The following is a 57,671-nucleotide window of genomic DNA, read 5'->3' on the forward strand; positions in this document are numbered from 1 at the left end:
GGTTGCCATTGAAACATCTGAATTATTATCAGAGCTACTTCGTAAACGTGGCATTCCACATGAAGTATTAAATGCGAAACATAACGAGCGCGAGGCAGAAATCGTTGCACTGGCTGGCCAACGCGGCGCGGTAACAATCGCGACAAATATGGCTGGTCGTGGTACCGATATCAAGCTTGGTGAGGGTGTACTTGAACTTGGCGGTTTAGCTGTCATAGGTACAGAGCGTCATGAATCTCGTCGTATCGATAACCAATTACGTGGTCGTGCTGGTCGTCAAGGTGACCCAGGTGTATCTCAATTCTACCTATCACTTGAAGATGACTTAATGAAACGTTTCGGTTCAGACAGCATGAAAGCGATGATGACGCGTCTAGGTATGGACGATTCACAGCCTATCCAATCAGGTATGGTTTCAAAAGCGGTTGAATCTGCACAAAAACGTGTTGAGGGGAATAACTTCGATGCACGTAAACGTTTATTACAATATGATGATGTCTCACGTCAACAACGTGAAATCATTTACAAAGAGCGCTACGAAGTATTGGAAACAGAAGATATGCGTCACTTAGTAGAATCAATGATTGATGATGTATTAGTATCAACTATTCAATCATTCACAGTCGCTGAAAATCCAGATGACTGGAACTACGAGTCAATGCTTACATTCTTAAATACAAACTTACTACGCGATGATTCGGTGACAATTGATGATTTACATGGTAAAACATCAGATGAAATCATCGACATGGTACGTGCGCTTGTAAAAGAGCAATACGACGAAAAAGAAGCGGAAATGACACCAGAACGTATGCGTGAATTTGAAAAAGTTATTTTACTTCGCGCGATTGATTCAAAATGGATCGACCACATCGATGCAATGGAACAATTACGTCAAGGGATTCATTTACGTGCGTATGCGCAAACAGATCCACTTCACGAATACGAGCAAGAGGGCTTCCGTATGTTCAACTTAATGCTTGAAGCAATCAAGGAAGATGTTGCACGTTTCGCAATGAAAGCGGAAATTCGCTCGAACTTAGAGCGTGAAGAAGTAGCGAAAGGGCAAGCGGTGAATCCGAAAGAGGAAAGCCAAGGCAAAAAGAAAAAACGTCAGCCTGTTCGCAAAAAACAAGAAATCGGCCGCAATGATTTATGCCCATGTGGTAGCGGTAAAAAATATAAAAACTGTCACGGTGCAGTTGAAGAATAAGAGATCGTCGGAAATAGGGCTGTGAGTTCCATTGATCACAGTCCTATTTGTGATTTTACAAACGGGAGGACAACGACATGCTAGAATTATCAGATATACGAAATGCGCTAGATGCCACTGCAACAAAAATTGAAGACTTTAGGGGGTCTCTTTGACTTAGAAAACAAAGAGTTCCGTATTCAAGAAATGGATGAAATTATGTTGGACCCATCCTTTTGGGATGACCAACAAAAAGCGCAAGCTATTATTAACGAATCAAAGGGCTTAAAGGAAGTAGTGAATGAATTTTACTCACTTGAATCTGACCAGGAAGAGTTAGAGATGACCTTGGAATTATTAAAGGAGGAGCCAGATGAGGAGCTATTAGCTGAAGCTGGTGAATCCCTTGATACCTTCAAAAATCGTGTGGATGAATTTGAACTACAAATGCTTTTAAGTGATCCATATGATAAAAATAATGCGATTTTAGAATTACATCCAGGTGCTGGTGGTACAGAGTCTCAGGACTGGGGAACGATGCTACTGCGCATGTATACGCGCTGGGCAGAGCAGCATGATTTTAAAGTGGAAACATTGGATTATTTGCCGGGCGATGAGGCGGGACTGAAATCTGTAACGCTCGCAATCCGTGGACATAATGCATACGGCTATTTAAAAGCAGAAAAAGGCGTGCATCGTCTTGTACGTATTTCGCCGTTTGATTCAGCAGGTCGTCGTCATACGTCATTCGTGTCATGTGATGTGATGCCAGAATTTACAGATGAAGTGGTCGTGGATATTCGTACGGAAGATTTGAAAATTGATACTTACCGTGCATCAGGTGCCGGTGGTCAGCATATTAACAAAACAGAATCAGCTGTGCGTATTACACATATTCCAACAAATACAGTTGTCTCTTGTCAGGCAGAGCGCTCACAAATTAAAAACCGCGCGAAAGCAATGAGTATGCTGCAGGCGAAATTGTATCAATTGAAGCTAGAAGAAAAACAAGAGCATCTTGATGAAATTCGTGGCGAACAAAAAGAAATTGGCTGGTCAAGTCAAATTCGCTCGTATGTCTTCCACCCATATTCGATGGTGAAAGATCATCGTACAAATGTGGAGACAGGGAATGTACAAGCGGTAATGGATGGCGACATCGACCAATTTATTAATGCATATTTACGTATGCAAATGGCTTAACTAGTAGTAAAAAGGCTTGGAACGAACTAGGTTCCAAGCCTTTTTTCATTGGTCGACGGGCAGTAGCATATGAAGCGCTACTTCACCGTAAAATAATGGGGAGTACATCGAATTGAGTTGTTCAAAGTTTAACGTTCGAAAGTATTTGTCGATGGCATGAGCATGTGAAATTTGTGTACGTAAGCTGTGATAAGAGAGATTGAGGGTATGTGTTTCGCCGTTGGAGAGCTGAATGTCACATTCATTGAAGATGGCCGGGGTATAGTTTTGAATGGCATCAAAGACGACCCATTGTGTGTGACTATTGGAAGGAGATGCCGTTGGAATTAAAATCATCGGCTGCACGGCACCTAAACCGATGGGCAGCTTTTTCGTTCCTTTTGTAATTTCTTTCGATAATAAAGTAGAGGACTGAATGGATGTACCGTATAGCGCACAGGCACGGGATACGACACGTTTGACAGAGGCGTGCACGACATATTTTCGGTGACGCTCATGCACCACGGTACAGCGCTGACCTTTCCAGAGACGAGGTTCGAGTAACATTAAGTCTTTTGACACAGTGTAATGTTGTAACTCCATAATTTTTAAATTCATTATGAGCAAAACTCCTTCCTTCTACGAGCTAATTCAATTATATACGGGAAATGGTAACGTTTTCAATACTATATATTTATGTTTTTTACATAAAATACCTTATATTTATACGAAATATTCAGAAATTTTATGTTGAAATGTGAATGTCAGATGGTATATAATGAAAAAAAGGTATAGAGGTGATGACATATGGAATACCGTTCTATTAAATCAAACGATTCAAATCACTTAGGCCAGGGGTTGCAAGGTAAGGAATTACTGAACGACATTTACTTAGATTTATTTTTAAACCATGTACATGCAGATCAATACGAGGAATACTATATGCAGAAAATCGATGACGCATTAGATGCTCGTGATGAGGAACTGTTTATGCAATTAACAACTGAATTAAATGCGCTACGTGCGTCCGTATAAATAATAAAAGCATCCATCTCGTATGGGTGCTTTTATTTGATTGCTTTGAAAACGTATGTTCGGCTTTTTCGGAAGAAATATGATACACTGTACGTACGAGATTTTGACGAGGAGGGACATCGATGGATTTTGATTTACAAGCGCCTTATAAACCGAGTGGTGACCAGCCACAAGCTATCGCGGAATTAGTAGAAGGTGTTCATGAGAATAAACGCTATCAAACATTGTTAGGTGCGACGGGTACAGGGAAGACGTTTACTGTATCGAATGTTATTCAAGAAATTAAAAAGCCAACGCTTATTATTGCGCATAATAAAACATTAGCTGGGCAGCTTTACAGTGAGTTTAAAGAGTTTTTCCCAAATAATGCGGTGGAGTATTTTGTTAGTTACTATGACTACTATCAGCCGGAAGCGTATATGCCCCAAACGGATACGTATATCGAAAAAGATGCGAGCATTAATGATGAGATTGATAAATTACGTCACTCTGCCACATCTTCTTTATTTGAACGTGAGGATGTCATCATTATCGCATCGGTGTCGTGTATTTACGGCTTAGGGTCACCAGAGGAGTATAAGGAAATGGTGCTATCACTGCGCCCTGGCATGGAAATCGAGCGTAATCAATTATTGCGTAAGCTCGTAGACATTCAATATGAGCGCAATGATATCGATTTTTCGCGCGGGAAATTCCGTGTGCGCGGCGATGTTATCGAGATTTTCCCGGTGTCACGTGATGAACAATGCATTCGGGTGGAATTTTTCGGTGACGAGATTGACCGTATTCGAGAAATTGACGCATTGACAGGTGAAGTACTTGGCGACCGTGAGCATATCGCTATTTTCCCAGCATCTCACTTCGTTACGCGTGATGAAAAGTTACAAAAAGCGATTAAAAATATCGAGGTAGAGCTTGAAGGTCAGCTAGCGACAATGCGCGAAGAAGGGAAATTATTAGAGGCACAGCGTCTTGAGCAGCGTACAAATTATGATTTGGAAATGATGCGTGAAATGGGCTTTTGCTCAGGAATCGAAAACTATTCTCGTCATTTAACATTACGCGAGGCAGGGGCGACGCCGTACACATTACTCGATTACTTCCCAGATGATTTTTTACTCATTGTCGATGAAAGTCATGTTACATTACCGCAAATTCGAGGTATGTATAATGGTGACCAGGCGCGTAAAAAAATGCTTGTCGATCACGGCTTCCGTTTGCCATCTGCGATGGATAACCGTCCACTACGCTTTGAGGAATTTGAGAAGCATATTCACAATGCGATTTTCGTTTCAGCAACGCCAGGCCCATTTGAATTAGAGCATACACCAGAGATGGCACAGCAAATTATTCGTCCAACAGGCTTACTAGACCCAGAAATCGAAGTGCGTCCAATTGAAGGCCAGATTGATGATTTAATCGATGAAATTCAAGAGCGTATCGCGAAAAATGAACGTGTATTAATTACGACATTAACGAAAAAAATGTCTGAGGATTTAACGGATTATTTAAAAGAAATGGGCATCAAAGTACAGTATTTACACTCTGAGGTTAAAACGCTAGAGCGTACAGAGATTATTCGCGACCTGCGACTAGGTACGTTTGACGTGTTAGTCGGCATTAATTTACTACGTGAAGGGCTCGACATTCCAGAAGTGTCGCTTATCGCCATTTTAGATGCTGATAAAGAGGGCTTCCTACGTTCTGAGCGCTCTCTTATCCAAACGATTGGTCGCGCAGCGCGTAATTCCAACGGACATGTCATTATGTATGCAGATAAAATAACAGATTCGATGCAAAAGGCAATGGATGAAACAGCACGTCGTCGTACGATTCAGATGGCTTACAATGACGAGCATGGTGTGACACCAACGACAATTCATAAGGAAATTCGTGATGCGATTCGCGCGACGAAAGTGGCCGAAGAGGTCGATAAATATATGTCAAATAAAAAATTAACGAAAAAAGAACGCGGCGAGTTAATTGCGTCGCTTGAGGTAGAGATGAGCGAAGCCGCACGGGCACTCGATTTCGAGCGTGCAGCAGAGCTTCGGGATACGATTTTAGAGCTAAAGGCGGAAGGATGACTACGTTGAAAAATACAGAGATTGTCGTGCAAGGGGCACGTGCAAATAACTTAAAAAATATTGATGTGACAATTCCACGCGACCAATTAGTCGTCATGACGGGGTTGTCAGGTTCAGGGAAATCATCCCTCGCATTTGATACGATTTATGCAGAGGGACAGCGCCGCTATGTAGAGTCGCTGTCTGCTTATGCACGTCAATTTTTAGGCCAAATGGATAAGCCGGATGTCGATTTAATCGAGGGCTTATCACCCGCGATTTCGATTGACCAAAAAACGACGAGTAAAAATCCGCGTTCGACGGTCGGGACAGTAACGGAAATTTACGATTATTTACGCCTATTATTTGCACGTGTTGGTAAGCCGATTTGTCCAAATGATGGGATTGAAATCACATCCCAAACGGTCGAGCAAATGGTGGACCGCATTATGGAATATCCAGAGCGCACGAAACTACAATTATTAGCACCGATTGTGTCAGGGCGTAAGGGACAGCATGTGAAAATTTTAGAGGATTTGAAAAAGCAGGGCTTCGTTCGTGTACGTATTGACGGAGAAGTGCTTGATTTAGACGATTCCATTGAGCTTGAAAAAAATAAAAAGCATGATATTGATGCAGTAGTAGACCGTGTCATCGTGAAAGAGGGCGTAGAAACGCGCCTAAGTGATTCACTTGAAACGGCGCTTCGCTTAGCAGAGGGTCGCGTGAAGGTCGATGTGATGGGCGTTGAGGAGTTATTATTTAGTGAGCATCATGCCTGCCCGATTTGTGGCTTTTCGATTGGTGAGCTAGAGCCGCGTATGTTTTCATTCAACAGTCCATTTGGGGCTTGTCCAACTTGTGATGGTCTAGGCGCACAGCTAAAAGTCGATAAGGATTTAGTCATTCCAAACTGGGATTTATCACTGAATGAGGATGCCATTGTACCGTGGATTCCGACGAGCTCTGCGTACTACCCAACGCTATTAAAAACCGTGTGTAACACGTTTAATATTGATATGGATACGCCGGTGAAGGATTTACCAAAAGAGCAAATGGACATCATTTTAAATGGCTCAGGTAAAAAGGATATTCATTTCGTTTATACGAATGAGTTTGGCAATACACGGGAAAAAACAGCACCATTTGAAGGTGTGCTACCGAATGTCGATCGTCGTTTCCGTGAGACGAATTCGGATTGGATTCGTGAGCAAATGGAGAAATATATGACAGAGCTACCATGTCCAAGCTGTCATGGACATCGTTTAAAACGTGAAACTTTAGCGGTGAAAATCGATGGCAAGCATATCGGAGAAGTGACGCAGTACGCGATTCAAGAAGCACAGGCATTCTTTAATGGGTTAGAACTATCCGAAAAAGACTTCCAAATCGCACGCTTAGTGCTCCGAGAAATTAATGAACGCTTATCGTTTTTAAATAATGTCGGCCTCGATTACTTAACATTGAACCGTGCATCTGGGACCTTATCAGGCGGCGAAGCGCAGCGTATTCGCCTCGCTACACAAATTGGCTCGCGCTTAACGGGGGTTCTCTACATTTTAGATGAGCCTTCTATTGGGCTGCATCAGCGTGATAATGAGCGCTTAATTGGCACACTGCAATCGATGCGTGACCTCGGCAACACATTAATTGTCGTTGAGCATGATGAGGATACGATGCTTGCGGCCGATTATTTAATTGATGTCGGACCTGGCGCAGGGGATCACGGCGGCGAAATTATTGCGGCAGGGACACCTGAAGAAGTCATGAAAAATAAAAAATCGATTACGGGTCGTTATTTAAGTGGCGATAAATTTATTCCACTACCTATCGAGCGTCGTAAGGGTGACGGGCGTGTGCTGAAAATTAAGGGCGCAACCGAAAATAACTTAAAAGACGTAACAGTTGAAATTCCAATTGGTGTATTTACAGCGGTAACGGGTGTCTCAGGCTCTGGGAAAAGTACGTTAATTAATGAAGTGCTTTACAAAACGTTGGCACAAAAAATTAATCGTGCGAAATCGAAGCCGGGTCATTCAAAGGGGATTGAAGGCATTGAACAGCTTGAGAAAGTAATCGATATTGACCAATCGCCAATTGGCCGTACACCACGCTCAAATCCAGCGACGTATACAGGCGTTTTTGACGATATTCGTGATGTCTATGCGACGACAAATGAAGCAAAGGTACGTGGCTATAAAAAAGGTCGCTTTAGCTTTAATGTGAAAGGTGGGCGCTGTGAGGCTTGTAAGGGCGATGGCATTATTAAAATTGAAATGCACTTCTTACCAGACGTTTATGTGCCATGTGAAGTATGTCATGGTAAGCGTTACAACCGTGAAACACTTGAAGTGAAATATAAAGAGAAAAGCATTGCAGATGTCCTTAATATGACGATTGAGGACGGCACGGAATTTTTCAAAAACATTCCGAAAATCAAACGTAAGCTGCAAACACTTGTCGATGTTGGGCTTGGCTATATGAAGCTTGGGCAGCCAGCAACGACGCTATCAGGTGGTGAGGCACAGCGTGTGAAATTAGCTTCCGAGCTACATAAGCGCTCAACCGGTAAGTCGATTTACATTTTAGATGAACCAACAACAGGTCTTCATGTAGACGATATTGCGCGCTTACTCGAAGTGCTGCAGCGACTTGTCGAAAATGGCGATACCGTGCTTGTGATTGAGCATAATCTAGATGTCATTAAAGCAGTAGACCATATTATCGACTTAGGGCCTGAGGGTGGTTTCCGCGGCGGTCAGATTGTCGCAACAGGGACACCAGAAGAGGTGGCAGAGGTCGAGGTTTCATATACCGGACAGTATTTAAAACCAATTTTATCGCGTGAACGTGCGCGAATGGCATCAAAATTGGCAGAAGCAGCCGATAAATAATGTAATGCTGAGAGCTTGTTAGACAGGCTCTCTTTTTTTGGAGTGATGAGGATGTTAGTAATCGTTTCGGGGTATGCCAGTGTGGGCAAAACAACGATCGCAAAGGCTATTGCAAAGGAGATGCATGCCGCCTTTATTAATGGACCAGCGACCATCGAGCGCTTGATGGATGAAGTGCTCAGCGCAAAAGGAATTGATGGCCATAATTTTCAAACGGTCATGAAAAAGCGTTTAGAAACAGATAAGGCGGTAGATGTGCTACGCAAAATTGTCGTTGATAATGAAAAAAATGGCGTTGATACCGTGATTGAGCTATCGACGTATTATAGTGATGCCCATATTGTAGAAGATACGGATATAAAAGTACGGCATGTTGAAATAACTTTGCCAGTTGAAATGGAGCGTGCCCAATTAGCGGCGCATAATCCAACATTATATGCAGCAATGAACTGGGCAGAGCACGTAGCCACGCGCTTTCCGGTCTATTCAGATGGGGCGCTATTTGAGCAAAATGTCGTTCTCGAATATGACAATACGGTGCCGCTACAGCCAGAGCGAATCGCTGCTTTTGTAAAAAAATTCATTCGAAATGAAACTTTTTACTAATGGATTCGTAAATAGTAGTACTAACTTTTAAAGGAGCTGTTCGTATGCAAGATGAACGTAAACGCATTTTGGATTTGGTTGAGAAGGGTGTAATCTCTGCAGCAGAAGCACTAGATTTACTGGAGAAAATCGCTGACGAGAAATCAGGGCAAACGACACCAACTTCTGACATTCCACAAGAACCATTCAAGCAACATACAACAGAAAAAGAAGCGCCAAAAGAGCAACCGAAGCATGAGGAAGCAAAGGGCGATGATTATTTCGACCAAAAAAACTTTGATGAAAAGACCGACAAAGAATTTATTGATGATTTGAAGCAAGACTTTTCACAATTTAGTACGAAATTTATGGATATTTTAACGAATACATTTTCAAAAGTACGCGACATGGATTTGACAGGTGAGAAACGTAGCTTCACGCATCGTTTTGATTTAGGTGCAGGCCATATTCAAGACATTAGCGTGAAAATTCCAAATGGCCATGTGCAAGTTGAGCAATCTACAAATGGCACAGCCTATGTAGAAGTGGCTGTCTCTCCGACATTTATGGTGCGTAACGAAGAGGTAGAGGAAGAATTCTTAAAGAAATTCACTGCTGAAAATGACAATGGTACCATCCGCATTACAAGTGATAACCGCGGCTTCCATGTGAATACAACGCTTTATTTACCAGCAGCAACATATCAAAAAATTCATGCAGAGCTATTTAACGGCGGCTTTACGCTAGCGAATATTAATGCAGATGAATTAGATGTACAAACGATGAATGGCAAAATCAATGTAGAACGCGCAACATTCCGCAAAATTGATGCTGAAACATCAAATGGTGCCATCGAAATTCGAGGGGTAGCAGCAACAGAGGTTGATGCGGAAACGATTAATGGCCTTGTATCAATTGACGGCGCATTCCGCGAAATCGAAGCGCATTCTGCGAACGGGACGATTAAAGTAAAAACAACGGATCCACATGCTGAAAAAATTAAAGCGCAAACAACGGCCGGTACAATTGAAGTCCAAGTGCCTGATACGGTTGGCATTCGTGGTGAGGCGAGCTCAAACTTCGGTAAAATCGATGTACAGCTACACGATGTCGAACTATTGCAATCACAGGAGCAATTTTTATCGAAATCTGTACGCTTTGAGAAAAAAGTGGATGACAATGCACCACTTGTATTAGAAGCAGAAGCACGTACTGGCACTGTAGTCGTACGCTATGCTCTATAAATAAATATTTTCGGAGGTTTAGCGAATGCGCTAGCCTCCTTTTTTTATGCCATTTTACAGGATGCGAACGTCTTAATATGTGGTATTATAACTAGCAGAGAATAGTATAAAGGTGAGGCGACACAATGATTGAAATGAAGCAGGTTTTCAAAAAATATCCTGGTGGCAGTAAGGCGCTACAGGGCTTAAATGTGTCGATTGCACAAGGCGAATTTGTTTATGTGGTCGGTCCAAGTGGCGCAGGGAAATCGACATTTATAAAAATGTTATATGCAGAGGAGCGCGCATCGGCCGGGAAGGTGCTCGTTAATCAAGTAGACGTGACAAAGTTATCTGCACGTAAGGTACCTTTTTTACGTCGACAGCTTGGCGTAGTTTTTCAAGATTATAAGCTATTGCCGAAAAAAAGCGTCTATGAAAATGTGGCCTATGCGCTTGAAGTTATTGAAAAGGATCAAAAGTTTATTAAGCAACGTGTTACGGAGGTGCTAAAGCTCGTTGGTCTTGCGACGAAGGCAAAGCGTTTTCCACATGAATTGTCGGGTGGCGAGCAGCAGCGTGTCGCGATTGCTAGGGCCATCGTCAATCAACCGAAAATTGTTATAGCGGATGAGCCAACGGGAAATTTGGACCCGACGACAACGTGGGAGGTCATGAAGGTGCTTGAAGCGATTAATGCGCAGGGCACGACGGTTATTATGGCGACGCATAATCGTGAAGTGGTCGACGGCATGCGTCATCGTGTCGTTCGCATTGAAAAAGGGCGCATCGTCAGTGACCGAGCTGGAGGTGACTATAATGGCTATTAAAACATGGATTCGTCATCTACGAGATAGCTTTACATCCATTTGGCGTAATCGCTGGATGTCGCTCGCTTCTGTTGGGGCTGTAACGGTGACGCTGCTCCTTGTTGGTGGCTTTGTAGCGCTGATTTTAAACGTTAATAAAATCGCTTCTGATTTTGAAAAGGATGTTGAAGTGAAAGTGCTCATTGATACGACAATGAAGGAAACGAAGGCACTCGCGCTCGCGCAAAAGGTTAAGAAGCTACCAGATGTTGCGGAGGTGCGCTATTCATCCAAGGAGGATGAATTACAAAAAGTAGTCGATGATTTTGGTGAAGATTTAAGCTTAGTGGACCAAGAAAATCCATTACATAATGTGCTCTATGTCAAAGCGACAGAGCCGCAAAAGACAGCGGATGTGGCCCGTCAAATTGATGCGCTAAAAGGGACATCTGAAGTCTTATACGGAAAAGGGAAGATAGATAAGTTCTTTCAAATGGTCGATACAACACGAACGATTGGGCTCGTATTTATCGTTGCATTAGTCTTGATGGCGGTATTTTTAATTTCAAATACCATTAAGCTAACGATTGCTGCGCGTCAGCACGAAATTGAAATTATGAAGCTTGTCGGCGCAACAAATAATTATGTGCGTGTGCCGTTTATGCTAGAGGGAATGTGGCTGGGCTTATTCGGTGCCGTGCTGCCGATCATCGCCGTAGCTGCCGGCTATATGAGTCTTTATGAGCGACTGTCACCTATCGTGCAAAATGAAGTATTTAGCTTCCTTGAACCAACGAATTTCCTGCTGCGTCTAAGTGTCATTTTATTAGCGATGGGCGTCGTTATTGGGATATTTGGAAGTGCAATGTCTATCCGAAAATATTTAGCTGTGAAATAAGCGAAAAGAGGGAATGTCTAGTATAGGGCATTCCCTTTTTGCATGTTAAGATAATGGAAAGGATGTGGGAACATGAAAAAATGGCTAGGGGTGGCACTTGTTGCGCTATTAATTGGCGTGACGATCTATACTACTTGGATGAAAGAACCTTCTGTAGCAGAGGGCATTAAAATCGGCGATAAGGCGCCAGATTTTGAACTGCGTACGCTAGAAGGGGATGTGGTGAACTTAAGTGATTACGAAGGGAAACGCGTGCTCGTGAATTTTTGGGCGACGTGGTGTCCACCATGTATCAAGGAAACGCCGTATATGGTCGCTTACTATAAGGCACATCAAAAAGAAGGTATCGAGATTTTATCGGTTAATTTAACGTCAACAGAGACTGGGAGCGCACCAGTGGAAGCATTTGTTGAAAAATATGAGATGCCATTTAAGACGGTGCTAGATGCGATGGATGAAGTAAGTAAAGTGTACCAAATCGCAGCGGTTCCAACGTCATATTTCATTGATGCGGACGGAATCATTCATAAAAAAGTTGAAGGTGGCGTAAGTTCAGCGCAATTACAACAGATATTTAACGAAATGCGCTAAGTTCGTTCGCCTAAAGAGGTTCACTTTGTTACAATAGAAACAGTTAATAATTTACATTAAGGCGAGGTGAATCACACTGGATATCGTTGTGGAGATAGCAAAAGGTATCGGCAGACTCTTCATGAATCCGCTACTGTATGTGGCGATTTTATTTTGTATCCTTATTGGGTATCGTCGTGTGATTAATGAACGAAAATCGTTTAATCGACGTATTCACTGGGGCATGTATGAGGCTGTTTATTTATTAAAAGAAGGATGGGCAATGGCGCTCATTTTCTCACTCATTAGTATCATCGTAGGCATCGTTTTACCGGTTGAATACATAGTGCTTGTAACGCTTGTGATGCTAGTCGGTGTTATTTCATTTTATTATCATTTAGCATCTGCGGCATACGGCTTTGCGGTCGCATTTACCGCGATTTGGCTAACGTATATGTACGATTGGTCATGGTCGATTTTGGGCTGGCAATTTGATGCGACAGTGATGCATAAAAATTTATTGATTTCAGTGCCACTGATTATCGCACTTGTATTGCTGATTGAAGGGCAGCTTGTACGAAAATATGCAGCGAATAATGCGTCGCCTCGTCTACAAACGACAGCACGTGGCTTGCGTGCAGTGACGTATTTATCGAAGCGTATTTGGATTTTACCTGTCGTATTCTTTATTCCGGGTGGCGCGATTCCAGACTGGGCCCCGTTTTGGCCACAACTGTCATTAGGTGGCGAAACGTATGGACTTGTGTTATTCCCAGTCGTTATTGGCTTCCAGCAACGTGCCCGTAAAATGCTTGCGAAGGCTTTTTATCCGCAAGTCGGTGCGACGATTCAGTTGCTTGGTGTACTCGTATTGATTGAAGCGATTTTGGCAATTTTCTTCCCGATTATGGGCATTGCGGCAGTTGCGGTCGCATTTGTTGGTCGCGCGTTAATTTCGATTATTTATTCTGTACGTGAGCGTAAAGGGCAATTTGCGGTGACGCCTCAAGATGCAGGCGTTGTAGTTGCAGCTGTCTTACCAGAGTCACCAGCTGAAGCGATGGGCATCGAGGTCGGTGAAATTATTCGCCGCGTCAATGGCATACCTGTAAAAACAGAGACGGAGCTTTATGAGGCATTGCAAATCAATGCGGCACATTGTCTTATTGAAGTGCTAGATGCGCAAAATGAAATTCGTATTCGTCAGCATGTTATTTTCCGCCATGATCATTTCCGAATTGGCTTAATTGTGCTGAAATAATACCGGTGGAGAGGCTATTCCAACGCCTTTCTTTTTTTATGGAATCACCTCTATTTTTTGAAAATAAAGAAGGATTCCCGCTATAATAAAATAAACAATGTAGAAACTTTTAACGATGTAAAACGCTCTATGATTAGAGGTTATGTACGAAGGGGGCAAGGCTATGCCAGCGTGGTTGACTGTAGAAAATTTTCAAGCCGTTGCCCAGCAACATCAACTTATCGGGATGCTGCTGGCATTCTTATTGCCATTTTTTGAAGCATTTTTACCGGTACTACCACTTGCGGCATTTGTCGTCGCAAATGCGTCTGCATATGGTATGTGGATGGGCTTTTTATTATCTTGGACAGGTTCTGTAGCCGGAGCGTACTGCGTTTTCTTACTTGTAAGACGATTTGGTCACGCCAAGGTTTTTCGTTTTATTACAGAGCGTAAAGCCGTTACAAAACTTATTAAATGGGTGGAATATCATGGCTTTACACCGCTTTTTGTGTTGCTATGCTTTCCGTTTACACCAACGTCTATTGTCAATGTTGTGGCCGGCTTATCAAAATTAAAAAAGAAGCATTATTTCGTTACGATTTTGTTAGCAAAAATCATCCAGCTCCTTGTTATTAGCTGGATTGGTTCGGATTTACGTGCGTTAATTACGCAGCCCGAACGCTCGATTATTGTCGTGCTCGTCATTTTGATTATGTGGGGCGGCGGTAAATATGCTGAAAAGCGAATGAATGCGAAGATGGCGCAGGACTTGAATAATAAACAGAAAAAACCTTCTGATGACTAGAAGGTTTTTTTATTTTGAGAAATAAGCGAATATACGTTCTTATTTTGTGCGAATACAGGCAAGTCCATGTATAATAAAGGTAATTACGTTTTAGAGGGGGAGTACGATGGCTTTACGTGTCATTTCAGGGCGAGCAGGCGTTGGCAAAACATATTTCATGGAACGCGAAATCATGGATGTAGTCAATAAAGAACCACTTGGGGCGCCGATATTTATGGTTGTTCCAGACCAAATGTCATTTTCAAGTGAACGCAATTTAACGTGGATGGCTGGGGAATCACGCGGAACAATTCGCGTGCAGGTCACATCATTTAAGCGATTAGCATGGCGCATTTTACAGGAGGCAGGTGGGATTAGCCGTCAGGAGCTCAATGGCTTTGGTTACCGCATGCTACTAAAAAGTGTCCTAGAAGAAAATAAAGATAAGCTACGTCTTTTCGGGAAAGCTGCGGATAAACGTGGCTTTACAGAAGAAATGGAGCAACTATTAAAGGAATTAAGCCGCTATAGCGTCAATGGCGACAAGATGGCATTGATTCAACGTGAGTTCGACCAATTAGACGCACCGCGCACATTGCAAGATAAGGTGCATGATATTCAATTAATTCAGGCAGCAGTTGAGGAGCGACTGGGGACGACCTATGTCGATAGCGAGGGTTATTTACCACTACTTCAACAAAAATTAGTCCATTCGACGATGATTCGCGAGGCATCAATTTATATTGATGGCTTTATGTCGTTTACCACGCAGGAGTTTGATCTTGTGCAAGAGCTTCTTGCGACCGCAAAAAATGTCACGATAGCACTACCATTTGAGCAGGAGTTTGATGCAGATGATGAGCAGGCGTTATTTTATGAGCCGGCAAATACAGCACGTCGCTTAAAAGATGTCGCGTTTTCAAACGGTATTGAAGTGAAACCAGATGTCCATTTAACGCAGACGATGCGCTATAGCAATGATACGCTTCAAACGATTGAATCGCAGTTTGAGCACTATCATCCGAAGCAGGCGAAAACGACAGCGCATCTCGATATTGCGGCAGCCGTTAATCCTCATGCGGAAATCCATGAGGTCGCGCGAAAAATTCGGACGCTGTCACATGAGGGCATTGCCTACAATGAAATGGCGATTATTTACCGTCAGGCAGAGCAGTATGATCCACTGCTATCCACCATTTTTCCGCAATATGACATTCCGTTTTTCATTAGCCAAAAGAAACCAATGCTGCATCACCCGCTCATTGAATTTAGTCGCTCGATTTTAGAGAGCATTCAAACGGATTGGAAGTATGAGCCGATTTTCCGTGCGATTAAGACGGATTTATTTTTCCCATTACATGCAGATAAGAAAATTTGGCGCGAGCGTGCAGATCGGTTAGAAAACTTTGTGATGGCACAAGGGATTTATGGCGAGCGCTGGTTTGATGATATTCGCTGGGTGTATAAAAAATACCGTGGCTTAGAATTTTTCACAACAAAGCAAACCGATGAAGAGCGTGCATTCCAGCAAGAAATTGAAGCGGTACGTGTACTTGTACGTGAACCGCTGCACCAGCTACAGCAGCAATTAGAGCAAGCACATACGGGCCGGGCCTATGCAGAAATTTTATACACGTTCATTGATGAATTAGCGATTTTTGCGAAGCTACAAGAGCTAAAAGATTATGAAAATGCGCATGGCAAGCTCCTTGCGGCGACCGAGCATGAGCAGGCATGGAATGAATGGGTGAATGTGCTCGACCAATTCGTCGAAATGTTTGGCGATGTGGAATTAACGCTTGATGAATTCATTGAAATTTTAGATGAGGGGCTGGATTCACTTGAGTTTTCACGCATTCCACCGTCAATTGATGAGGTGACAGTCGTAACGGCAGATTTAGCGCGTTTAATGAATATGAAAGCAGTATTTGTCATTGGCATGAATGAAGGAGTTTACCCGCAGCGTATCGACCGTGAAGGCTTGCTAGCAGATACGGAGCGCGAGTGGTTTGAGCGCACGGGGAATGAGATTGCACCAACCTCTCGTGAGCGTTTACTTGAGGAAAATTTTATCGCCTACCGTGCATTTACCGTAGCATCGCATGAATTATTTATTAGCTATACGATGGCAGATAGTGAAGGGAAAAGTGTCTTGCCGTCGACCTATTTGAAGAAAATTCATGATCTCGTACCGGGCTTAGAGGAGCGCTATATTTATATGAGCCCCGAGGAATCGCTTGATACCGAGGATGACTGGCATTATATCGCACACCCACGTACGGCTCTCGCGTATTTAATGATTCAGCTTCGTAAGCAGTACTATGACCAAGATGCACTAACACCGGCATGGGCTGCACTGAAGGAATATTATCAGAATGATCCCTACTGGGAAGATGTACTGAAGCGTTTGATGCGGCCACTTATTACGCATAATCGCGCTGAAAATCTAACACCAGAATATACACGTGAATTATATGGAAAAGACATTATTTCGAGTGTATCGCGTATTGAAAAATATTATAGCTGTCCATTCTCACATTTCACGACCTATGGACTGCATTTAGAGGAACGTAAAGAATACCGCCTCGAAACGCCAACTATCGGTGATTTATTCCATGCGGCGCTTAAATACATTTCAGAAAAAACAGAGGCACTCGGTCTGACTTGGGGACAGTTGTCTGTTGAGGAATGCCGTAAACTTTCGCAAGAAGCAGTGGCGGAAATTGTACCGATGCTGTATCACAAAATTTTACTTAGCACGGCGCGCTATCGTTATATTATGCGTAAACTGACACAAATCGTTGAGCGTACGATGCTGTCGCTAGCGAATCATGCTAAAACGACGGGCTTTAAGCCAATTGCTATTGAAGCTGCCTTTGGTCCAGGACAGGGCGATATGCTCCCACCGCTTGTTATTCAGCTTGATAATGAGCATAAGCTACAAATGCGTGGACGAATCGACCGTATTGATGCGACAGAAGTGAATAATAAGCCGTATATTCGTGTGATTGACTATAAATCTTCTGCGCAAAAATTAGACTTAAATGATGTCTATCATGGGCTATCGCTACAAATGCTGACGTATTTAGATGTTGCGATGACAAATTCAAGTGAATGGCTACCACTTCATGCGGAGGCAGGCGGTGTATTATATATTCACGTCCACAATCCCATGTTAAAAGCGGATGCTGTACTGAGTAATGACGCGCAGGAGCAGGAAGTATTGAAGGACTTCAAAATGAAGGGCCTACTGCTTGATAATCGAGATGTGCTCGTTGAAATGGATGAAAACTTAGCGGACAATGGTGGTCGTTCTCATATTATCCCGGCTTACTTAAAAAAGGATGGCTCGACATCCGCAAGCTGGAGCTCAGTCATTAATGAAAAAGATATGGGTGACCTTCAAAAATTCGTCCGTCAAAAGCATAAAATAGCGGGACAAGGCATTTTAAAAGGTGATACGTCGATTAGTCCGTATCGTATGAAACAAAAAACAGCATGTGAATATTGTTCCTATAAATCGGTTTGTCAGTTTGATGTCAATGACGCGCATCAACAATACCGCGCATTGCCAATCGACAAGCCAGAAGTTGTAATTGAGAAAATTCGTAAGGAGGCGGTGGCAGATGACAACATTACCGATTAAACCGCAGGACGTCACATGGACGGATGACCAGTGGAAGGCAATTTGGGCGAAGGGGCAGGATACACTCGTCTCTGCAGCAGCCGGCTCAGGTAAAACGGCGGTTTTGATTGAGCGTCTTATACAAAAGGTCATTGATGAAGTCAATCCAATTAATGTCGACGAATTATTAGTTGTGACGTTTACAAATGCCTCTGCCGCTGAAATGCGTCAACGAATGGCAACAGCACTCGAAAAGGCCGTAAAGGCGAATCCAGAATCACAGCACTTACGCCGCCAATTAACGCTTGTGAATAAGGCACAAATTTCAACACTGCATTCATTCTGTTTAGCGATTGTGAAGCAGTATGCATATTTACTAAATATCGACCCCGGCTTCCGTATTGCCAATGAAAATGAAGCGGCACTTTTAAAAGATGACACGATGGCAGAAGTATTAGAGGCGGCATATGATGTCGCAGATCCAAGTGAGATGTATCGTCTAGTGGATGCTTTTACATCAGACCGTAATGACCAGGACATTGAAGTGTTAATTGAAAAATTGTATGATATGGCTCGCGTAAATCCAGAGCCTTTCCGCTGGTTGGATGACTTACCAGAGCGCTACAATATGGACGGTGTGACGTCACTTGATGAGCTTGATTTTGTTCAATCAATTCGTCAAACAATGGTGCATAGTGTCGACGAGGCTATTGCGCTTATTTTAGAAGTACGTGCGTTAGCGAATACACCGGATGGCCCAGATGCTTACGGTGAAACCGCGCAGGCAGATTTAATTTTGTTACACGAAGCTCGAGCATTCCTAAACGAACGCTCATGGGAGGAGGCCTATGCCTTTTTCACAGCGTTTAAATGGGGCAAACTGAAGGCCCAGAAAAAAGGGACTTGCGACGAATTACTACTAGACCGTGCGAAGGCCAAGCGTAATGATGCGAAAAAGGTACTGACTGATGCGACCGAGCAATTTTTCAGCCGCAGTCCAGAGCGCTTATTAGAGGAAATACAGCATATGTATCCTTTAATGCAAACGCTTGTTGAATTAACGAAACAATTTACTGTGGCGTATAGTGCCGCAAAAAATAAAAAAGGCATCGTTGATTTCTCCGATTTAGAGCATTTTGCGCTGGCAATTTTAACAAAGGAAGTTGATGGCAATATTGTGGCATCGGACGTCGCCAAAGCGTATGAAGCACGCTTTAAAGAAGTGCTTGTCGATGAATACCAGGATACAAATCGCCTACAGGAGACCATTTTACAATTAGTAAAAGCAGGTGCTGAGGCAGATGGGAATCTATTTATGGTCGGCGATGTGAAGCAAGTGCGCCCATAAGGGTAGATTAGAATTCGAACTTTGGCAAGTTCGCAGAGATTAACTCGCAATTAACACTCTGTCACCAATCACTAACTTAGCGGGGGAAACACCGTTGAGGACAGTAGCATGTGATTAAAGGTATAATCCGTCGAAACTACTTAGACGAAGACGAATATCGAGGTGAAATATGTAAACGAGGATGAAAGCTATACTGCCTAAATGACAGTCCGAGGGGTTCTAACGTCAGCCATATCGTAGAGTAGTTGAAACGATATGTGGTCATGTGTAAAGTATGATTGCTTTGCTTTACTATATTGGTTGTATCTTTTCATGTACAAGATACAACGAGCGAGTCTTGACCAACCAATCTCGATAAGAGAATAAAGGACGAACGTCACATCCGACATTACATCAGCGAAGTTCTAACTATGCTAAATGGGGATTACCTAAACGGGAATGCTAATCTAAGCTATAGAGGATGATTTCAAGCGAAAGCAAGAAATGTGGCTCTTGAAAATCCCGCATGGTAACAGAGCTCTCGTAGTAGTCCGAGCTAGGGAAAGCCTAGTACATGGCGAAGGGGAGCAGTTCATCGGGTGAAATACAAAATTGGGAAGGAGCGAGAGGCTCTATGAGAAATCCATTAGTAGTATTAGCCAATCTAGCAAAACATTCGAGCGAAGAAAACTACAAATACACAAAACTGTATCGAAATCTATACAACGCGGAATTCTATTACATGGCTTACCAAAAAATATATGCGAAACCAGGTAATATGACAGAAGGTACAGATGGTAAAACAATTGATGGTATGAGTCTAGAAAAAATTGAAAACTTAATCGAAAAACTAAAAAACCAAACTTACCAACCTAACCCAGTAAGAAGAGTAAATATCCCGAAGAAAAATGGAAAAACAAGACCTTTAGGGATTCCATCTTTTGAAGATAAATTAGTACAAGAAGTAATAAGAATGATACTAGAAAATATGTACGAAGGTCTTTTTGAAGATACATCACATGGTTTTAGACCAAATAAAAGTTGTCATACGGCGATTATGCAAATCCAAAAACGCCAAAGCGGAGTACGATGGTTTATCGAAGGAGATATAGAGGGCTTCTTTGATAATATTGAACACCATGCGCTGATTAAGCTGCTAAGAAAAAGAATTGAAGATGAAAAATTTATTAATTTGATTTGGAAATTCTTAAAAGCAGGATATGTAGAAGACTGGAAATGGCATAAAAGCTATAGTGGAACTCCACAAGGTGGTATTATTAGCCCTATTTTATCAAATATATATCTTCATGAATTAGATAAATACATGAAGGCATATAAAGAAAGATTTGAAATAGGAACAAAACGCAAACATAGCAAAGAATATATGAATGTAGCGACATTAATAAGACACTATAAAAAACGAGTAAACCAAGTAGGAATGACAACAGAAAAAGGACAAATGTATCTTGAAAAAGTGAAAGAACTAGAAAGAAAATTGAAAAGTATTCCTTCAAAAGATGAAATGGATGAAAACTTTAAAAGATTGCATTACACAAGATATGCAGACGACTTCTTAATTGGTGTGATAGGCTCTAAAGAAGAAGCTCAAGAGATTAAAATAAATTTAACAAAATTCTTAAAAGAAGAGTTAAATTTAAATTTATCGCAAGAAAAAACATTAATAACAAACACAACAAAAAAAGCAAGATTTCTTGGGTATGATATCACAACAGAAAGAAGTAAAGATTACACTGTAACTCGAAGTAATGGCATAAAGGCAAGACAAAATATGCATATAAAATTATATGTTCCGAAAGAAAAATGGGAAGGTAAGATGAAAGAACTTGGTGCATTAGAAATTACAAAAGAAGGTCAATGGAAAGGAAAAGCAAGACCCCAACTGCAACACAATGACGATATTGAAATTTTAATGCAATACAATGCTGAAATTAGTGGTTTGTATAATTACTATAGATTAGCAAATAATGCGAGTGTAATACACAAATTCTGTTACATCATGGAACAAAGTATGTTAAAAACATTTGCAAGTAAATATCGTACAAGAGTCTCAAAAATATGGAGCAGGTTTTCACAAGATGGACGCTTCAGAATAAAATATGAAACCAAAAATGGGTTTAAGTATGGGTATTTCATTGACAAAGTATTCGTTAAAAATCAAATGATTAAGAAAAAGGACATCAATATAGACAAACTACCAACAACTGAAAAGTTCACAACTCGAACAAGCCTTGTAGATAGGTTGAAAGCGGAAAAATGTGAATGGTGTGGAAGTAATGAGAAATTAGAAATGCACCATGTACGTAAGCTTAAAGACCTTAAAGGTAAAGCATTATGGGAAAAACATATGATTGAAAGACAACGAAAGACAATAGCATTATGTGCAAGTTGTCATGTGAAACTCCATAATGGCAAACTAGATTGATGAATGGGGAGCCGTATACATCGAGAGGTGTACGTACGGTTCTGAGAGGAGTGTTTGGAGACCTACTATAGCAATATAGAAAGGCGCTGGGCACTTACTCAATTCGATTTATCGCTTCCGATTAGCAGAGCCGGGACTATTTTTAGATAAGTACGCGCGCTTTACCGAGCAGGCAGAAAATACGGGCATGAAAATTGATTTAAATGCGAACTTCCGTAGTCGTCACGAAGTATTAGATGGCACGAACTACATTTTTAAACAAATTATGAGTGAAGAAGTCGGCGAAATCGATTATGACGATGCGGCTGCATTGAAACCACAAGCACCGTACGCAGAACTTGATATGCCGATTACACTCGCAGTACTGCATACACCCGATCTTGAGGAAGAGGCAGAGACGCCAGAGCTTCAGGCAGAAGAAGAAATGAAGAAATCACAACTTGAGGCGCGGTATATTATTGGGCAAATTAAACAGCTCATTGATACGGGTGCACAGGTGTATGATGCGTACGAAAAAGATGCGGCGGGTAATCCGATGAAGCGTGATATGGAGTACCGTGACATTGTTATTTTAATGCGTTCTATGACATGGTCAAATGATTTTGTGGAAGAATTTAAATTGGCCGGTATCCCGTTGTATGCGGAGCTATCAGCCGGTTATTTTGAAGAGCTTGAAGTGATGATTATGATGAATACATTACGTATTATCGATAATCCATATCAGGATATTCCACTCGCCTCTGTATTGCGTGCGCCATTTGTGGGCATGACGGAAAATGAGTTGGCGGCGATTCGTTTAGCCGAACCGAAAGCATCGTTTTATGATGCACTGAAATCATTTGTACTAAAAGAGCGTAGCGGTCTTCATGCAGGAACAGCTGAGAAATTACAGCGCTTTTTACTACAGTTTGATGATTGGCGAGATTTAGCCCGCCGTGGTTCACTTGCAGAATTAATCTGGCAAGTGTATATGGATACGAATTATTATGAAATGGCGGGGGCCATGTCGAATGGTAAGCAGCGTCAAGCGAATTTACGTGCGCTTTATGACCGGGCGATTGCATATGAAAAAACCGCATTCCGTGGGTTATTCCGGTTCCTACGTTTTGTTGACCGTATTCGTTTACGCGGTGAAGATTTAGGAACTGCAAAAGCAATTAGCCAATCAGAAAACGTGGTACGCTTGATGACGATTCATGGCTCAAAAGGGCTCGAATTCCCCTATGTTTTTGTGGCAGGAATGGGACGCCCATTTAATAAAATGGATTTCAATTTACCGTATTTATTTGACCAAAACTTTGGCCTAGCGGTGAAGATGATTGATCCAGAAAAAAGATTGCAATATACCTCACTGCCATTTTTAGCAGTGAAGGAGAAAAAGTTACTTGAAATGAAAGCGGAGGAAATGCGCGTCCTTTATGTAGCCATGACACGTGCAAAAGAAAAGCTATTTTTAGTCGGTACAGTGAAAAACTGGGAAAACACCGCGATTACGTGGCATGAGATGCAACAGCTTTCTCTCGATGAGCCACTACCGCCGTATATACGCCGAACCGCCTCAAATTATTTTGACTGGGTTGGTCCAGCTATTGCGCGTCATGCAGATTACCAACAGACGCTTGATATGGTATTGTCTGCACGACCTGATGAGCCGTCGCGCTTTGATGTTCAAATCGTTGATGCGACGACATTCCAGGCGGCAACAGTCGAAGATGAAGTCGTAGAAGTAGCGGATACACCAGTGGATAAAGCGTTACTAGCACGTATTGAACAACGCTTTGATACCCCGTATCCGCATAAAAATCGCTTGCATAAACGCTCAAAGGCCTCTGTTAGTGAATTGAAGCGTCTGCAAACGCTTGAGCAGCAGGAACTACCAGAAATTTTTGCGACGACTAAGCCATCCGCACAGCGCGTTGCAACACGTCCGCGTTTTATGCAGGAGAAGAAGATGACAGCAGCAGAAGCGGGGACAGCGATGCATACCGTTATGCAGCATGCACCACAGCAAGGCTTTGCGACGATTCCACAAGTAGCTGCATTCGTTGAACAGCTTGTAGAAAATGAACTGTTAACAGAAGCAGAAGCAAAAACAATTTATTATAAAAATATTTTAGCCTTTTTCGACTCTTCCATTGGTACGCGTTTCAAAGAGGCAAAAGCAATTCATCGTGAGCTACCATTTACGTATCGCAGAGTCGATGCAGATGGTGATGAGCAAATCGTTCAAGGGATTATTGACTGCTTACTTGAAATGCCGACAGGGGAGTGGATTCTGCTCGATTACAAGACCGACCGTTTAAAAAATCATGCGAATCCAGAGCAAGCACTTCGTGAACGATATGAGATTCAGCTGGCACTTTACACAGAGGCAATCGAATGTATTTTAGGAATAAAAATTGCAGAAAAAGTAATTTATGCGTTTGATAGTAGCGAAACAGTGGTACTGTAGAATATTATTGTAAAAACATGATGAAGTCGCAATGATTCGTTAGAAAATGCGTTGTCACCATGTTATTCTTTTCATCTTCATGTCCATTTTTAGAGAAATTTCAACAAATTGTGTGGAAATTCATAACTTACCGAAAATTCGCACGAAAATGGAGGAAATTATTTAGAAAATGATGTATGATGGAAAAAAGAAGAAGGAGTGCTACTATTCATGAAAATTTTATCATTTCGCTATAACGATGTTGTTAGCTTCGGACCTAAAGTAAAAAAAGAGGAAGCCGTTTGGGACGTGCTAGCAATCCAAGAACAACTACAAGTATTACCATCATTCGCTAAAACAATCGTTGAAGGGATGACATTTGGCTTTGAATTCGTTGAAGCTGCACGTAAGTTAGTGGAAGCTGCGGAGAAATCAGAAAATCCAGCAGATTTCAAACGTGCATTTACAGAAATTGAATGGTTAGCACCGATTCCACGTACGACGAAAAATATTATCTGCGTCGGTAAAAACTACAGTGAGCATGCGAAAGAAATGGGCGGCGAAGCACCTCAAGATATCGTCGTATTCACTAAAGCGCCAACTGCCATTGCAGCAGATGAAGAAACATTATCTGTGCATGCAGATGTAACGGATTCACTTGATTACGAAGGTGAATTAGCCGTAGTTATCGGTAAAAAAGGGAAAAACATTCCGAAAGGTTTAGCGTTCGACTATGTATTTGGTTATACAATTGCCAACGACATTACAGCACGTAACCTACAAGATAAACATAAACAATATTTCTTAGGGAAATCATTAGATGGTTCTTGCCCAATGGGTCCATACCTTGTAACGAAAGATGAAATTCCTGATCCACAAAAATTAACGGTCGTAACAAAAGTAAATGACGAAGTACGTCAAAATGGCACAACTGCCCAAATGATGCACACAGTTGAAGACTTGATCGTTGAAATCTCAAGCCTTGTCACATTAGAGCCAGGAGATGTTATTTTAACAGGTACGCCAGCCGGTGTTGGTAAAGGGATGACACCACCACAATTCTTAAAAGCAGGCGATACAGTGAAAGTATCAATCGAAGGTATTGGTACTTTAGTGAATCGTTTCGAATAATTGTCGAATTCGGCACAAAACCCCCTGAACTTTGGTCCAGGGGGTTTTTATCAGTTGTATAGTTAAAACGGCTTTGATACGATAAAAGTGCACAAATTTAAATTTTTGAGGGGGACATCATCATGATGGACGCATTATCTAGTACGACGCATTTGCACATCACGGCTTGGGCAGTCGGCATCATTTTATTTTTCGTTGCTTATTTCTCAAGACCAGATGCAAAAGGTCGTAAAGTAACACATATGATTTTACGCTTGTTCTACATTTTCATTATTGTTTCAGGCCTATTATTATTCTTAAATTACCATGGCATCAACGATATGATGTATGGTATCAAGCTTGTTTTAGGTGTTGTCACAATTGGCCTAATGGAAATGGCATTAGTGAAGAATCAAAAAGGTAAAAATGGCAAAGGCTTTATGATTGGCTTTATCGTTGTTTTTATTATCACATTCCTAGTAGGTAGCTATTTACCAGTAGGTATTAATTTATTCGGTAACTAATGACCATAAAAAAACAGGAGTCGCAGTCGCGACCCCTGTTTTTTTATACGTTAAATTGGCGATTTAAGAAGAAAATTGCAATAACACTTGGCCCCGTATGAGAGGCAATCGTTGAACCAACAATCTCGATTTGAACGGCTTTTGGATGGAAAGCATCAACAATCATACGTTTCATTTCATTTGCAGCATCCATATCATCACCGTGTGAAATACCAATCACTTGGTCTGATAAGTTTTCACCGCGTTCAGCCATTACTTCGATAATGCGTTTAAAGACTTTTTTACGGCCACGAATTTTTTCAATCGGCACAAGTTTGCCATCTTCCATATGCATTAGTGGTTTAATGTTTAATAAGCCACCGATAAATGCGCTAGATTTTGACACGCGACCACCTTTTGCTAGGAAATCTAAATCTTCTACTGTAAAGAGGTGTTCCATATGCTCCGCTTGGAAACGTGTGCGGTTGATGACTTCTTCATATGAGAAGTTTTCATCACGTAAACGCACGGCTTCTTCAACAACAAGTCCCATACCAAGTGATGCACACTTCGTATCGATAATTTCAAGCTGTAAATCAGGATACTCTTCGCGTACTTGTTCACGTAGCATCATTGCTGTTGAATACGTGCCTGATAAATTAGAAGAAAAGGCAATGTATAAGCCTTGTTCGCCTGATTTTGCAAGCTCTGTAAAAGCCGTTAAGAATGCTTCAGGCGATACTTGTGATGTTTTCGGGCGATTGCCATTACGAATTTGATTGTAAATTTCGATTGGTTCGATGCCTACTACGTCGTCAAATTCTTGACCACTAATTTCAACACGTAGTGGGAATAAATGGACATCATGCTCAGTAAAATATGCCTTTGGTAAGTCACAGGCACTATCGGTAAAAATTTTCATAAAAAAACCCTCCTATAATTTCAGCTGTAATCGATCAGCTAAAAGCGCCGCAATCCCGTCCTCGTTATTGCTGGCTGTTATTTCATTCGCTATGTTTTTTAATTGAGGAATGGCATTGTCCATTGCAACACCAAGGCCTACATAATCAATCATTTCTAAATCATTATCCTCGTCACCAAAAGCAATAATGCGTTCGCGTGGAATACCTAATTCACGCGATACATGCGCAACACCTTTTGCTTTATGAATACCACGATGTACAATTTCTATAACATGCCACGGGTCTCCCCAGCGACGATGGTCTATCAAATCAGCTTTTGTATCCGCTAAATGCTTACGAATCACTGCTACATCATTTTCTTTTGCTTGCAATAAAATACTAGTAGGTGAAGATTTAAGCGTTTGAGCTAAAGGCCCCTCTGTAATAACGGGATTCCCCATGCTTAAAATATCGAGTAGACGCGCATCGTGATTTTGGATATACACGTCATCTTTCACCTCGGCTAAAATATTATCAAGCTGAAACGGTGCAAGCGAATCTACGATGTCATGCACATCAAGCAAGCCAATCGGTGTGTGCATCGCATGAAAGGCTGCGGCTCTTGGATGATGAACATAGGCACCGTTGAAATTAACAATCGGTGTCATTAAATCTAATTCATTATAATATAATTTACTAGCACGATAAGGACGTCCTGTCGCAATCATGACCTGATGTCCCTCAGCACGTGCCATTTTGAGTGCATGCTTTGTATGTGCAGAAATTATTTTGTCATCAGTTAATAGCGTACCATCTAAGTCTAACACAATTAAATGAGGCTTCATTATATTTTTACCCCTTTCTTACTAAATCGTAAATACTATCGAAATAAGTTTACTTTTTCTTTTGTACTGCGTCAAAGTTTTGTCATGAAATGGCATTTTTGATAGGATAGGAATGAATAGGAGCTGAAAATACATGATAGTAGCTAATGGAAAATGGGGAAATATCCCTTTATTACACGTTTATGATGAAGAAAAGGCGACTGCTGATACACCAATCGTACTTTTCATTCATGGTTTTCAAAGTGCGAAAGAGCATAATCTTCACTACGCATACAATTTAGTACAGCAAGGAATGCGTGTGCTGATGCCGGATGCTATTTTACACGGTGAGCGCTCACAAGGATTGAATACCATTGAAATGAGCTTACGTTTTTGGGAAACAGTGCTAACAAATATTCAAGAAGTAAAATTCCTTTATGAAGAGCTACGTCGCAAAGGTTTTACAGGTCGCTTTGGCTTAGCTGGTACATCGATGGGCGGCATTACAACACTGGGCTGCTTAAAGGTTTTCGACTTTGTTGAAACGGCCGCTGTTTACATGGGTACCGCTACATACGTGACATTAGCAAAAGGTCAATTAGCACAAATTGAAGCGCAAGGCTTTGACTTACAGCTGACAGAGCAAGAACTTACGGATTTAATGAATACCCTAACATCGCTTGATTTAAGCTTAACACCTGAAAAACTAAACAATCGTCCTGTTTATTTCTGGCATGGGAAGCAAGATAAAACCGTACCATTTAATTTGGCCTACGATACGTATGTCGCAAAGTTCCAGCCTTTATATGAAAACAATCCAGAGTTGATTCGTTTTGATATTGCGAAGAATGAGGGACATAAAGTAAATCGTAGCGGGATGCTTGCCGGAGTTGCTTGGCTTGCAGAGCATTTGCGTTAATTGTATGATAGAGGTATCTACTATAGAGAGAGGAGTTACGTTCTCATGGCAATTGAAGCAGATTTAAAAGATAGCATTCTAGGTGCACTAGAAAATGTCATCGACCCTGAACTAGGTATCGACATCGTTAACCTTGGTTTAGTATATGATGTTGATATGAATGACGAAGGCACTGCGATGATTACGATGACACTGACATCAATGGGCTGCCCATTAGGTCCTGTTATCGTTGATCAAATTCGTACAGCGCTTTTCGAACTTCCTGAAGTAAAAGATGTAGACGTAAATATCGTATGGAATCCACCTTGGTCTAAGGAACATATGTCACGTTACGCAAAAATGGCATTAGGTGTACGCTAATTTATAAGAGGTCGGGCTTAGCCCACCTCTTTTTTTTATGCCGAAAAATAGGGTATGCTTAAAGCAGATAGGGGGGAATAGAATGTATGAAATTATTCAAGCACCAATGGCGGGTGGCAATGCGACACCTGCGCTCGTACATGCAGTTGCACAGGCGGGTGGATTTGGTTATTTAGCAGGCGGCTATAAAACGGTTGCTGCGCTAAAGGAGGAAATTCATTCGTTACGAGCACTTGGAACGGATTATTTTGGCGTCAATTTATTCGTGCCAGCACAGCCGAATGGACAAACAGCGTTCACGAAAAACTATTGTGAAAAACTCGCAATTGAAGCAGAGTTAATCGATACAACAATTGGGGATTATGCCTATTCAGATGATGAGTGGTCAGCAAAATTCCAGCTTATGCTAGATGAAAAAGTGCCGGTCGTAAGTTTCACGTTTAATATGCCGACACCAGCGCACGTGCTACAATTAAAAAAAGCCGGCATTCAAACGGTTCAAACGGTTACCTCAGTAGAAGAGGCACAGCAAGCCGAAAAGCTCGGTGTAGATGAGGTATGTGTGCAAGGAATTGAAGCGGGTGGTCATCGTGCGTCCTTTGACGATAGAGACCCAGTAGAGACACCGCCGCTTGCGCAGCTTGTAAAAGATGTTGTGGCGGCTATTGATATTCCGGTGATTGCAGCAGGTGGCATGATGGATGGGGCTAGTATTCGCGAAGTACTAGATGCCGGAGCACGTGCTGCGCAGCTTGGTACCGCTTTTCTATGCTGTCCGGAGAGCGGAACGAAGCCAACGCATATTAAAGCATTATTAGATGGGCATTTTACGAAGACAGCATTGACGCGCGCCTATACCGGGCGCTTAGCACGCGGGTTAGAAAATGACTTTATGCTGCGCTACAATGATGCCCCACAAGCGTACCCGGAGCTACATTATGTGACACAGCCGCTACGAAAAAAAGCGGGCGAATTAGATCGTCCAGATTTATTAGCGATGTGGGCTGGCGAGAATTTTTCAGCTATTCGTGTACTGCCTGCAACGGAACTTGTTTCCTTATTAAAAAAAGAAGCAAACCTATCATAGAAAAGTAATTTTTAAAAGAAGTCACAAATAGGTGGCTTCTTTTTTTATTTTGGAAAAAATTAAATGCTGACATATTTCTGACGCACAACCTTTCTATACTAACAAATGTAAACGACAGCACGAGCCATTTTAATCACTCAATGGTCACACATTTTACTTATAGGAGGAAATAATATGAACTTTTTAAAACGTGCTTTTTATAGCACAAAAGCAAAAGTCGGTCGTTCACTATTACTGACATTTGTATTCTCAGCTATTTTAATTTTCATTCTTGCGGGTTTGACGATTCAAAGCGCCTCACTTACGGCTGCAGAAAATGCTAAGAAAAGTATGGGGGCTACAGTAACGCTTTCAGCCAATATGGAAAATGCGATGAAGGAGATGCAGGAGAATACTCGTGATGGTGAGCGACCAGACCCTAGTAGCTTCAGCATTACACCAATCGATTTAGATGATGTTGAAAAAATCACCGCACTCGATAACTTGTCATCGTATTCATTGTCATCAACAACGACTGTGAACGCAAAATCATTTGATGCTATTTCATCAGAAGATTCATCTGATAATAGCGACACTGAGCAGCAAGGTGGTCCAGGTGGTATGCAAATGCCTGAAATGGCATCACAAGGTGATATTTCAATCTCAGGTACAAATGCAACAGCAACTGCCTCATCGTTTACAGGTGGCACAGCGGAAATCATTGATGGTGTAGGCATTACAGAAGCCGATGCAGACTCCAATAAAGCCGTCATTGAAACAAATCTAGCAGAAGCGAATGATATTGCTGTTGGCGATACAATTAAAGTTAAAGGTGACGACAAAACGTATAAATTAAGCGTTGTCGGTATTTATAAATCAACCGAAGCAACAGACGCACGTAGTATGCAAATGGCGTCATTAAATCCGTACAACACGATTTATACATCATACACATTTGCGAATAAAGTCAAAGGTAGCGACTATAAAAATACGGCAGATTCCGTTGTCTTTAACGTAACAGATCCAGAAAAAATGGATACCTTTGTGAAAGCAGCAGAAGCAACGGGCTTAGATACAGATACGTATTCATTAACAACAAATGACCAAGTATATCAACAAATGGTACAGCCGCTTGATAACGTGAAAAGCTTCGCGAATAAAATCGTCATTTTAGTAGCAGTAGCCGGTACCGTTATCCTAGCGTTGATCGTGATGCTAACCATTCGTGAACGTAAATATGAAATTGGTGTCCTCATGTCTCTAGGTGAAAAACGCAGTAAAATCATCGACCAGTTCTTTACAGAGCTTGTCTTTGTACTTGTTATTGCGCTAGCAGTAGCCGGTGTGAGCGGTCAGTTTGTCGGCAACGCAGTCGGTAAGCAATTGATTGAACAGCAAACGACGACACAAACAACGGATACCGCTTCAAATGCACAAGGCGGCCCTGGAATGGGTGGCGGTCAAGGTGGCGGAGCTCCATCAGGGATGCCAAGTGGCGGTGGCCAAGGAGGTCCTGCAATGGGCGGCAATATGTCACAAGCTGCTGATGTACAGGAGCAAATTAGTGATTTAGATATTACATTATCGATGAAGGAATTAATCGAGCTTGGTGGCTTTGGCTTAGGCATTAGTTTCCTTGCTGTCATCATTGCCTCAATTGGCATCATGCGTATGAAACCAAAGAAAATTTTAATCTCATAGGAGGAATCGAATATGTTAGAAGTAAAAGACGTCAATTATTGGTATCAATCTAAAAATGATGTGCTCTATGACGACATCAATTTAACGTTTGATAGCGGCAAATTATATGGCATACTCGGCTCATCAGGCTCTGGTAAAACAACGTTCTTATCACTCATCGCTGGCCTTGATGTTCCGAAAAAAGGGGATATTTTATACGACGGCAAATCGATGAAAAAAATTGGCTTAACGGCTTATCGTAATAAATATGTCTCAATCGTTTTTCAGTCATACAACTTATTGCCGTATATGTCTGCGGTGGATAATATTTTAGCAGCACTTGAAATTACCAATTCACAGCGTAAAGACCGTAAAATCTATGCGCTTGAAATGCTAGCGCGTGTCGGTATTACAGAAGACATGGCGAAGAAAAATGTACAGCATCTGTCAGGTGGTCAGCAGCAGCGTGTCGCAATCGTTCGTGCGATGTGCTGTGACGCGCAACTCGTTGTAGCTGATGAACCAACAGGGAACTTAGATGAGCAAAACTCACAAGAAATCATTAAGCTATTTGCAGAGCTCGCACATGAACAGCAAAAATGCGTTATCGTTATTACGCATGAGCGTGACATCGCAAATGCTTGCGATGTCGTATTAGAATTGAAAAACAAGAAATTTAATACGATTAAATAATCAATGAGGTTCGGCAATGGCCGAGCCTTTTTTGTTTTGAAAAAAAGTTCATATAATTCCTCGCAAAATAGGGAATAGAAAAGTGAACCCAAATGCCTGCAAAGCCGTAGAATAAGACAGAAAGAAAAAGTCAAAAAAGGTCAAACATATCAGTTGAATTATGAAGCAAACGAGATTATAATGAAATTAATCAAAAGGTCAAAGAAAGTCAAACCATTCTTTGACGAACTACATCCGATGAAGGAGTGGGACTCGATATGCAAATGAAAATGAACAATGAACAAGATAAAAATCCGTTAGAAACATATGGACGTAACTTAAATGAAACGGTTAAAGAAGGGAAGCTAGATCCGGTCATTGGCCGAGACGAAGAAATTCGTAATGTCATCCGTATCCTTTCTCGTAAAACGAAAAATAACCCAGTATTAATTGGCGAGCCTGGTGTTGGTAAAACAGCCATCGTCGAAGGGCTTGCACAGCGTATTGTGAAAGGTGACGTACCGGAAGGCTTAAAAGACCATGAAATTTATGAGCTTGATATGAGCGCATTAATTGCGGGTGCGAGCTACCGTGGTCAATTTGAGGAACGTTTACAAGGTGTGTTAAAACAAGTGAAGGAAGCGGAAGGACGCATCATTTTATTCATTGATGAAATCCATACGATTGTTGGCGCCGGTAAAACAGAGGGTTCAATGGATGCTGGTAATATGCTAAAACCAATGCTCGCACGTGGTGAACTTCACTGTATCGGTGCAACAACGCTAGATGAGTACCGTACAAATATTGAAAAAGACCCAGCACTTGAACGTCGCTTCCAACAAGTGCTTGTACGAGAGCCATCTGTTGAAGATACGATTTCAATTTTACGTGGCTTAAAAGAACGCTTTGAACTCCATCATGCGGTGAAAATTCATGACCGTGCCATCGTAGCAGCTGCTGAATTATCAAATCGCTATTTAACAGAGCGCTTCTTACCCGATAAAGCGATTGATTTAATTGACGAGGCATGTGCGATGATTCGTACAGAGATCGATTCTATGCCACAAGAGCTAGATGAAGTGACACGTCGTCAAATGCAGCTTGAAATTGAAGAGCAAGCATTAATGAAAGAAACGGATGCGGCTTCTGAAAAACGCTTGAAAAATTTACGTGAGGAATTACAGCAATTAAAAGATTCTTCTGCGTCAATGAAAACTCAGTGGGACAACGAAAAACATGCCTTGCAAGAAATTCAGGCGAAACGTGAGCTTTTAGACCAAAAACGGAATGAACTTGAAAAAGCGGAATCAGAGTATGATTTAAATAAAGCCGCTGTATTGCGTCATGGTGAAATTCCACAATTGAAAAAAGAATTAGAAGAATTAGAGCAAAAATTAACAGAAACAGGCGACACACGCTTACTTCGTGAAGACGTGACATCAGATGAAATCGCGGCCATTGTATCGCGCTGGACAGGTGTACCGGTAACGAAAATGCTTCAAAGTGAACGCGAAAAATTACTCGCACTTGGTGATACGTTACACAAACGTGTCGTTGGGCAAGATGATGCAGTGAAGTTAGTAACAGAAGCAGTATGGCGTGCACGTGCAGGCATCCAAGATCCGAATAAACCAATTGGCTCATTCCTCTTCTTAGGTCCAACAGGTGTCGGTAAAACAGAGCTTGCGAAAGCATTAGCTGAGCAATTATTCGATTCAGAGGATCATTTTGTCCGTATTGATATGAGTGAATACATGGAAAAACATAGCGTTTCTCGTTTAGTCGGAGCACCTCCAGGCTATATCGGCTATGAAGAAGGCGGTCAATTAACTGAGCAAATTCGTCGCAATCCATATGCGGTTGTGTTACTTGATGAAATCGAAAAAGCTCATCCAGATGTGGCTAACATTTTACTCCAAATTTTAGATGATGGCCGCATTACAGATGGTCAGGGACGTACGGTCAACTTCACAAATACGGTTGTCATTATGACATCGAACTTAGGCTCACATTATTTACTTGAAATGAATGACTCAAATGAACACGCAACTGAAGACTTAGTGATGGCTGAATTGAAACGTCATTTCAAACCAGAGCTATTAAACCGTCTGGATGATATCGTGATGTTCCATTCATTATCAGGCGAGCATTTTGTGAAAATTGCTGACAAATATTTGAATTCATTACGTAAACGTTTAGCTTCTCAAGAAATAAATCTAGTGATTGAGCCAGAAGTGTTAGATTGGATTGCGAGTGAAGGGGTGGACCCAGCATTTGGTGCACGTCCATTACGTCGCTTTATCCAACGTCATGTTGAAACGGTTGTCGCACGTGAATTGTTACGTGGCGATACATTACCTGGTGCAACATTAACGGTTTACTTGGATAACGGTGAAGCGAATATTCGCGTTGACAATGTAGCATAATAATCTATTGAGAGAACTGTAAAAGCATACAGTTCTCTTTTTTTCGTGCTACACTAAATGAAAAAAGGGGGCAGACGATGACGAAAATTTTTGCCCATCGTGGATTTCGCGCGATGTATCCAGAAAACACATTATTAAGTTTTCAAAATGCATTTGAGTTAGGGGTCGATGGCATTGAACTTGATGTTCATATGACGCGTGATGGTGAGTTAGTCGTCATTCATGATGAATCGCTGAAGCGAACGATTGGGGTAGACGGAGAAGTGATTGATTATACGTATGCGGAACTTAAAAAATTTCGTGCAGCCGCGGCTTTTCGTGAGCATAAAAATTATGACGGCACGTGGGAGGCGGAGCGCATTCCGACGCTTCGACAAGTCTTAACGCTTCATCAAAAGTATCCGCAAGTAATCGTGAATATTGAGCTGAAAACAAATGTTTACACATATGATGGCATTGAACAGAAGGTACTGGCATTAGTCGATGAGCTAAAGACGCCACACGTCATTTACTCATCGTTTCATTTGCCGACAATTTTACGCATTCGTGACATAGCACCAGCCGCAAAAATTGCTTGGCTAATCGAGGATGACATTGCGCTTCTATCTGATTATAAGCGCCATTTCCAATTGGATGCGCTCCATATTAGTAAAAAGCTCGTATTAAAATATCAAGAACAATGGCAAGATTTATTGCCAACATTACGTGTCTGGACGGTCAATGATGCCGCACAGATCGAAGAATTTCTCGCGTTAGGCGTCGATACCATTATGACCGATACGCCAGATGTGGCATTAGCGCTACGACAATAAAAAAGGACGGATTCGCTATGATGGCGGGTCCGTCCTTTTTGAAAGTAAAAAGCCTCGACAAATGTCGAGACTTCTGATTAGTGGTCTTCGCGACCGATTGCTTTTGGCGATTCGCTTGGAATTACGGCATCAATGATGATTAATAATACAGCGAATACTAATGACATGATTAAGCCTTGGTTCCAGTCTGGAGTACCTTGGTTGATTGCGCTAACTACGTAGTTCAATACAGATACTAAGATGACTGACCAGATTACTAAGAAAATGTATCTCATGATTTTGTTTTCACCTCTAAGTTACTATTCTATCTGTCTTATCATACCATAACTACATTAAGCATTGAAATACTGTTTTTGAATAAATAAAGGCGATTTTCCATTGTTCGTATTTCTATAGTTGCAATTTTTAGTCTTATTATCTATAATTATGACCAGATACTAATATTTGATTATAAAGGTGGTTACGTTATGAACGCAGGGTTTATTGGTGTAGGGCGTTATGTACCAGAAAAAGTCGTGACGAACTTTGACTTAGAAAAAATCGTTGATACAAATGATGAATGGATTCGTACACGTACAGGCATTGAAGAACGCCGTATTGCGGGCGATGATGTGGATACGTCAGATATGGCCTACGAGGCAGCAAAACAAGCAATTGAACATGCGGGGATTTCTCCAGAGCAAATTGGCTTGATTTTAGTTGCGACGGTAACGCCAGATCAGCCTTTCCCATCTGTAGCATGTATGTTACAAGATAAATTGGGTGCCACAAATGCAGCAGCAATGGATATTTCAGCGGCATGTGCTGGCTTCATGTATGGGGCTATCACAGCACAACAATTTATCGCAACAAATACATATGATTATGTGTTAGTGATAGGTGTGGAGAAACTATCAAAAATCACAGACTGGTCAGACCGTAATACAGCTGTCTTATTCGGTGATGGTGCTTGTGCTGCTGTAATGGGCAAAGTATCAGAAGGCCGCGGGATTTTATCATTTGATTTAGGCGCAAAAGGTGCTGGCGGTAAATATTTATATGAAGATGAAAACAAGCATATCATTATGAATGGTCGCGAAGTCTTCAAGTTTGCAGTACGTCAAATGGGTGAATCTGCACTAAAGGTTGTTGAGCAAGCAGGCTTACAAAAAGAAGATGTTGATTTATTAATTCCACACCAAGCGAATATTCGCATTATGAACTCAGCACGTGAACGCCTAGGCTTACCAGAAGAAAAAATGTCATCTGTTATTGCGAAATATGGGAATACATCAGCGGCTTCCATTGGTAATGCTTTAGTTGAAGAATTAGAAAATGGTAAAATTAAAGACGATGATTTACTTGTTTTAGTAGGTTTCGGTGGCGGCCTAACATGGGGCGCAATCGCACTAAGATGGGGGAAATAATATGAAAGTGGGGAACGAAATGACGAAGAAGCGCGTAGTAATTACAGGAATGGGTGCAATTACACCGGTAGGTAATAATGTAGCAGATAGCTGGAATGCAGTGAAAAATGGTCAATCAGGTGTGGGACCACTTACACGTATTGATGCAGATAAATTTAACGCAAAAGTAGCGGCACAAGTAAAAGATTTTGATATTGAACAATATATTTCAAAAAAAGATGCGCGTAAAATGGACCGCTTTACACATTATGCGATTGCCGCAGCAAAAGAAGCAGTAGACGATGCAGCACTTGAAATCAATGATGATAATGCAGCAGATATCGGCGTATGGCTAGGCTCAGGTATTGGCGGTATGGAAACATTCGAACAACAATACAAAAACCTAACTGAAAAAGGGCCACGTCGTGTGAGTCCATTCTTCGTACCAATGATGATTCCGGATATGGCAGCAGGACAAGTATCGATTTTACTAGGTGCGAAAGGCATTAACACATGTACCGTAACTGCTTGTGCAACAGGGACTAACTCCATTGGTGATGCCTTCAAAGTTATCCAGCGTGGTGATGCTGTTGCGATGATTACAGGTGGTACAGAAGCGCCAATTACCGAACTAGCGGTTGCGGGCTTCTGCTCAAATACAGCGTTATCGACAAATCCGGACCCACAAACAGCAAGCCGTCCATTTGATAAAGACCGCGATGGCTTCGTTATCGCAGAGGGTGCAGGTGTCGTTGTTCTTGAAGAGCTTGAACATGCGCTGGCACGTGGTGCAAAAATTTATGCAGAAGTTGTTGGTTACGGTGCATCAGGGGATGCTTACCATATTACAGCACCTGCACAAGATGGTAGTGGCGCAATGCGTTCAATGCAACAAGCATTGAAAGATGCAGGCGTTGAGCCTTCAGCAGTTGATTATATTAACGCACATGGTACAAGTACATATTATAATGATATGCTTGAAACATTAGCGATTAACAATGTCTTTGGTGACCACGCGAAAAAATTAGCGGTTAGCTCAACAAAATCAATGACAGGTCATATGCTTGGCGCAGCTGGCGGTATTGAAGCCATTTTCTCTGCATTAGCCATTAAAGAAAGCATCGTGCCTCCAACAATTAACCTTGTGAACCAAGCGGAAGAATGCGATCTTGATTACGTGCCAAACGAAGCGCGTGAAATGAACGTAGACTATGCACTAAGCAATTCATTTGGTTTTGGTGGACATAATGCCACATTATTATTTAAAAAATACGAAGCGTAAGCGACTTCTTATTATCAACTCGTCATCTCTAGGTGACGAGTTTTTTTGCGTAAAAAAAGGCTACGAAATTTTCGTAGCCTCTTTTGAATGGTCTATTAGTGACGGCTGCCGCGGCCTAAGCCCATAGCATCTTCCATTCGTTGGATCGTTGCATTTGCGATGGCATTGGCTTTTTCAGCGCCTTCATCTAAAATACGGTCTAATTCTTCTGAATCGATTAATTCATTGTAACGCGCTTGAATCGGTGCTAAATGATCGATGACCACTTGTGCGACGCCGGCTTTAAAATCACCGTAGCCTTTACCGTCATATTTAGCGACAACGTCTTCTGTTGAGCTATTTGTTAATGCTGCTTCGATATCGATTAAGTTGGATACGCCTGGTTTATTTTCTTTGTCATAGCGTACGATACCTTCAGAATCTGTTACAGCTGATTTAATTTTCTTCTCGATTTGTTTTGGTGTATCTAATAAACGAATTGTCGCTTTTGCATTCGCATCTGATTTAGACATTTTCTTCGTAGGGTCTTGTAATGATTTAATACGACGACCTGCTTTAGATAATGCGATATCGGGAATTTTGAATGTTTTTTTATAACGTTTGTTGAATCGTTCCGCTATATCGCGTGTTAATTCGATATGTTGTTTTTGATCATCACCAACTGGTACGATGTCTGTATTATATAGAAGAATATCGCCAGCCATTAATGGTGGGTATGTTAAAAGTGCTGCTAAAACAGTTTCGTTTGTACCAGCGGCTTTTGCTGATTTATCTTTAAATTGTGTCATGCGCTCTAATTCACCAATAGAAGTAACACATTGTAGCATCCAGCCGGCTTGCGCATGTGCTGGAACTTCTGATTGGATGAATAAAATCGATTTCTCTGGATCAATACCAACAGCAATATACATTGCTGCTAAGCTACGAATGTTTGAACGAAGCTCTTTCGGGTCTTGTTGAATCGTAATTGCGTGTTGGTCGACGATACAGTAGATTGCATCGCCCTGATCTTGAAGCTCTGGAAATTGTTTGATTGCGCCAATATAGTTACCTAATGTGATGACGCCTGTTGGTTGTACACCTGAAAAAATACGTTTTGCCATTGTGGTTTCCTCCTCAAAATAAAAAAAACATCATGCTCCCTATCAATAGGGACGAATGATGTTTAAAATCCGCGGTACCACCCAAGCTTGTCGATAAATCGACCACTCTACCTCTTAACGCGAGGAACGAACTTAGGTACTGAATATTTCACTAAGTTAACTCGGAAGTCCATTCTATACAATGCATAATCTGTTTACACCAACCACAGACTCTCTAGGTATGCTCATTATATATACTACTCTTCGTCTTCGTTTTCATATGTCAGCGTTGTGCTGTAGAGCCATTATAATACAGCTTTTTTTAAATTACAACATGTAGATAGTTCGGTCCTTTGACGGATTAATTTTTTAAATTCATTCGGTACAATAAGAAAAATGAAACCAAAATGACGGTCTAAACGTATAATAGAAAGAGTAAAATAAATTACTTATTTTCATTGATAGTAATCTAATTGAGAATGAAGAATCTTTAAAATTAGGTTTAAAGGCTTATCAACTAGGGAACATTAGTAAGGTAGTTTATTTTTGTTCCAACTAAAAAATGGTAAAAAGAAACTTTTTTTACTAAAATGTAGCTTTAGAAAATGATTATAAAATAATTTAAAATATCCTATATTCAAAGTAATGAAGTTGTTGTATAATGAAGTTAGACCTCTTTATTAGAGTCATTCTAATTTAATAATTCGGTTACACATTTTGAAAGGATGTGTTTGAACATGATGGTAACATTATTTACATCACCAAGTTGTACTTCATGTCGTAAAGCAAAAGCATGGTTAGAAGAACATGAAATTCCATATACAGAACGTAATATTTTCGCAGAACCACTAAGCATTAGTGAAATCAAAGAGATTTTACGTATGACAGAAGATGGCACCGATGAAATCATTTCAACGCGCTCAAAAATCTTCCAAAAATTAAATGTTGATTTAGAAACATTACCTCTAAATAAACTGTACGAATTAATTCAAGAAAATCCAGGACTATTACGTCGTCCGATTATTTTAGATGAAAAACGTTTACAAGTTGGCTATAACGAAGATGAAATTCGTCGTTTCTTACCTCGTAAAGTACGTGCTTATCAATTACAAGAAGCACAAAAAATGGTCAACTAAGCGTATTTAAACATGCAGCTAGGAGAAACAGCTCCTAGCTGCTTTTTCTTTAAAAGGTGCTTTGAAACTTTTTCTTTTCTTTTTTAAGGAAAAGGAATTACAATAGTAGTAGCTATACTTCGAAAGCAGATATTTGATGCAACATCTTCTTATAGAAGTAACCGAAAGGAGTTGTGTAATATGGATATTGAACGTATTAACGAAAACACACTGAAACTTTTCATTTCTTATACAGACATTGAAGAGCGAGGTTTTACGAAGGATGAAATCTGGTATAACCGCGATAAAGGTGAGGAACTCTTTTGGGTTATGATGGATGAGATTAGTGAAGAAGATCAATTTGAAATTGATGGCCCACTTTGGATTCAAGTTGTGGCAAAGGAAATCGGCCTTGAGCTGACAGTCACAACAGCGAAGCTTACACAAGAGGGCTTAGAAGACTTACCATTTGGCCCAGGAAAATTACCACCTGGCTTACCAGGCTTGTTTGATTTAGATCAACAAAATGCAAAAGAGCTAGATAACTTCTTGGAAGAAAATTTTGGCGATTCAACATTTGAGTTTGTGTTTGAATTAAAAGATTTCGATGATTTAATTCATCTATCTGAGCGCCTAGAGCACACAGAAGACGTCGACAATCGATTATTTGAACAAGACGGCAAATATTATCTATATATCCACTTCGATGAAGAGGGGGACAAGGATGATCGTTTAGACTTCTTAAGTGTCGTAACAGAGTGCGCGAAAGAAGCGAATACGACTATCCATGTACTAGAAGAATATGCGAACGTTATTATTGCAGCAGATGCCTTTAATACGGTGCGTAAATATTTCTAATAAAAAAGAAGCTTTGGACAAATTACAGTCCTAAGGCTTCTTTTTTTATTGCATTTTAAGAACCAATTTTTTACAATTATAAAGAGGTGATGCTTATGTTAGTTGCCTATGATGAAAAACGACAATTCATCATACTAGATACGACAATGAATCGCGAGCAGTTACGACAAGCACGTAAAACACAACATTATTATTGCCCCGCATGTCATCAAGCACTACAACTTAAAATCGGTACGAAAAACACCCCTCATTTCGCTCATCACAAGCAAAGTGCCTGCAGTCATTATTTTTCAGAAAATGAGACGACCACGCATATTGCGGGCAAGCAGCAACTGTATGATTTCTTTTCACAACTTGGCGCCCCGCAATTAGAAGCTTATCTTCCACAAATCCAACAGCGCCCAGACATTTTATATGAGCGCACAGCAATTGAATTCCAATATAGTCGATTGACGCATGAACGCTTTTTAGAGCGCAACGCCGGCTATGCCTCTATCAATCTCACGCCACTTTGGCTACCTTATAGTCAACCAAAGGAAAACGGCTTAGCCATCGTCTCCTTATCCCGAGATATTCAAAAATATCGCCACAATGACACCTTACTCACTTATAATCCCAATACTGAACAATTCATTTATTATAGTGCGCTTATTGGTATAACCACCACACAATTTTTAGCGAAAATCACTGTTTTACCAAAGCAACATCAGACGTGGCCATTTCGCACGCCGCGACTGCTGACACGGGATGAATTTGAGCTGTTTATGCAGTTATGGTATGAGCAACGGCGTAAATTAATTCAGCATTATATGCGTTATCGTAGAGGTACGCAGGATATGTTACTACGTTTTGTTTATGAACGCCGTCTTGCTTTACTTGCGCTTCCAGAGGCAATTGGGGTCCCAACAGATTTTGATGTTGAAGTGCAGCCTGCCATCGACTGGCAAATCATATATTACTATGATTATTTTCCACAAGGCATCGATGCTTTTTTAGCGCAGCATGACACACCTAGAGTAAAAGTAGAAGCCTATGAGCAGTTCCTTCAACAGCTACATACACGAAAAGTATCACAAAATGAGCTGTTGTATAGTCAATTCATTGCATTTAAGGGGTATAATTGAGAAAATATAGCTAACTAAATTTATTTAGGAATGCGAAATAATAGGAGGGCTTTTATTATGACAGAAACGAAGAAAATTCCTACGCGTGACGAGGTGCCGGTTGAAAAAACATGGCGTCTTGAAGATATTTTTGCGACGGATGATGCGTGGGATGCAGAGTATAAAGAAGTTGAAGCATTAAGTGACAAAGCGAGCGACTTTCAAGGTACATTAAAAGACGGTGCAGAGGCAATGCTTGCGGCATTTAACTACCGCGATGAACTATATGCACGATTAAGCCGCCTATATGCGTATTCTCATATGCGTTACGATCAAGATACAACAAATAGCTTCTACCAAGCGATGGATAGCCGCGGTAAAACATTATTAGCGAAAGCGTCAACAAGCATCGCATATTTAACACCTGAAATTTTAGCATTAGACGAGTCGGTAGTAGATGGCTACTTAGCAGAAAATGAAGCGCTTCGTTTATATAAAGTAGAACTTGATGAATTAAAAGCACAGCGTCCGCATGTTTTACCAGCGGAGCAAGAAGCGTTACTTGCACAAATGAGTGAAGTAACAGGTGCTTCTGCCAATACATTTGGTATGTTAAATAATGCCGATTTAGAATTCCCGGTAATTGAAGATGAAAACGGCGAGCAAGTACAATTAACGCATGGTAACTACATTCAATTTCTTGATAGTGATGACCGTGCAACACGCGAACGTGGCTTCCGTGCAATGTACGAAACATATGGCAAATTTTTAAATACATTTGCGACAACATTAACAGGGAATGTGAAGCGTCATAATGTCTCTGCACGTATTCGTAAATATGATTCTGCACGTCATTCAGCGCTTAGCAACAACCAAATTCCTGAAAAAGTGTATGATCAATTGTTAGATACCGTACACAAAAACTTACCGCTTCTTCATAAATACATCGGCCTGCGCAAAAAAGTTTTAGGCGTCGATGAGCTGCATATGTGGGATATTTACACACCACTTGTGAAGGAAGCGAAATTTGAGCTTACGTATGAAGATGCGGCACAAACAATGGTGAAGGCACTTGGTACAATGGGTGAGGAATATACAGCCATCTTAAAGAAAGCATTAGAAGATCGCTGGGTTGACGTAGTTGAAACAAAAGGGAAACGTAGCGGGGCTTATTCTTCAGGGACATACGGCACAAACCCTTATATTTTAATGAACTGGCAAAACAACTTGGACAATCTTTACACATTAGTGCATGAGTTTGGGCATAGTGTGCATAGCTACTTCACACGTAATAATCAACCATTCGTCTATGGTGATTATTCCATCTTCGTAGCAGAAGTTGCCTCTACATGTAACGAAGAATTATTAACAGAGTATTTACTACAAACAGTGGAAGATGAAAAACTTCGTATTTATGTATTAAATCACTGGTTAGAAGGCGTTCGTAGCACGATTATTCGCCAAGCAATGTTTGCGGAGTTTGAGCATGTTATTCATGAAATGGATGCATGCGGGGAAGCGCTAACAGCTGAATCGATGACAACGGTTTATTATGAATTAAATAAACAATACTTCGGTGACGATATGGTAGTAGACGAAGAAATCGGCCGCGAATGGGCACGAATCCCTCACTTCTATTACAATTACTATGTTTACCAATATGCGACTGGTAAATCTGCGGCAATTGCTCTTAGTAAACAAATTCTTGAAGAAGGTCAACCAGCTGTCGAGCGTTATATTAATAACTTCTTAAAAGCAGGTTGCTCAGATACGCCAATTAATGTTTTACGTGCAGCAGGTGTTGATATGGAATCAGCAGCGCCAATTCAAGCAGCATTTGATTTATTTGAAGAACGTTTAGCAGAATTAGAAAAATTATTACTAAAATAATCGTTTCCTAACGTAACGAAAACACGTGCTAACTTTTTTAGGTGGCACGTGTTTTTTGGTGAGAAAACACATGAAATAGCATGAAGTTATGCCGAAGCTTAGTGTTTACTCGCTATCCATTCATTTAAATTAGCAGAAATCTAGCTAAGGTGTTTAATAAAAATAACACAGGAGAATATAACAGTGTGACGATTTAAGTCCTATGAAAATTAGTTAAAATAAAGAACAGGAAAATTGTGAAAATTAACTTATTGACAATTTTATGTATAACTTCCTCTTATATTAAATATGAATGATTTATAGCAGTAATGATTGGATAATGTCCATGTAATGTAAACGGTTTCTTTGTGTCTGAATTATGAACATGCCTTAAAAACGTTGCTATAACAAGGATTCCATGCTAAAGTAATAGACGTGAAATAAATCACAACAAACATACACCCCTTTGTTTGAACGTGAACATTTCTCCCATCCCCTTTGTGAAAATGAGTGTCTCTCGTAGAGTCACTCATTTTATTTTTTAGTAAAAAATCGCTATAAAATATAAAAAAACCTCGAGAGCTTTGTCTCTCGAGGTTTTTTATTTGAGTTGCCACAGTGACATACTATCACAGGCAAGGCGTGAAATCTTTTGCTGTAGCATACGTTTTTTTAGTTCGCGCTCAGCCAGTTTTTCAGGAATATTATAAATCGCTGCTACTTCTTCAGTAGATAATGTTTGATACTGTTTAAATAAAATTTCTAGTTCTGGAGGATTCGTTGGAATTAATTGTTCGTCCACCATTTCCTCTAAAATATGCTCATACACTTCAAAGTCATAAGAGCCAGATACTTTTAATCCTTCATCTTCAATATTTTCATTGAAAAAGACAAAACTAGGCACTTCATTTACTTCCATTTCACGCGTCACACATAAATCACTTTGGAATGCGCGTGTTGCTTCCATCGAACGGAAGTCGGACTTAAACTCCATCATATCTAAACGACATTGTTCAGCAATTTCATTTAATGTAGAACAAGAGCAGACATTTTTTGCATTGATCATCGCATATTCCTGTAGTTTCATTAAGAAACGATAGCCTGCTTTTTTTCCTTGTAATTCGGCTGCTTTCACAGCAATTGACGGCAAGACAGGATGTGAAACATCGATTAAGTCAGAATCTGATGGAGAGCTATTAAGTTGTTGGCAAGCAGTATTCAACGATGCAAGCTCCGTGCTTAAAATAAAACGGAGTGTAAAATAATGACCGTAGCGCACTTGTAAGCGACGGATTGTCGATTGTAAGTGCCAGCTGCCAGGATGTAATAAGTCCACAAATACATAAAGTTCGATTGGTTTATTAAAGGAAGTAGTTGATGGTGCTACTTGCTCAGTCACAAATTGTACATTTGCCACGATTTATACCTCCTCGTTTGAATCCTCAGCGTTGATCATATGGTGTGCAGTTAAAACAAGACGCTTGTAGTAGATTTCGCGGAATTTACCGTCTAAACCTACCTCGTCCATTGCCTCATACATGCATTCAAGCCATGCCTGTGCGCGTTCAGGTGTAATTTCGAAATTCATGTGACGTGCGCGCATCATTGGATGTCCGTGTTCTTCAGTATATATATTAGGCCCACCTAAGTATTGTGTTTGAAATTGTTTTTGCTTGCGGGCAGTTTCTGTTAAATCATCAGGGAATATTGGCTTTAGCTTTGGATTTTTCGCTACTTTCGAATAAAAAGAATCGATTAAATCCGAAAGCTTTTCGGCACCAATCTCCTCATATGGAATAATCGGTTTTTGAATCATATGGGATGCTCCTTTGCTTTAGCTGTAATTCTATTTTATCAACAGGTACATAATTTCTCAAACAAATGGTATTTTCTATAAAACATAGACAATTGCTTGTTGATGGAAAATAAGAAAAAACGAAGGAAAAGAACCGATAAGGTAGCTTTTCCTTCGTTTTTAAGCGTTGTAATTTGTCATGATTTTTGAGACGTAGTTTTGTGTTTCATTGAATGGAGGGATACCACCATACTTTGAAACATTACCCGGGCCGGCATTGTAGCCAGCGAGCATCAGCTCATAGCTACCAAATTTATCATACATTTGTTTTAAGTATTTTGTGCCAGCCATAATGTTTTGTTCTGCATCACGTGTATTCGTTACGCCAAGATACTGTGCTGTCGCGGGCATTAATTGCATTAGACCTGCTGCGCCAACAGAGCTTGTCGCGTTTGTATTGAAATTCGACTCTTGTTTAATAACCGCTTTAATCATTTTCTCAGGAATTCCGTATGTAAGGGAAGCCTTTTGAATGATAGCATCGTATTGCGTTGTAGGGCCTGTAGATGTTGATGCAACGGAATCGGTCGTTGACGGTGTCGTTGCTTGTGTAGCTACAGAATTCGTAGCTGTGGCTTGAACGCTAGCAGGTGTATAGGCAGCGGTTGAGCCGTTATACAGTGCAGCGGTTGAGCCTAGCACGTTAGCAAGTGATGATAAATCAATGCCGGACTGCTGTGCGGTCGTTGCGAAATGATTTGCTGCTGATAATAATTGCGTTAATGCGGTAGTAACATCGCCTGTTTGTGATGCAGTATTACTAAGGCTACTTGTTAGCCCAAGTGACTGTGATGTATTGCGTGATGAAGTTGTTCCAAGCGCCTGGCTAAGGAGTGCAGAAAAGTCCGTTGTATTCGTTGATGACGTGTCAGATGAACTTCCGTAAGCACTACCAACTGATTGCAGGGCCTGAGCTTGAATCAGTGATTGAATGGCAGAAACGTCCAAAGATTAAATCCCTCTCTTTCGATTCATTGCAGCGACGAAGCGCGCAACTTTCTTTTGTGCGTGACGTGTTGCAATGCCGTATTCTTTTAGCAGCTCGGTAAAAATTACTTTACCAGCTGCTTCATCGGTTACTTCATACTCAAGCTCATAATCTTCTGTATCAGCATAAATTGAGTGATCGAGTACGAGTAACCCACCTTTATAGTTTATTTCGGCACGAGTTGTTGAAAGTGTACCTAGAAGTTGTAAATTTTCTTCATTCACACTACGTTCTGCAAGTCGTTCATGCACTTCTTTTGCATCGATGACGGCATTACCCGCTAGCACTGCACGGACGTGAGCTTCAGCTAATAAGTCGGTAGTCTCTAATAAGCCGATACCACCAGCAGGCTCTTTTAATGTACATTCAAAGCGGTCTGCCACCTCACGAATACGCAAGCCACATTTTTGATTGCGTAAGGCAAAATCTGCCGTATCAAAATAATGATTAGCCTGTGTATGAAAATTTTCCTTTGTTAATTGAAAAGCGTTTTTCAATGCTTCAAATTCCTCTTTTGTTAGCATATTTTTAAATTCAATTTCTAATTCCTTTGACATTTCACATCATCCTCTCGTTAAAAATTAATTATACGTTCTTTTTCAAATTTGGAAAATGCCAAAACCCACTCTTTCTTGTGAAAAAGGCCTTTAGAATATGGTAAAATAAATTAGGATATTCATGGAAGGGAAGATAGGCATTTGCGTAATTTATTAAAGGCTGCGTCTGCAGCAACAGAAAACTCAGTTGTACACTTTAACTTAAACACATTGCCACAAGGACAGCTGACTCCAGCTGGACAAATGATTACAGATTCAGATAATATGACATTCATTTATTTAATGGATGATGGTGAAGGCTATAGCTATGTATTATTTGACGAAGACGTGTGGCCTCAACTCGTCGAAGTATTAGCTTCAGATGAAGACCCTATCTTATCGTGGGGAACTCAACAAGCTGTTCTGACAAATTTCCGAGATGAATTAGAAGGATTAGTATACAATATTGAAGGCAACTCGAATTATGGCGAAGCTTTTTCACATGCTGTTGAGGAAGCCTTTGCGAGCATTTTAAGCGAGGCCTAAGAATTAGGGGGACTTGTCATGGGACAATGGGATCGGTTTTTACAGCCCTATAAACAAGCCGTTGATGAGTTAAAGATTAAGCTAAAAGGTATTCGTACACAGTTTCAGCGTAATAACGAAACGTCACCAATTGAGTTCGTAACGGGACGCGTGAAACCACTAGCGAGTATTTACGATAAAACGTTATCGAAGGGCTTGGTGTTTGAGCCATCAGAACGATTAGCACATGAGCTGCAAGACATTGCGGGCGTTCGTGTAATGTGTCAGTTTGTCGATGATATTCCGACTGTACTGGAGTTACTGCGTCAGCGTCACGATTTAAAAATCATTGAAGAAAAAGATTATATTACGAATGCTAAGCCGAGTGGTTATCGCTCGTATCATATTGTAGTCGAGTACCCAGTGGCGACGATTCAGGGGGAAATGATTATTTTAGCAGAAATTCAAATTCGTACATTGTCGATGAATTTCTGGGCATCTATTGAGCATTCATTAAACTATAAATATAAGGGCGTTTTTCCATCGGAGATTTCCGAACGTCTACAAAGTGCTGCTGAAGCGGCTTTTCGCCTCGATGAAGAGATGTCGCAAATTCGCGACGAAATTCATGAAGCACAAGCCTATTTTACAGAATACAAGGAGGCCTCTAAGCCAGTTGTTCGTGGCGAGAGTGGTCAGGATAAGGGGGAAAATGTATGAAGTTTGCCGTACAATCACGCAATGATCCACAATCAAATGAGTTAATGGAGCGAGCGATTGGTTATTTAACCGATTTTGGCTTAGAACTAGATGAAGAAAAACCAGATATCGTGCTATCCATCGGGGGTGATGGCACGCTATTACACGCGTTCCACCGCTATACGCATATGTTGTCAGAAGTTGCGTTTGTCGGCATTCATACAGGGCACCTAGGCTTTTATGCGGATTGGCAGCCAAATGATATTGAGAAGCTTGTTATTTCAATCGCAAAAGGTGAATACCGCATTAGCGAGTATCCATTACTTGAAGTAACGGTGAATTACCGTGACTCAGAAGAAAGTTTTACGTATTTAGCGTTAAATGAATCAACGGTTAAATCATCAGAAGTAACTCTTGTGATGGACGTTGTTTTAAATGGACGTCGCTTTGAACGCTTCCGTGGTGATGGTTTATGTGTGTCAACGCCATCTGGCAGTACGGCGTATAATAAGGCACTTGGTGGGGCGATTTTGCATCCATCTCTTGAGGCATTACAACTAACAGAAATGGCCTCAATTAATAACCGTGTATTCCGTACAGTCGGCTCTTCACTTGTATTGCCATCACATCATCATTGCCTATTAAAGCCCGTTAAAGCGGAAGATTTCATGGTAACCGTTGACCACGTGCAATTGCTACATAAAAATGTGAAATCCATCGAGTATCGTGTCGCAAAAGAAAAAGTTCGTTTTGCGCGCTACAAGGCATTTCCATTCTGGCAACGTGTACATGATTCATTTATTGACAGTGATTTAAAGGACTAATTATGGATAACCGATATACGATTACATTTACAGTAAAAGAACCAGTCTTACTAAGAAGTGCACTGCAGGGATATGGCATTTCAAAAAAAGCATTAACAGCGATTAAATTTCATGGTGGCGAAATAACTGTGAATGGTCAGGAGCAAAACGTACGCTATCGCTTAGAGGCGAACGATACGGTTGTTGTGAAGTTTCCTCGCGAGGAGCTGAGTGAGGGCTTAGTGCCTCAACAAGGTGATTTAGACATCATTTATGAAGATAATGAACTGTTAATTTTAAATAAAGCACCTTATCAAAGTACGATTCCATCACATGTGCATTTAGAGGGTAGCACCGCGGCTATTGTCGCAGGCTACTTCAAAGCGAAAAATATTCCTTCAACTGTACATGTTGTCAACCGGCTAGATCGTGATACATCGGGTCTGATGTGTGTTGCAAAGCATCGTCATATTCATCATATAATGAGCGCACAACAGCAGGCACATGAGATTTTTCGTGAGTATGAGGCGATTGTACACGGGCACGTCACAGAAGATGAGGCCTCTATTATTGCGCCAATTGGTCGTGTAGAGAATAGCATCATTGAACGAATGGTACGCGAGGATGGGCAGCATGCGCATACCGATTACCGCGTGTTACATCGTTTCGTGCATGAAGGTGAGCCGATGACGCATGTCCGCCTACGCCTACATACCGGACGTACACATCAAATCCGTGTGCATATGAAGCATATCGGTCACCCGCTTGTTGGCGATGACTTATATGGAGGTAAGCGAGATGCGATACCTCGCCAGGCGCTTCATTGTGTATGTTTACACTTAAAGCATCCCTTAACAAAGCAATCACTCGAATGGCATACAACATTGCCAGCAGATATGCAGTCATTATTAGTATAGAAATGAAAGAGGCCGTTTATACGTGCCTCTTTTTTGTGTGGAAATCCAAAAACACGTATTTTTAGGGAGTTAACAAACGAGGAGGAAAATGTTAGTATTAGCTTTGTTCAAAGAAACGTGTTATCCGAAAGGAGGGGACAATATGGTAGAAGAGCTAAAGGACCGTCAAGAAGAAGCATTTGATGAAGCGCGCTTGATTTCACTTTTGACAGAAGGAGAAATTGTGCTGTTTCGCGAAGAATTTTTAGACCTTCACCCATACGATCAAGGTCAATTTTATGAAAGGGTGGAGCCTGATATACGTCAGATCATCTATCAATATTTGTCCCCAAAAGAATTGGCAACGATTTTTGAGGCGATTGAGTTAGATGATGAGGAATACCCAATCTTTATCGCAGAAATGGAGCCAAGCTATGCGGCAGAAATGCTATCGGAAATGTATACCGATGATGCTGTCGACGTATTAAATGAGCTGGACCAAGACCAAACAAGTCATTTTTTAAAAATGATGGACTCAGAATCTGCACAAGACATTCGAGAATTATTACATTATGAAGAAGATACAGCAGGTGCCTTAATGACGACAGAATATGTTGCCGTTGCAGAGAACTCGACCGTTCGCTCAGCGATGACGATTTTGCGTAATGCCGCACCTGATGCAGAAATGATTTATTATATTTTCGTGGTAGACGACCGCAATCGATTGACGGGCGTTTTGTCATTAAGAGATTTAATTGTGGCGTCAGAGGATACGCTTATTCGAGACATTCGAAACGAGCGTGTCGTGAGCGCACAAGTAACAGATGACCAAGAAGATGTCGCACAAGTGATGCGTGATTATAACTTTGTGGCGTTACCAGTTGTTAATTCACGCAATGAAATTTTAGGGATTATTACCGTCGATGATATTATCGATGTTATCGATGAAGAAGCGGGCGAGGATTACTCAAAACTTGCCGGGGTATCTGATATGGAAACCTTCGATAAAAGTCCTTTTTCAGCGGCAAAAAAACGATTGCCTTGGCTTGTTTGTTTATTATTTTTAGGCATGATTACGGCCAATTTAATCGATTTATTTACCGGCACTTTAGCAAAAGTCGCGTTACTTGCAGCATTTATTCCACTGATTGGCGGTACATCCGGAAATAGTGGTACGCAAGCACTAGCCGTTGCTGTTCGTGGTATTGCGACAGGGGATGTCGAAGAAGAAAGTAAAATGAAACTTGTCATTCGAGAGCTGCTTACGGGTATTATTATGGGGCTTGTATGTGGTGTCATTGCGCTTGGTATCGTATTCTTCTGGCAACATGAGCTACTTCTTGGCGCGCTTGTCGGTGTTGCCATTTGCTGCTCGATTGTTGTTGCAACCGTTGCGGGAACATTGATTCCATTAGTGATGGACCGCATGAAAATTGACCCTGCTGTTGCATCCGGTCCATTTATTACGACATTAAATGATATTACGAGTATTTTAATTTATTTAGGTATCGCAACTTTATTCATAGATAAGTTGATGTGATAAAAAACACAGGAAAGTATTGAGAAATATACTTTCCTGTGTTTTTTTTATTTCCTTAGAACTAATAATGAAAAATGGAACATAGACCTAGTTTGTAAAACCTCTTCAGAAGGAATAATAAATTACAGAAAGGAGGTAGTTAGTATGGGCTATATTTTACCGACCACACCGTTGCAATATGCGGATTATGCTAATCGTTTAGCTTTGAAAGATCAGCGTTTTACTTATATTGAAGGGGTGCAAGCAGTAGAGGCACAGCAGTGTTTTCATGCGGAGGTACGCAGACAGCAAGAGCGCTTGTTGATGAAGCAAGAGCGTGAAAAACGCCGTCAGCATATTCCCGTTCCTACTGCTACCTCTACAGAAGAAGTAGTCAGGTATCGACCAAAACCAATGTCGACGGCAGAAATTGTTGGCAAAGGCTTTGTTATCAATGCATATGCATAATTATATATGCCTGTAGCGGGTTGCTACAGGTTTTTCTATGCGCAAAAAAGGCAGGAATCGTTACTAAACGATTTCTGCCTTTGCATGTTTAAATTTCTTTTTCAATCGCACGATGCGGAATATAATTATCCATAAACTCGGGCGATGTGACGCGAAATCCTTGCTTTTCATAAAAGGGAATCGCATGAATTTGTGCATGGATTTTAATTAAAGAGACATTCGGGAAATTTTCACGGATAAATGCTTCGATTGTCTGCATCATTTGGACACCAATTTGCTTACGTCTAAATTTCGGTAGTACCGAAAGACGTTCGACTTTTACGCTGTATGATTTCTCATCAACGATAATTCGACTTGCTGCGATTGGTGACTCATTATAATAAGCAACAATATGTGTCGCAATTTTATCGAGGTCATCCATTTCAAGTGGCAATGGAAGTCCTTGTTCTTTCACGAATACCTCTTTTCGAATAAAAAAGGCATCTTCTTTTTCTTGCTCAGATTGTGCGATTTTGACAATGACATCTTGCAAATTACTCACCTCGTAAACGGTACGTTTCGTAAACTGACCAAGAACCATTTTCTAGTTGGTAAAGTAAATGAATGCGGCTAATTGTTTCTGTGAAATCGATATTTCCCATCCCAATTTGACCGAAAATGTCATCGTGCTCACTAGCAGATAGCCCTTGTGCTAATGTAATATGTGGCACAAATTTATGTGGTGGTTGACCACCAAAAGGCTCTTTATATAGCAGTTCATGGATGTTTTCTAGCTCAGGTGTTGGATTGATTTTTAGATAAATCGCATTTGTAACAGGTGAGAATGAACTCGCTTTTCCAATATGAATTTCAAACGGTTTTAACTGACTAGCTGATTCATGCAGTTGTTCTGCAAGCTCTTGTAACGTTGTGTCGTTGGCCTCACCAGCTGAGCGCAATGTAATATGCGGCGGAATCTGTGCGTAGTGTGAGTCATAACGTTTGCGATAAGAGTTCGCAAAATCTTGTAATTCTTTTGATGGAAAAGCAACAATACCATAATTCATGAAAAAAGCCTCCTTAAAATAACAGTTATCGTAATTTTTAGTATAACAGAAAAACGGCGAAAAATTTAGCGAGAGCATAGGGAATTACAGCAAAAAGTTTTGTATGAAGGCGCGGTGTAGGTCAGGCTGCCACATTTTCCACGTATGGTCACCTTCTAATTCGATATAATACAAATTAAATTCACGTGCCACCATTAGTGCATGTAGCTCGCGGTTAGGCGTTAGAAAATCTTTTATTTTATGGTCAGTTGTGCGCACTTCTGTTTCTTTTTTGCCAATTGCATGATAGATTGTATAGTCCTGAACGTTTTGTACATTCCGAACAATTTCCATTACTTCTTCATTGACATAAGGAGAATGCATAATGACATGGTGGAATGTTTCAGGATGACGAAGCGCTGCAAGTAGTGAAATGGTTGCGGCTTGTGAATCACCTATTAATGTACGAGCTTCTGGCGCATCTTCGGTTGAATAATTGTCGTCTAAATAAGGAATGAGCTCCTTTGTTAGAAATGTTAGATAGGCCTCATGTTTAATGCCACTAGGTAAATATTTATCGCGGCGGTCTTGGACACTTTTATAAGGAATTGCGACAAAAATGGTGTCTTCGATATCACCATTTTCAATCAATTCGTTCATGACTCCTGAAACACGACCAAGCTGGATATAATCTTTGCCATCTGCAGCAATAATGACAGGATAGCTCATCATTGGGGTGTAGTCTGCAGGTAAATAAATATAAATTGTTAGTTCTTCAGCTAACGAATCGCTGTAAAATGAAAATTCTTTGATGGTACCAGTTTCCACGAAAGAAACCTCCTTTATCAATTGTAGGAGAATTGTATCATACAATCATAGTAAGTTATAATAGGAAGCATTGAGATAAATGCAACATAGAAAGAAGGAATTAATTTATGTTTAATCGCGCGTTAAAAGTGCCGTCTAAAGAAGTAACAGAAGCCACATATAAGGCGCTTGAACGTCGTGGTGTGACTGTACGGGATATCGCCGAAATTGTCTATACTGTGCAAGCACCGTATAGTAAAGGCCTGACAATCGAGCACTGTGATCAATCGGTGCATAAAGTATTAGGGAAACGTGAAATTCAGCACGCTATTTTAGTCGGCATTGAACTAGATGAATTAGCGGAAAAAGGCTTATTATCACAGCCATTACAGCAACTAATTGTTTCAGATGAAAGTTTATTTGGAATCGATGAAACGATTGCGGTTGGAGCAGCACAATCATATGGTAGTATTTCACTGACGACATATGGCCATTTAGATAAAGAAAAAATCGGTATCATTAATAAATTAGATGTCAAAGATGGTGACAAGGTTCATACATTTTTAGATGATTTAGTCGGTAGTATTGCAGCGGCGGCATCATCACGTTTAGCACACCAAATTCGTGATTTAGAAGAACGTGGCGAGACATTGCCACAATATGAATTCGTTTAAAACGCAAGGGTTGCATTGTCAGCCCTTTTTTTATTCGTTAAAATAAACGGAGTGAGAGGGAGGACGTTATATGAAAAAAATAATAGGATTATTCGTGGCAGCTGCGCTATTTGTATTAGCAGGTTGTACAGAACCGAACACGTTGACATCATCAACTACGGGTTCAAACGAACAAAAAATAGTAGGCGAACAAGTGGAAGTTGTTAGTGTCATGGATGGCGACACAATGAAGGTAAAGTATGATGGTAAAGTATCGAGCGTGCGTTTTTTATTAATTGATGCACCAGAAATGTATCATAAACAGCTCGGAGAACAGCCATTTGGGAAAGAAGCCCAAAAGCGAAATCGTGATTTAATTAATAACGCGGAAGTAGTGTCACTTGAGTTTGATAAAACGGGTGACAAAGAAGATAAATACGGACGTTTATTAGCATATGTTTATGTGGACGGTAAAAGTGTACAGGAGCAGCTAATTAAAGAGGGACTTGTACGTGTAGGCTATGTTTACAACAAACAAGCTGCACATTTAGATGATTATTATAAGGCGCAGGATGAAGCGAAAGCAGCGAATCGCGGGATTTGGCAATATCCAGGCTATGTTACAAATCGCGGCTTTGTAAAATCAAAAGTGCCAGGCTGGTCAGCAGGACAAAATCCAGATAAAAATGGCTCATTAGAAAAATCTGTATCAACAAATAAAGCAACTCAAACACAATCTAAAACAACATCTTCAACAAATAATTCATCAACGAAATCAGATGAGGCTTGTACAATTAAAGGAAATATTAATGCCAAGGGTAATAAAAATTACTTCCTTCCAGGCACAAATAATTACGATAATGTACAAGAAGAAAAAATGTTTTGTAGCGAAGAAGAAGCACAAAAAGCAGGATTTAAAAAAGGCTCATAATCAACAAATAGCGTTCTCTTTAGAGAGCGCTATTTTCATATGAAAAGATGCCTGAATTCCAATTTTTGTGTTACTATGAAGTGACTAAACAAATGGGGTGGAAAGCGATGACAAAGGTCTATGTAGTACGACATGGCGAGACGGATTGGAATCGCCATGGCCGCTTACAAGGGGCAACAGATATACCATTAAATACGAGTGGCATTGCTCAGGCGACCGCATGTAGAAATTATTTTCATGACAATAAAGCAGTCGCTATTTTTACGAGCCCCCTGAAACGTGCTTCGGATACGGCCGCGATTATAAATGAGCCATTTCAGTTACCAATTACCCAATTATCAGCGTTTCAAGAGCGTGCATTTGGCCAAGCGGAGGGGATGACGTATGAAGAACGTTCAAAAGTGTATCCTAGAAAAAATTATCCGGGCCAGGAATCATTTTCACATTTTATTGCACGCTTAAAAGAAGGTTTACGCATTATCGAACAGCAATATCCGAACGATGCTGTTATTTTAGTGGCACATGGTGCAGTTATTCATAATTTATTTCAAATTGTTGAAAACGATGATCTGTTCCCGCAAAATGCAAGGCTATCTAATGGAGGCATTAGTACGATGTATACAAAAGATAGCAAGTGGTGGCTTGGAAAGTACAATGAAACCCATCATTTAATGGTATAACTCCTTAAAAAGAGCAGTCTCATGAGCAATGTGAGCTGCTTTTTTTGTTGAAAATTAGTTTGTAAATTGTAAAAGGCGAAATGTCATGAAAAAACGGGTATACTGTTTGAAAAGACATTCATATTATCTTTTTAAAGTCTTATTCAGCTATTTTGTGAGGAATAATACTAAATTTACCAACATTTTTTCCAAAAAATGAACGGTAATATTACAGAATTGTAAATATTGCATTAAGTAATGTAAATTTCAAAGCAACGGAATTAAAAAATTGTTAAGATGACTAAGGCAAGCGACAAAAGCTAGAGGGCTACGCCGCTGAACTAGGAAATACGAGGCTGTAAACAGCTTCATTTTTATAAAAAAGAAAACACACAAGCTCTAGGAGGAACTTATGTTTAATCGAAAAAAAGACGATCCATTCTTTAACAAATTAGCGGAAATTGCAGTGAATGTTCAAAAAGGTTTACACTTCGCAAATGATTTCCACATCCATAACAAAGAAGATCTAGCTGAGATTAGCAAGCAGATGAAACAATATGAAACAGATGGTGATAAGTTAATTCATGAATTAATCGTGATGTTAAACAAATCATTTATGACGCCAATCGAGCGTGAAGATATTTTACAACTTGCGAACAGCATGGATGATGTATTAGACGGTATGGAAGAATGTATCGCCCACTTTGACATGTTTGGCATTGTTGAAGCAGACGATTCGATGAACAGATTCGTAGAAAATATCGTAGCAAGCTCAGATGAAATTGTGTTAGCAATGGAGAAATTGCAAAACAAAAAATTAGTTGAGATGCGCGAAAATGCTATTAAAATTAAAGATTACGAATCAAAATGTGATGAAGTATTACGAAAATCAATCAAGCAACTGTTCTTACACGAAACAGATCCAATTCGTATTATTCAGTATAAGGATATTTACGAACAACTTGAAGATATCGCGGATGATTGCCAAACAGTAGCCAATACTATGGAAACAATCATCATGCGAAATGCATA

53 protein-coding genes and 1 other annotated feature (2 of these 54 cut by a window edge) are annotated in these 57,671 nt (G+C 40.7%); of the genes, 41 read left to right on the plus strand and 12 right to left on the minus strand.

The window, feature by feature from the left end; genetic code table 11:
• Together secA and prfB are read left to right on the plus strand one after the other, a co-directional pair.
• Positions 1-1,213, plus strand: the 3' portion of a protein-coding gene (gene secA, locus ACFSY7_RS19385) for a preprotein translocase subunit SecA (protein ID WP_380149281.1). 1,349 nt of this gene lie to the left of the window's left edge; only the last 1,213 of its 2,562 coding nucleotides appear in the window; the start codon falls outside the window, past its left edge; it ends in the stop codon at positions 1,211-1,213.
• A gap of 77 nt (positions 1,214-1,290) precedes the next feature.
• Positions 1,291-2,395 (plus strand): peptide chain release factor 2 gene (prfB, locus tag ACFSY7_RS19390; protein WP_380149282.1). Its coding sequence is split into 2 segments (ribosomal slippage): positions 1,291-1,365 and positions 1,367-2,395, totalling 1,104 coding nucleotides; the frame shifts between segments, so codons are not numbered across the junction.
• 45 nt (positions 2,396-2,440) lie between these two features.
• On the opposite strand, the gene ACFSY7_RS19395 is transcribed toward prfB, so the two are convergent.
• A complete protein-coding gene (locus ACFSY7_RS19395) occupies positions 2,441-2,992 on the minus strand; it encodes a competence protein ComK (protein WP_020189216.1) in 552 nt (183 codons plus the stop codon).
• A gap of 189 nt (positions 2,993-3,181) precedes the next feature.
• Here ACFSY7_RS19395 and ACFSY7_RS19400 point away from each other — a divergent pair, with 189 nt between their 5' ends.
• The 16 genes from ACFSY7_RS19400 to ACFSY7_RS19475 all read left to right on the plus strand — a co-directional run bounded on the left by ACFSY7_RS19400 (position 3,182) and on the right by ACFSY7_RS19475 (position 25,941).
• Positions 3,182-3,409: an IDEAL domain-containing protein gene (locus ACFSY7_RS19400; protein WP_020189217.1), complete on the plus strand. Its 228-nt coding sequence runs from the start codon at positions 3,182-3,184 to the stop codon at positions 3,407-3,409.
• 122 nt (positions 3,410-3,531) lie between these two features.
• Positions 3,532-5,496: an excinuclease ABC subunit UvrB gene (uvrB, locus tag ACFSY7_RS19405; protein ID WP_020189218.1), complete on the plus strand. Its 1,965-nt coding sequence runs from the start codon at positions 3,532-3,534 to the stop codon at positions 5,494-5,496.
• Positions 5,497-5,501: 5 nt separating this feature from the next.
• Positions 5,502-8,369: an excinuclease ABC subunit UvrA gene (uvrA, locus tag ACFSY7_RS19410; protein ID WP_380149329.1), complete on the plus strand. Its 2,868-nt coding sequence runs from the start codon at positions 5,502-5,504 to the stop codon at positions 8,367-8,369.
• Between the two features lie 51 nt (positions 8,370-8,420).
• A complete protein-coding gene (locus ACFSY7_RS19415; protein WP_380149284.1) occupies positions 8,421-8,975 on the plus strand; it encodes a hypothetical protein in 555 nt (184 codons plus the stop codon).
• Between the two features lie 44 nt (positions 8,976-9,019).
• Complete coding sequence (locus ACFSY7_RS19420; protein ID WP_380149286.1) at positions 9,020-10,198, plus strand: DUF4097 family beta strand repeat-containing protein; 1,179 nt, start codon at positions 9,020-9,022, stop codon at positions 10,196-10,198.
• 125 nt (positions 10,199-10,323) lie between these two features.
• Positions 10,324-11,007: a cell division ATP-binding protein FtsE gene (gene ftsE / locus ACFSY7_RS19425; RefSeq protein ID WP_020189222.1), complete on the plus strand. Its 684-nt coding sequence runs from the start codon at positions 10,324-10,326 to the stop codon at positions 11,005-11,007.
• Positions 10,997-11,884 carry a permease-like cell division protein FtsX gene (ftsX, locus tag ACFSY7_RS19430; protein WP_380149288.1) on the plus strand — a complete coding sequence of 296 codons (888 nt, stop codon included), beginning with the start codon at positions 10,997-10,999 and terminating at the stop codon, positions 11,882-11,884. Before ftsE ends, ftsX begins: the two co-directional genes overlap by 11 nt.
• A gap of 72 nt (positions 11,885-11,956) precedes the next feature.
• Positions 11,957-12,475, plus strand: coding sequence for a redoxin domain-containing protein (locus ACFSY7_RS19435; protein ID WP_380149290.1), 519 nt, complete (start codon positions 11,957-11,959; stop codon positions 12,473-12,475).
• 88 nt (positions 12,476-12,563) lie between these two features.
• Positions 12,564-13,715: a PDZ domain-containing protein gene (locus ACFSY7_RS19440; RefSeq protein WP_380149292.1), complete on the plus strand. Its 1,152-nt coding sequence runs from the start codon at positions 12,564-12,566 to the stop codon at positions 13,713-13,715.
• A gap of 163 nt (positions 13,716-13,878) precedes the next feature.
• Positions 13,879-14,502: a TVP38/TMEM64 family protein gene (locus tag ACFSY7_RS19445; RefSeq protein ID WP_020189226.1), complete on the plus strand. Its 624-nt coding sequence runs from the start codon at positions 13,879-13,881 to the stop codon at positions 14,500-14,502.
• A 106-nt stretch (positions 14,503-14,608) separates the two neighbouring features.
• A complete protein-coding gene (gene addB / locus ACFSY7_RS19450) occupies positions 14,609-18,127 on the plus strand; it encodes a helicase-exonuclease AddAB subunit AddB (RefSeq protein ID WP_380149293.1) in 3,519 nt (1,172 codons plus the stop codon).
• Positions 18,108-19,454, plus strand: coding sequence for a UvrD-helicase domain-containing protein (locus tag ACFSY7_RS19455; protein WP_380149294.1), 1,347 nt, complete (start codon positions 18,108-18,110; stop codon positions 19,452-19,454). The genes addB and ACFSY7_RS19455 overlap by 20 nt, the downstream gene beginning before the upstream one ends.
• A gap of 613 nt (positions 19,455-20,067) precedes the next feature.
• The gene (locus ACFSY7_RS19460; RefSeq protein WP_380149296.1) at positions 20,068-21,876 is read left to right on the plus strand and encodes a reverse transcriptase/maturase family protein; all 1,809 of its coding nucleotides are present in this window, start codon (positions 20,068-20,070) and stop codon (positions 21,874-21,876) included.
• A 106-nt stretch (positions 21,877-21,982) separates the two neighbouring features.
• Entirely contained in the window at positions 21,983-24,328 is a 2,346-nt protein-coding gene (addA, locus tag ACFSY7_RS19465; RefSeq protein WP_449274632.1) for a helicase-exonuclease AddAB subunit AddA, read from the plus strand.
• Positions 24,329-24,538: 210 nt separating this feature from the next.
• On the plus strand, positions 24,539-25,438 hold the full coding sequence (locus ACFSY7_RS19470) for a fumarylacetoacetate hydrolase family protein (protein ID WP_020189229.1): 900 nt from the start codon (positions 24,539-24,541) through the stop codon (positions 25,436-25,438).
• Between the two features lie 125 nt (positions 25,439-25,563).
• Entirely contained in the window at positions 25,564-25,941 is a 378-nt protein-coding gene (locus ACFSY7_RS19475; RefSeq protein ID WP_380149331.1) for a YisL family protein, read from the plus strand.
• Between the two features lie 43 nt (positions 25,942-25,984).
• Here ACFSY7_RS19475 and ACFSY7_RS19480 read toward each other — a convergent pair whose 3' ends face one another.
• A complete protein-coding gene (locus ACFSY7_RS19480; protein WP_380149298.1) occupies positions 25,985-26,842 on the minus strand; it encodes a DegV family protein in 858 nt (285 codons plus the stop codon).
• A 12-nt stretch (positions 26,843-26,854) separates the two neighbouring features.
• Positions 26,855-27,667: a Cof-type HAD-IIB family hydrolase gene (locus ACFSY7_RS19485; RefSeq protein ID WP_380149300.1), complete on the minus strand. Its 813-nt coding sequence runs from the start codon at positions 27,665-27,667 to the stop codon at positions 26,855-26,857.
• Positions 27,668-27,800: 133 nt separating this feature from the next.
• On the opposite strand from ACFSY7_RS19485, the gene ACFSY7_RS19490 reads away from it, so the two are divergent.
• The 7 genes from ACFSY7_RS19490 to ACFSY7_RS19520 all read left to right on the plus strand — a co-directional run bounded on the left by ACFSY7_RS19490 (position 27,801) and on the right by ACFSY7_RS19520 (position 35,581).
• Positions 27,801-28,565 (plus strand): prolyl oligopeptidase family serine peptidase, encoded by a 765-nt coding sequence (locus tag ACFSY7_RS19490; protein WP_380149302.1) that lies wholly within the window; start codon positions 27,801-27,803, stop codon positions 28,563-28,565.
• Positions 28,566-28,610: 45 nt separating this feature from the next.
• Positions 28,611-28,925, plus strand: coding sequence for a metal-sulfur cluster assembly factor (locus ACFSY7_RS19495; protein ID WP_126990862.1), 315 nt, complete (start codon positions 28,611-28,613; stop codon positions 28,923-28,925).
• 82 nt (positions 28,926-29,007) lie between these two features.
• On the plus strand, positions 29,008-30,012 hold the full coding sequence (locus ACFSY7_RS19500; protein WP_380149303.1) for an NAD(P)H-dependent flavin oxidoreductase: 1,005 nt from the start codon (positions 29,008-29,010) through the stop codon (positions 30,010-30,012).
• Between the two features lie 174 nt (positions 30,013-30,186).
• Positions 30,187-31,692, plus strand: coding sequence for an ABC transporter permease (locus tag ACFSY7_RS19505; protein WP_380149305.1), 1,506 nt, complete (start codon positions 30,187-30,189; stop codon positions 31,690-31,692).
• A gap of 12 nt (positions 31,693-31,704) precedes the next feature.
• Positions 31,705-32,364: an ABC transporter ATP-binding protein gene (locus ACFSY7_RS19510; protein WP_380149307.1), complete on the plus strand. Its 660-nt coding sequence runs from the start codon at positions 31,705-31,707 to the stop codon at positions 32,362-32,364.
• A gap of 257 nt (positions 32,365-32,621) precedes the next feature.
• A complete protein-coding gene (locus tag ACFSY7_RS19515; protein ID WP_020189238.1) occupies positions 32,622-34,769 on the plus strand; it encodes an ATP-dependent Clp protease ATP-binding subunit in 2,148 nt (715 codons plus the stop codon).
• A gap of 77 nt (positions 34,770-34,846) precedes the next feature.
• Positions 34,847-35,581, plus strand: coding sequence for a glycerophosphodiester phosphodiesterase family protein (locus ACFSY7_RS19520; protein ID WP_380149308.1), 735 nt, complete (start codon positions 34,847-34,849; stop codon positions 35,579-35,581).
• A gap of 77 nt (positions 35,582-35,658) precedes the next feature.
• On the opposite strand, the gene ACFSY7_RS19525 is transcribed toward ACFSY7_RS19520, so the two are convergent.
• A complete protein-coding gene (locus ACFSY7_RS19525) occupies positions 35,659-35,856 on the minus strand; it encodes a YjzD family protein (RefSeq protein ID WP_020189240.1) in 198 nt (65 codons plus the stop codon).
• A 192-nt stretch (positions 35,857-36,048) separates the two neighbouring features.
• Here ACFSY7_RS19525 and ACFSY7_RS19530 point away from each other — a divergent pair, with 192 nt between their 5' ends.
• Together ACFSY7_RS19530 and fabF are read left to right on the plus strand one after the other, a co-directional pair.
• A complete protein-coding gene (locus ACFSY7_RS19530; RefSeq protein WP_380149310.1) occupies positions 36,049-36,987 on the plus strand; it encodes a beta-ketoacyl-ACP synthase III in 939 nt (312 codons plus the stop codon).
• Positions 36,988-37,006: 19 nt separating this feature from the next.
• The gene (fabF, locus tag ACFSY7_RS19535; RefSeq protein WP_044527251.1) at positions 37,007-38,248 is read left to right on the plus strand and encodes a beta-ketoacyl-ACP synthase II; all 1,242 of its coding nucleotides are present in this window, start codon (positions 37,007-37,009) and stop codon (positions 38,246-38,248) included.
• Between the two features lie 95 nt (positions 38,249-38,343).
• Here fabF and trpS read toward each other — a convergent pair whose 3' ends face one another.
• Positions 38,344-39,351 carry a tryptophan--tRNA ligase gene (gene trpS / locus ACFSY7_RS19540; RefSeq protein WP_020189243.1) on the minus strand — a complete coding sequence of 336 codons (1,008 nt, stop codon included), beginning with the start codon at positions 39,349-39,351 and terminating at the stop codon, positions 38,344-38,346.
• Positions 39,352-39,395: 44 nt separating this feature from the next.
• Positions 39,396-39,610, minus strand: a binding site (T-box leader).
• A 460-nt stretch (positions 39,611-40,070) separates the two neighbouring features.
• Between trpS and spxA the strand changes: the two genes are divergently transcribed.
• From spxA to pepF, 4 genes are all read left to right on the plus strand, one after another.
• The gene (gene spxA / locus ACFSY7_RS19545) at positions 40,071-40,466 is read left to right on the plus strand and encodes a transcriptional regulator SpxA (protein WP_044527252.1); all 396 of its coding nucleotides are present in this window, start codon (positions 40,071-40,073) and stop codon (positions 40,464-40,466) included.
• Between the two features lie 180 nt (positions 40,467-40,646).
• A complete protein-coding gene (gene mecA / locus ACFSY7_RS19550; RefSeq protein ID WP_020189245.1) occupies positions 40,647-41,303 on the plus strand; it encodes an adaptor protein MecA in 657 nt (218 codons plus the stop codon).
• A gap of 95 nt (positions 41,304-41,398) precedes the next feature.
• The gene (locus tag ACFSY7_RS19555) at positions 41,399-42,427 is read left to right on the plus strand and encodes a competence protein CoiA (RefSeq protein ID WP_380149311.1); all 1,029 of its coding nucleotides are present in this window, start codon (positions 41,399-41,401) and stop codon (positions 42,425-42,427) included.
• Positions 42,428-42,481: 54 nt separating this feature from the next.
• A complete protein-coding gene (pepF, locus tag ACFSY7_RS19560) occupies positions 42,482-44,296 on the plus strand; it encodes an oligoendopeptidase F (RefSeq protein ID WP_380149332.1) in 1,815 nt (604 codons plus the stop codon).
• Between the two features lie 580 nt (positions 44,297-44,876).
• Here the strand turns inward: pepF and ACFSY7_RS19565 are convergent.
• From ACFSY7_RS19565 to ACFSY7_RS19580, 4 genes are all read right to left on the minus strand, one after another.
• On the minus strand, positions 44,877-45,692 hold the full coding sequence (locus tag ACFSY7_RS19565; protein WP_020189248.1) for a DsbA family protein: 816 nt from the start codon (positions 45,690-45,692) through the stop codon (positions 44,877-44,879).
• 3 nt (positions 45,693-45,695) lie between these two features.
• Positions 45,696-46,091 (minus strand): globin domain-containing protein, encoded by a 396-nt coding sequence (locus tag ACFSY7_RS19570; RefSeq protein WP_380149312.1) that lies wholly within the window; start codon positions 46,089-46,091, stop codon positions 45,696-45,698.
• A gap of 159 nt (positions 46,092-46,250) precedes the next feature.
• The gene (locus ACFSY7_RS19575) at positions 46,251-47,078 is read right to left on the minus strand and encodes a lytic transglycosylase domain-containing protein (protein ID WP_199754669.1); all 828 of its coding nucleotides are present in this window, start codon (positions 47,076-47,078) and stop codon (positions 46,251-46,253) included.
• Between the two features lie 3 nt (positions 47,079-47,081).
• The gene (locus ACFSY7_RS19580; RefSeq protein WP_380149314.1) at positions 47,082-47,675 is read right to left on the minus strand and encodes a CYTH domain-containing protein; all 594 of its coding nucleotides are present in this window, start codon (positions 47,673-47,675) and stop codon (positions 47,082-47,084) included.
• 141 nt (positions 47,676-47,816) lie between these two features.
• Here ACFSY7_RS19580 and ACFSY7_RS19585 point away from each other — a divergent pair, with 141 nt between their 5' ends.
• The 6 genes from ACFSY7_RS19585 (at position 47,817) to ACFSY7_RS19610 (ending at position 52,564) form a co-directional block, all read left to right on the plus strand.
• Positions 47,817-48,200: a UPF0738 family protein gene (locus ACFSY7_RS19585; protein ID WP_020189252.1), complete on the plus strand. Its 384-nt coding sequence runs from the start codon at positions 47,817-47,819 to the stop codon at positions 48,198-48,200.
• 18 nt (positions 48,201-48,218) lie between these two features.
• On the plus strand, positions 48,219-48,899 hold the full coding sequence (locus tag ACFSY7_RS19590) for a GTP pyrophosphokinase (protein ID WP_380149316.1): 681 nt from the start codon (positions 48,219-48,221) through the stop codon (positions 48,897-48,899).
• Entirely contained in the window at positions 48,896-49,702 is an 807-nt protein-coding gene (locus ACFSY7_RS19595; RefSeq protein WP_020189254.1) for an NAD kinase, read from the plus strand. The genes ACFSY7_RS19590 and ACFSY7_RS19595 overlap by 4 nt, the downstream gene beginning before the upstream one ends.
• Before the next feature lie 2 nt (positions 49,703-49,704).
• On the plus strand, positions 49,705-50,598 hold the full coding sequence (locus tag ACFSY7_RS19600; RefSeq protein ID WP_380149318.1) for an RluA family pseudouridine synthase: 894 nt from the start codon (positions 49,705-49,707) through the stop codon (positions 50,596-50,598).
• 142 nt (positions 50,599-50,740) lie between these two features.
• Positions 50,741-52,117: a magnesium transporter gene (mgtE, locus tag ACFSY7_RS19605; protein ID WP_126990853.1), complete on the plus strand. Its 1,377-nt coding sequence runs from the start codon at positions 50,741-50,743 to the stop codon at positions 52,115-52,117.
• Between the two features lie 144 nt (positions 52,118-52,261).
• Positions 52,262-52,564 carry a hypothetical protein gene (locus ACFSY7_RS19610; RefSeq protein ID WP_380149320.1) on the plus strand — a complete coding sequence of 101 codons (303 nt, stop codon included), beginning with the start codon at positions 52,262-52,264 and terminating at the stop codon, positions 52,562-52,564.
• An 88-nt stretch (positions 52,565-52,652) separates the two neighbouring features.
• On the opposite strand, the gene ACFSY7_RS19615 is transcribed toward ACFSY7_RS19610, so the two are convergent.
• From ACFSY7_RS19615 to ACFSY7_RS19625, 3 genes are all read right to left on the minus strand, one after another.
• Positions 52,653-53,096, minus strand: a complete 444-nt coding sequence (locus ACFSY7_RS19615; RefSeq protein WP_020189258.1) for a GNAT family N-acetyltransferase — start codon at positions 53,094-53,096, stop codon at positions 52,653-52,655.
• A 1-nt stretch (position 53,097) separates the two neighbouring features.
• The gene (locus ACFSY7_RS19620; RefSeq protein ID WP_380149321.1) at positions 53,098-53,610 is read right to left on the minus strand and encodes a YjcG family protein; all 513 of its coding nucleotides are present in this window, start codon (positions 53,608-53,610) and stop codon (positions 53,098-53,100) included.
• Positions 53,611-53,694: 84 nt separating this feature from the next.
• A complete protein-coding gene (locus ACFSY7_RS19625) occupies positions 53,695-54,417 on the minus strand; it encodes an alpha/beta hydrolase (protein ID WP_380149323.1) in 723 nt (240 codons plus the stop codon).
• Positions 54,418-54,524: 107 nt separating this feature from the next.
• Between ACFSY7_RS19625 and ACFSY7_RS19630 the strand changes: the two genes are divergently transcribed.
• From ACFSY7_RS19630 to ACFSY7_RS19645, 4 genes are all read left to right on the plus strand, one after another.
• Positions 54,525-55,070: a phosphatidylglycerophosphatase A family protein gene (locus ACFSY7_RS19630; RefSeq protein ID WP_380149325.1), complete on the plus strand. Its 546-nt coding sequence runs from the start codon at positions 54,525-54,527 to the stop codon at positions 55,068-55,070.
• A gap of 70 nt (positions 55,071-55,140) precedes the next feature.
• On the plus strand, positions 55,141-55,980 hold the full coding sequence (locus tag ACFSY7_RS19635) for a thermonuclease family protein (RefSeq protein ID WP_380149326.1): 840 nt from the start codon (positions 55,141-55,143) through the stop codon (positions 55,978-55,980).
• 107 nt (positions 55,981-56,087) lie between these two features.
• Complete coding sequence (locus ACFSY7_RS19640; RefSeq protein ID WP_380149327.1) at positions 56,088-56,660, plus strand: histidine phosphatase family protein; 573 nt, start codon at positions 56,088-56,090, stop codon at positions 56,658-56,660.
• Between the two features lie 391 nt (positions 56,661-57,051).
• Positions 57,052-57,671, plus strand: partial view of a DUF47 domain-containing protein gene (locus ACFSY7_RS19645; RefSeq protein WP_020189264.1) — the 5' portion only. Its footprint extends 1 nt past the window's final position; 620 of the gene's 621 nt are visible here — the first part of the coding sequence; its start codon is at positions 57,052-57,054; the stop codon is cut by the window's right edge — 2 of its three bases fall inside, at positions 57,670-57,671.

Source organism: Kurthia populi, assembly GCF_042686175.1.
Classification (GTDB): domain Bacteria; phylum Bacillota; class Bacilli; order Bacillales_A; family Planococcaceae; genus Kurthia; species Kurthia populi.

What these genes read in the sequence shown, in the direction of transcription:
- ACFSY7_RS19640 (WP_380149327.1), top strand. Translation starts at nt 56,088, where the DNA reads ATGACAAAGGTCTATGTAGTACGACATGGCGAGACGGATTGGAATCGC.
- ACFSY7_RS19510 (WP_380149307.1), top strand. Translation starts at nt 31,705, where the DNA reads ATGTTAGAAGTAAAAGACGTCAATTATTGGTATCAATCTAAAAATGAT.
- ACFSY7_RS19460 (WP_380149296.1), top strand. Translation starts at nt 20,068, where the DNA reads ATGAGAAATCCATTAGTAGTATTAGCCAATCTAGCAAAACATTCGAGC.
- ACFSY7_RS19490 (WP_380149302.1), top strand. Translation starts at nt 27,801, where the DNA reads ATGATAGTAGCTAATGGAAAATGGGGAAATATCCCTTTATTACACGTT.
- mecA (WP_020189245.1), top strand. Translation starts at nt 40,647, where the DNA reads ATGGATATTGAACGTATTAACGAAAACACACTGAAACTTTTCATTTCT.
- ACFSY7_RS19525 (WP_020189240.1), bottom strand. Translation starts at nt 35,856, where the DNA reads ATGAGATACATTTTCTTAGTAATCTGGTCAGTCATCTTAGTATCTGTA.
- uvrB (WP_020189218.1), top strand. Translation starts at nt 3,532, where the DNA reads ATGGATTTTGATTTACAAGCGCCTTATAAACCGAGTGGTGACCAGCCA.
- ACFSY7_RS19470 (WP_020189229.1), top strand. Translation starts at nt 24,539, where the DNA reads ATGAAAATTTTATCATTTCGCTATAACGATGTTGTTAGCTTCGGACCT.
- ACFSY7_RS19500 (WP_380149303.1), top strand. Translation starts at nt 29,008, where the DNA reads ATGTATGAAATTATTCAAGCACCAATGGCGGGTGGCAATGCGACACCT.
- ACFSY7_RS19620 (WP_380149321.1), bottom strand. Translation starts at nt 53,610, where the DNA reads ATGAATTATGGTATTGTTGCTTTTCCATCAAAAGAATTACAAGATTTT.
- ACFSY7_RS19420 (WP_380149286.1), top strand. Translation starts at nt 9,020, where the DNA reads ATGCAAGATGAACGTAAACGCATTTTGGATTTGGTTGAGAAGGGTGTA.
- ACFSY7_RS19480 (WP_380149298.1), bottom strand. Translation starts at nt 26,842, where the DNA reads ATGAAAATTTTTACCGATAGTGCCTGTGACTTACCAAAGGCATATTTT.
- ACFSY7_RS19505 (WP_380149305.1), top strand. Translation starts at nt 30,187, where the DNA reads ATGAACTTTTTAAAACGTGCTTTTTATAGCACAAAAGCAAAAGTCGGT.
- ACFSY7_RS19415 (WP_380149284.1), top strand. Translation starts at nt 8,421, where the DNA reads ATGTTAGTAATCGTTTCGGGGTATGCCAGTGTGGGCAAAACAACGATC.
- ACFSY7_RS19475 (WP_380149331.1), top strand. Translation starts at nt 25,564, where the DNA reads ATGGACGCATTATCTAGTACGACGCATTTGCACATCACGGCTTGGGCA.
- spxA (WP_044527252.1), top strand. Translation starts at nt 40,071, where the DNA reads ATGGTAACATTATTTACATCACCAAGTTGTACTTCATGTCGTAAAGCA.
- ACFSY7_RS19530 (WP_380149310.1), top strand. Translation starts at nt 36,049, where the DNA reads ATGAACGCAGGGTTTATTGGTGTAGGGCGTTATGTACCAGAAAAAGTC.
- ACFSY7_RS19455 (WP_380149294.1), top strand. Translation starts at nt 18,108, where the DNA reads ATGACAACATTACCGATTAAACCGCAGGACGTCACATGGACGGATGAC.
- ftsX (WP_380149288.1), top strand. Translation starts at nt 10,997, where the DNA reads ATGGCTATTAAAACATGGATTCGTCATCTACGAGATAGCTTTACATCC.
- ACFSY7_RS19485 (WP_380149300.1), bottom strand. Translation starts at nt 27,667, where the DNA reads ATGAAGCCTCATTTAATTGTGTTAGACTTAGATGGTACGCTATTAACT.
- trpS (WP_020189243.1), bottom strand. Translation starts at nt 39,351, where the DNA reads ATGGCAAAACGTATTTTTTCAGGTGTACAACCAACAGGCGTCATCACA.
- mgtE (WP_126990853.1), top strand. Translation starts at nt 50,741, where the DNA reads ATGGTAGAAGAGCTAAAGGACCGTCAAGAAGAAGCATTTGATGAAGCG.
- ACFSY7_RS19630 (WP_380149325.1), top strand. Translation starts at nt 54,525, where the DNA reads ATGTTTAATCGCGCGTTAAAAGTGCCGTCTAAAGAAGTAACAGAAGCC.
- ACFSY7_RS19610 (WP_380149320.1), top strand. Translation starts at nt 52,262, where the DNA reads ATGGGCTATATTTTACCGACCACACCGTTGCAATATGCGGATTATGCT.
- ACFSY7_RS19555 (WP_380149311.1), top strand. Translation starts at nt 41,399, where the DNA reads ATGTTAGTTGCCTATGATGAAAAACGACAATTCATCATACTAGATACG.
- fabF (WP_044527251.1), top strand. Translation starts at nt 37,007, where the DNA reads ATGACGAAGAAGCGCGTAGTAATTACAGGAATGGGTGCAATTACACCG.
- ACFSY7_RS19395 (WP_020189216.1), bottom strand. Translation starts at nt 2,992, where the DNA reads ATGAATTTAAAAATTATGGAGTTACAACATTACACTGTGTCAAAAGAC.
- ACFSY7_RS19515 (WP_020189238.1), top strand. Translation starts at nt 32,622, where the DNA reads ATGCAAATGAAAATGAACAATGAACAAGATAAAAATCCGTTAGAAACA.
- addB (WP_380149293.1), top strand. Translation starts at nt 14,609, where the DNA reads ATGGCTTTACGTGTCATTTCAGGGCGAGCAGGCGTTGGCAAAACATAT.
- ACFSY7_RS19595 (WP_020189254.1), top strand. Translation starts at nt 48,896, where the DNA reads ATGAAGTTTGCCGTACAATCACGCAATGATCCACAATCAAATGAGTTA.
- ACFSY7_RS19435 (WP_380149290.1), top strand. Translation starts at nt 11,957, where the DNA reads ATGAAAAAATGGCTAGGGGTGGCACTTGTTGCGCTATTAATTGGCGTG.
- ACFSY7_RS19445 (WP_020189226.1), top strand. Translation starts at nt 13,879, where the DNA reads ATGCCAGCGTGGTTGACTGTAGAAAATTTTCAAGCCGTTGCCCAGCAA.
- ftsE (WP_020189222.1), top strand. Translation starts at nt 10,324, where the DNA reads ATGATTGAAATGAAGCAGGTTTTCAAAAAATATCCTGGTGGCAGTAAG.
- ACFSY7_RS19495 (WP_126990862.1), top strand. Translation starts at nt 28,611, where the DNA reads ATGGCAATTGAAGCAGATTTAAAAGATAGCATTCTAGGTGCACTAGAA.
- ACFSY7_RS19590 (WP_380149316.1), top strand. Translation starts at nt 48,219, where the DNA reads ATGGGACAATGGGATCGGTTTTTACAGCCCTATAAACAAGCCGTTGAT.
- ACFSY7_RS19570 (WP_380149312.1), bottom strand. Translation starts at nt 46,091, where the DNA reads ATGATTCAAAAACCGATTATTCCATATGAGGAGATTGGTGCCGAAAAG.
- ACFSY7_RS19520 (WP_380149308.1), top strand. Translation starts at nt 34,847, where the DNA reads ATGACGAAAATTTTTGCCCATCGTGGATTTCGCGCGATGTATCCAGAA.
- ACFSY7_RS19580 (WP_380149314.1), bottom strand. Translation starts at nt 47,675, where the DNA reads ATGTCAAAGGAATTAGAAATTGAATTTAAAAATATGCTAACAAAAGAG.
- ACFSY7_RS19400 (WP_020189217.1), top strand. Translation starts at nt 3,182, where the DNA reads ATGGAATACCGTTCTATTAAATCAAACGATTCAAATCACTTAGGCCAG.
- ACFSY7_RS19635 (WP_380149326.1), top strand. Translation starts at nt 55,141, where the DNA reads ATGAAAAAAATAATAGGATTATTCGTGGCAGCTGCGCTATTTGTATTA.
- ACFSY7_RS19600 (WP_380149318.1), top strand. Translation starts at nt 49,705, where the DNA reads ATGGATAACCGATATACGATTACATTTACAGTAAAAGAACCAGTCTTA.